Below are 57671 nucleotides of genomic sequence, written 5' to 3'. Positions count from 1 at the left end.
GGAACTGCTGCTGATGGTGGGCAGCTTCGAGCGCTACAGCGCCCAGTGCGCGTCGCGCAACAGCGCGGATGCGCAAGTCCACCTGGATCTGCACCAGTCGGCCGGCCAGGCCCGCATGATCCTCGAGGCGGCGCTGGAGCGGCTGGCGCGCGCGGAAGGGATCCCGCTGCCGCCGGCCTAAAAAAAAACCCGCTCCTTGCGGGAGCGGGTGAAGTCCAAAACTAGGGATGTCCTGAAAGAGACGAGTCCATCTTACGGCCGCCTTGTGTCGGCGCTCTGTGCGCTGTTTCACACAAAGTAAAAAACAAAAGCCGCCACGGCCAGGCCGGGCGGCTTTTGCTGTCATGGAGACCCGCGAACTTACACGACGGCGCCGTCGGTTTCGTCCTTGGCCTTGATCGGCTTGATCAGGTCTTCGCGCTTGACGCCCAGCCACATGGCGATGGCGGCCGCGACGAACACGGACGAGTAGATACCGAACAGGATACCGATGGTCAGCGCGATCGCGAAGTAGTGCAGCGTCTGGCCGCCGAAGAACAGCATCGACAGGACCATCATCTCGGTACAGCCGTGGGTGATGATCGTACGCGAGATCGTGCTCGTGATCGCGTGGTCGATGACCTGGGTCACGGACAGCTTGCGCTCCTTGCGGAAGGTCTCGCGGATCCGGTCGAAGATCACGACCGATTCGTTCACGGAGTAGCCCAGCACGGCCAGCACGGCGGCCAGCACGGTCAGCGAGAATTCCCACTGGAAGAAGGCGAAGAAGCCCAGGATGATGACGACGTCGTGCAGGTTGGCGACGATCGCCGCGACGGCGAATTTCCACTCGAAGCGCACGGCCAGGTAGATCATCACGCCGACGACGACCATGATCAGGGCGTTCAGGCCGTTCTGCGCGAGCTCGTCGCCGACCTGCGGGCCGACGAATTCCACGCGCTGCTGGCTCAGCACTTCCGCGCCGGCCGCGTTGACGCAGCTGGTGCGGGCGACGTTCTCGCCCTTGTCGGTGGTGATTTGCACCTGCTTCGGCATGCCGGCTTCGGCCGCGCACAGCGCGTTGAACACGGTGGCCGACGTGCCCGAACCGGCGACGTCCTTGCGGATCGGCAGGCGCAGCATGATGTCCTGCGCGGTACCGAAGCTCGTCACTTCCGGCTGCTCGTAACCCAGTTTTTCCAGCGTGTGGCGGATCTTTTCCTGCTCGGCCGCGTGCGGGTAGCGCAGTTCCATCACGGTACCGCCCGTGAACTCGACCGAGAAGTGCAGGTGCTTGGTCACCAGGAAGAACACCGCGGCGACGAAGGTCAGCGCCGAGATCACGTTGAAGATCAACGCGTGGCGCATGAACGGGATGTCCCGTTTAATCTTGAAAAATTCCATGGTCTACCCCGATTATCCTTTCTTGACGGCCGCCTTGGCCGCGGCGGCATCCGCGTTCCACACGGTGCCGATGGCGATCTTGCCGAGCTTCTTCTTGCGGCCGTACCACAGGTTCACGACGCCGCGCGACAGGAACACGGCCGAGAACATCGACGTCAGGATGCCCAGGCAGTGCACGACGGCGAAGCCGCGCACGGCGCCCGAACCGAACACCAGCAGCGCCAGGCCGACGATCAGGGTCGTCACGTTCGAGTCGAGAATGGTCGCCCACGCATGGCTGAAACCGGCCGAGATGGCCGCCTGCGGTGTGTTACCCGCACGCAGTTCTTCGCGGATGCGCTCGTTGATCAGCACGTTGGCGTCGATCGCCATACCCAGCGCCAGCGCGATTGCCGCGATACCCGGCAGGGTCAGCGTCGCGCCCAGCATCGACAGCAGCGCGAGCAGGAACAGCAGGTTGCACGCCAGCGCCACGACGCTGAAGAAGCCGAACAGCTGGTAGTAGATCACCATGAAGATCGCGATCGCCACGAAGCCCCACAGCGTGGAGTGCAGGCCCTTCGCGATGTTCTCGGCGCCCAGCTGCGGACCGACGACGCGTTCCTCGACGAACTCCATCGGGGCCGACAGCGCGCCGGAGCGCAGCAGCAGCGCCAGCTCGGCGGCGGCCTGCGGGCTGGCCATGCCGGTGGTCTGGAAATTCGAACCGAATTCGCTCTGGATGGTCGCGACCTGCAGCACGTTGTACTTGCCTTTTTCCTTCAGCAGCGTGGCCATGCGCTTGCCGACGCGCTCGCGGGTCATGGCGCGCATCTTGCGGCCGCCGTCGGCGTTCAGCTCGATGTTCACGGCCGGACGCTGGTTCTGGTCGAAGCCGGCGACGGCGTTGATGACCGAATCGCCGCTCACGAGGACGTCCTTCGACACGACGACCGGTGCGCCGGCGCCTTCGGTGAACAGTTCCGAATTCAGCGGGATCGCGGCGGACAGCTCGGTGCCCGGGGTGACGGTATCGTCGGTCACGCGGAATTCCAGCGTGGCGGTACGGCCGATGATGTCCTTCGCGTGAGCCACGTCCTGCACGCCCGGCAGCTGGACGACGATGCGGTCGCGGCCCTGTTGCTGGATCACGGGCTCGCTCACGCCCAGTTCGTTGATACGCTTGCTCAGCGCGCTGATGTTCTGCTTGACGCCCTCTTCCACCACGCGTTGCAGCGCGGCCGGCTTCAGGGTGACGACCAGCTTCAGGTCGGAGCCGTCGGCGGCGTCGGAGAACGCCAGGTCGGCGTTCTGCGCGGCCAGCACGTTGCGCGCCTGCGTACGGGTGGCTTCGTCGCGGAACTTGATCTCGACATTGTTGCCGACGCGGTCGATGCCGGCGTGGCGGATGTTCTTGTCGCGCAGCTCGCTGCGGACGCTGGACAGGACGCCCTTGATGCGGGTTTCCTCCACGGCCTTCGCATCCACCTGCAGCAGGAAGTGCACGCCGCCGCGCAGGTCGAGGCCCAGGTTCAGCGGCTTGGCGTTGATGGCCTGCATCCAGGCCGGCGTGTTCTTGACCAGGTTGACGGTGACGATGTAGTCGGGGTCGGCCGGGTCACGGTTCAGGTCGCGCTCCAGCGCCGCCTTCGCCTTGAACTGGATATCGGGGGTCGCGAAGCGCGCGCGCACGGAAGCGCTGTCGCCCGAACCTTCCAGACCCACGGCGTCGGCAGGAATACCGTCGCGCTTGAGCGCTTCGGCAACCCGGGTGGCCGTGTCGCTGTTGACCTTGACGGTCGCCTTGGAGGTCGTCACCTGCAGTGCCGGCGAGTCGACGAAATAGTTGGGCGCCGTGTACAGCAGGCCAACGAGTACTGTCGCGAGGATCAGTATGTACTTCCAGAGGGGGTAACGATTCATGATGTTCCAGCGTTCAGGATCGGGCGGAAAGCGCGGCGCGGGCCGCGCGGCCGGATTACAGGGACTTCAGCGTGCCCTTCGGCAGCAGCGCGGTCACGGCGTTCTTTTGCACGACCACTTCGGTGCCGGCCGACACTTCGACGGTCACGTACGTGTCGGTGACCTTGGTCACGCGGCCCAGCATGCCGCCGACGGTGATGACTTCGTCGCCCTTGGACAGCGCGTCCATCATGGTTTTCAGTTCTTTCTGGCGCTTCTGCTGCGGACGGATCATGAGGAAGTACATGACCACGAACATCAGGATCAGCGGGGCGAACGTGGTGAGGTTACCCATCAGACCCGGATCGGCTGCACCGGCGGTTTGCGCGTAAGCGTTGGAAATGAACACAAGGACTCCGATTATGAGATGAAAAAACAAGCGCTGTATTCTAGCACCGGCAAACTGGCAACAGCCAATTCCCCCGATGTGGGAACTGGCATGCCGAAATGCAAGATATTATCGGAAATTTAATTGTTTACACGCCGCGGGCGCGGTCCGCGTTGAACTGCAGGCGGAAGGCGTGGAACCGATCCGCATCGATGGCGTCGCGGATCTCCTGCATGAGGTTCAGGTAGTAATGCAGGTTGTGGATGGTGTTCAGGCGCGCGCCCAGGATCTCCTTGGAGCGGTGCAGGTGGTGCAGGTAGGCGCGCGAGAAGTTCTTGCAGCAGTAGCACGAGCACGACTCGTCCAGCGGCGACTGGTCGTCCTTGTAGCGGGCGTTCTTGATCTTGAGGTCGCCGAAGCGGGTGAACAGCCAGCCGTTGCGCGCGTTCCGGGTCGGCATCACGCAGTCGAACATGTCGACGCCGTTCGCCACGCCTTCCACCAGATCTTCCGGCGTGCCGACACCCATCAGGTAGTGCGGCTTGTGTTCCGGCAGGCGCGGGCCGACGTGCTGCAGCACGCGCATCATGTCTTCCTTCGGCTCGCCCACCGACAGGCCGCCGATGGCCAGGCCCGGGAAATCAATCTCTTCCAGGCCGGCGAGCGATTCGTCGCGCAGGCGCTCGTACATGCCGCCCTGGACGATGCCGAACAGCGCGTTCGGGTTCTCGCCCTGGTTAAATTCGTTCATCGAACGCTGGGCCCAGCGCAGCGACATGCGCATCGACTTGGCCGCTTCCTCGGCGGTGGCCGGACGGCCGTCGATCTCGTACGGCGTGCACTCGTCGAACTGCATCACGATGTCCGAGTTCAGCGAGCGCTGGATCTGCATCGAGATTTCCGGCGACAGGAACAGGCGCGAGCCGTCGATGGGCGACGCGAACTTCACGCCCTCTTCCGTGATCTTGCGCATCGCGCCCAGCGAAAACACCTGGAAGCCGCCGGAGTCCGTGAGGATCGGCTTGTCCCAGCCCATGAAGCCGTGCAGGCCGCCGAACTTGTCCATGACGTCCGTGCCCGGGCGCAGCCACAGGTGGAAGGTGTTGCCGAGGATGATCTGCGAGCCCACTTCCTTCAGCTCGTTCGGCGCCATCGCCTTGACGGAGCCATAGGTCCCGACGGGCATGAAGATCGGCGTCTCGATGGTGCCGTGGTTCAGCTTTAAACGGCCGCGGCGGGCGTGCGACAGGCCGCTCGTGTCTTTTTTAAGAAGGGTAAATTCGAGCATGATTCAATTCCTGGTGGCGCGTGAATGCGTCGTAAGCAGCATCGCATCGCCATAGCTGAAGAAGCGGTATTCGCTGGCGATCGCGTGCGCGTACGCGGCGCGGATCTCGTCGTAGCCGGCAAAGGCCGAGACGAGCATCATCAGCGTCGACTTGGGCAGGTGGAAGTTCGTGATCAGCCGGGTGACCGTCTTGAACAGGTAACCCGGGGTGATGAACAGGTTGGTGTCGCCGCTGCCGGCCGCGAGGGCGCCCGACTGCGACGCCGACTCCAGCGCGCGCAGCGACGTGGTGCCGACGGCGACGACATCGCGGCCCGCGGCCTGCGCGGCGCGCACGGCGTCGACGGTCTCTTGCGGGATCGTGTACCACTCGCTGTGCATCTTGTGCTCGGCGAGATTCTCGACACGCACGGGCTGGAACGTGCCGGCGCCGACGTGCAGGGTCACGTATGCGATGCGCACGCCTTTCGCCGCGACCTTGTCGAGCAGCGCCTGGTCGAAGTGCAGGCCGGCGGTCGGCGCGGCGACGGCACCCGGCGCCGATGAATAGACGGTCTGGTAACGCTGCTCGTCGAAATCGTCGGCATCGTGCTCGATGTACGGCGGCAGCGGCAGGCGGCCGTGCGCCTCGATCAGCTCGAACACGTCGCCGTCGAAGTGCAGCGTGAAGAACTCGCCGGCACGCTCGCCGACGCCGACCTCGAACGCGTCCGCGAGGCGGATGCGCGAGCCGGGCTTCGGCGACTTCGACGCGCGCACCTGCGCAAGCACCGTGCGCGGGTCGAGCACGCGCTCGACGAGCACCTCGACCTGGCCACCGGTGTCCTTCTGGCCGAAGAAGCGCGCCTTCAGCACCCGGGTGTTGTTCATCACGAGCGTGTCGCCGGCCTGCAGCTGGTCGACGATGTCGGAGAATTGTCGGTCGGTGATGCGGTCGCCGTCCAGATGCAGCAGGCGCGATGCGCTGCGGTCGGGCAGCGGCACCTGGGCGATGCGCTCGGGGGGCAGGTCGAAATCGAAGTCGGAGAGGGAGTACGTTTTGCTCATCTGGGAAAAACTCGTCGAGCCGCCTTACAATATGGGCTACAGCGTGCGGCGAACCCATTATTTTACACCCGGATTCCGGCCGGCGGGCGCAGGCCATAACCGTTATGCCCAAATCCTGATAAGCCGACAACACGCGCCAACGAACCGCCATGCCAGCCACGAACGCCAAACCGGCGGCCAAAGCCGCAGCCAAACAAGCACCGAAAAGCATCGAGAGCAAGCTCGCCAAGCTCGGCCTGCGCACGGACATGGACCTCGTCCTGCACCTGCCGATGCGCTACGAGGACGAGACGCAGATCGTCCCCATCCGCGAAGCCTGCCTGCGTGGCGGCCACGTGTCGCAGGTCGAAGGCGTCGTCACGAAGAACGAGATCGCCTATAAACCGCGGCGCCAGCTGCTCGTGACCATCGCCGACGAGACGTCCGACATCCAGCTGCGCTTCATGAATTTCTACGGCAGCCAGGTGAAGCAGCTGGCCGAGGGCACGCGCGTGCGCGCCCGCAGCGAGGTCCGGCATGGCTTCTTCGGCGCCGAGATGGTCCACCCGGTGTACAAGATCGTCAACGAGGGCGCCCCGCTCCCCAACGCCCTCACGCCCGTGTACCCGGCCGGCGAAGGCCTGTCGCAGACGATATTGCGGCGCGCGATCGCCGACGCGATGAAGCGCGTGGACTGGACCGACACCGTGCCGCGCGCCGTGCGCGAAAAGCTGAACCTGGCCGAGTTCCAGCCGGCCGTGCGCCTGCTGCACTACCCGCCGCCGGACGTCGACGAGCACGCGCTGACGGAACGCAGCCACCCCGCGTGGACGCGCGTGAAGTTCGACGAACTGCTCGCGCAGCAGCTGTCGCTGAAACGCGCGCAGCAGGCACGCCGAGAAAAAGGGGCGCCTGTGCTCGGCGCGGTCGGCGCATTGTCCGCGTCGTTTCTGGAAGCCCTGCCGTTCAAGCTGACCAATGCGCAGCAGCGCGTGGTCGAAGAGATCCGCCGCGACCTGCGCGAGGATTACCCGATGCAGCGCCTGCTGCAGGGCGACGTCGGCAGCGGCAAGACCGTCGTCGCGGCCCTCGCCGCCGCGCAGGCCATCGACAGCGGCTACCAGGCCGCGCTGATGGCGCCGACGGAGATCCTGGCCGAGCAGCACTTCCGCAAGATCGCCGCGTGGATGGAACCGCTGGGCGTGAAGGTCGCGTGGCTGACGGGCAGCCTGAAAAAGAAGGAGAAGACGGCGGCCAGCGAGATGACGGAATCGGGCGAAGCGCAGCTCGTGATCGGCACGCACGCCCTGATCCAGGACACCGTGCAGTTCGCGAAGCTGGGCCTCGTGCTCGTCGACGAACAGCACCGCTTCGGCGTCGGCCAGCGCCTCACCCTGCGCAACAAGGGGTCCGACGGCCTCGTCCCGCACCAGTTGATGATGTCGGCGACGCCGATCCCGCGCACGCTGGCGATGACGTACTACGCCGACCTGGAAGTCTCCGTCATCGACGAACTCCCGCCGGGCCGCACGCCCATCGTCACGCGCGCCATCGACCAGAACCGGCGCGACGAAGTGATCGAGCGCGTGCACGCGGCCGCGCAGGAAGGCCGGCAGGCGTACTGGGTCTGCCCGCTGATCGAGGAATCGGAAGCGCTGCAGCTGCAGACGGCCACCGAGACCTACGAGACGCTCGCGCAAGCCCTGCCCGACCTCGTCGTCGGCCTCGTGCACGGCCGCATGAAGCCGGCGGAAAAGCAGGTGATCATGGACGCGTTTTCCGCGGGCGAGGTGCACGTGCTCGTGGCGACGACGGTGATCGAGGTGGGCGTGGACGTGCCCAATGCATCACTGATGGTGATCGAGCACGCCGAGCGCTTCGGCCTGTCGCAGCTGCACCAGTTGCGCGGCCGCGTGGGCCGAGGTTCGGCGGCGAGCGTGTGCCTGCTGCTGTATCAGAGCCCGCTGGGGCCCGTGGCGAAACAGCGCCTGATGACGATGCGCGAGACGACGGACGGCTTCGAGATCGCACGGCGCGACCTGGAAATCCGCGGCCCCGGCGAATTCCTCGGCGCGCGCCAGTCCGGCCAGGCGATGCTGCGCTTCGCGAACCTGGAGACGGACCAGTGGATCGTCGAGCAGGCGCGCGACGTGGCGGCGTGGCTGCTGGAGTCCGACCGGCCGGAAGCCGAGGCGATTGTCGATGCGCACCTGCAGCGGTGGCTTGGTGGGCGCGAGGAGTTTCTCAAAGTGTGAACCCCAAACACGTCGCCCCCGCGAAGGCGGGGGCCCAAGTTTTTGTGCACGGCCGCGCGCGCAGAAATTGGGTCCCTGCCTGCGCAGGGACGACGATGCACTGGATTACTTGGTCGCAGCCGGCGCCGTCGTATCGGCCGCCGCATCCTTCGCGGCTTCCTTGGTCGCGGCCTTCTTCGCGTGCTTCGCCTTCTTCACGTGCTTCGTGGTCTTCTTCGCTTCCTGCTTCTCGTGCGTCGCTTCGGCCTTGGCGACGGCCGGCGGCGTGGCCGAATCCGGCGTGGTCGTCTGGGCCGGAGCCGGGGTCTGGGCGAAAGCAGCGGTAGCGAACAGGCCGGCGATCAGGGTGGCGACGATTTTTTTCATGATGAAGAGTCCTTGGTAGTTTTGGGTTTCTGCGACCACGTTTGCGCGTCGCTTGTGCCTGAAAACGGCCGGGGACGCTCCCCTGTTGACGCGATTTACAAATGCTTACGCGCCTGACAATCTCTTACAGCCCGGCCGTTTGCGCCAGCGCCTCCTCGACCCGCGCCAGCCGCGGCGCCACCATCTCGCGGTAGCGCGCCACGAGCTCGGCGCCGGCGCCCTGCGGCGAGCCGGCATCGAACGGCGGCTGCGGATCGTATTCGAGCGCCAGCTGGATCATGCGCGCGACGTCGTCGCCGGCCAGTTCGGCCGCCAGCGCGAGGCCGAAGTCGATCCCCGCGGTCACGCCGCCGCCCGAGATCCGGTTACGGTCGCGCACGATCCGCTGCGCGACAGGCACGGCGCCGAAGCGCGTCAGGAACGGCAACCAGATCCAGTGGCATGCGGAGCGGTAGCCGTCGAGCAGCCCGGCCGCGCCCAGCACGAGCGAGCCGTTGCACACGGACGCGACATAGCGCGCGCTCTCTCCCTGGCGGCGCAGGAAGGCCAGCGTGTCGGCATCGCCGAACAGGTCTTCGATGCCGAAGCCGCCCGGCACGCACAGCACGTCCAGCGGCGGACAGTCGGCGAAGACCGTGGTCGGGTTGATCGTGAAGCCGACGTCGGTCGGCACCGGATCGCGCGTCTTCCACACGAGGTGTACCTGGGCGCCGGGGACGCGGCTCAGGATCTGGGCGGGACCGGTCAGGTCGAGCTGGGTCACGCGGGGGAACAGCAAAAATCCGATGTTCATGTCGGGCTCCGTTGTGGATGAAGGATGACCCCATTCTAGAAAGCGGCTAGCATTGGCAGCAATGTCAAACTTGTGTCGATTCCTGCCATGCCCTCATCATCCCGCCAGGTTGCGCTGATCACGTTCGACGACGTCCAGGTGCTCGACGTTACCGGCCCCGCCGCCGTGTTCGGCGCCGCCAACGACGCCGCCGGCTACACCTTTTATCGCGTGCACATCCTGTCACCGCAAGGCGGCCCCGTGACGAGCAACTGCGGCCTCGCCGTCGTCACCAGGCCGCTGGCCAGCGTGAAGCCGGGCGCGATGGACACGGTGCTGGTCGCCGGCTCCAGCCGCCGCAGCCTGCAGGCGCTCGCGCAGGACCGGGACGCGCAAGCGTGGCTGCAGCGCGCCTGCGCCCGCGCGCGCCGCTACGGGTCCGTGTGCACGGGCGCCTTCGCGCTGGCCGCATGCGGCCTGCTGGACGGCAAGCGCGTCGCCACGCATTGGGAAGCGACGGACATCCTCGGGCGCAGGCATCCCGCCGTCGACGTCGATGCGAATGCGCTGTACGTGGAGGACGGCCGCGTGTGGACGTCGGCCGGCGTCACCACCGGCATCGACATGTGCCTGGCGCTCGTCGCGCGCGACCTGGGCGACGCCGTCGCCAACGCGATCGCGCGCCGGCTCGTGCTGTATGCGCGCCGGCCCGGCTACCAGTCGCAGTTCAGCACCGTGCTGGCGGCACAGGAAAAGGCGGACAGCCCGTTCGCGCGCCTCGTCGACTGGATCCGCGCGCACCTGGACGGAGAACTCGACGTGGCCAGCCTGGCGGAGCGCGCGGGCATGTCGCCGCGCACCTTCCACCGCCGCTTCACGGACGCGCTGGGCGAGACGCCGGCACGCTTCGTCGAGACGCTGCGCCTCGACCATGCGCGCACGCTGCTGCAGACGTCGATGGCGCTGAAGACGGTGGCCACGCAAACCGGGTATGCGACGACGGGCCAGTTATCGAAAGCATTCGCGCGCCGGTTCGGCGTCAGTCCGGGGCTGTTCCGTGCGATGCACGCAGAACACGCGGAATAAAAAAGCCCGCATCGCGCGGGCTTCGTGAGGAGATCTGCAGAGTTACTGGGTGACCGGTGCAGCAGGTGCGGCTTCCGGTGCCGGGGTCGCCGGCGTGGCAGGATCTGCCGGGGTGGCCGGAGTAGCCGGCGTGGCTGGAGTAGCCGGGGTCGCCGAGGAATCCGACGTGCCCGCGGTACCCGAGCTGCCCATTGCCGGAGCGGCCGGGGTGGCTGGCGTTGCCGCTTCAGCCGGTGCCGTCGTGGCGGCCGTGTCTTCTTTCACGGCATGCTTCGTCTTGGCTTTCGCATGCTTGGCGCTGGCTTTTGCTTCTTTTGCATGGGTCTTCGCCGTCTTCGCATCGGCGTGCGCTTCCTTCACGTCGGCTTGCGCTGCCTTCGTCTCCGTCTTCGTTGCCTTCACATCGGCGTTGTTGACCAGCACTGCTTGCTTGGGAGCAGGTGCCTGGGCGAAAGCTGCGGTGGCGAACAGGCCGGCGATCAGGGTAGCGATGGTTTTTTTCATGATGAAGGGTCCTTTCGGTTGTCGGTCAATGTGCACATCGTTGTGTGTGACTTCTCCCATCAACGAGCCCGCCTGTCCGTCTGTTGACGAACTTTACAATCGGTTACGTGCCTGACAGATGCTTACAGGACGTGCAACGATTATTGCCTTTTGGCGCCGCCGGCAATAACGAAAAAGCCCGCATCGCGCGGGCTTCTTGACGGCGTAACGAACCGGTTACTTGGTTACGGCGGCGACGGTCGTCGCTTTGTGCTCGGCTTTCACTTCAGCCTTGTGCTCGGCCTTCGCATGCTTGGCTTCCGCCTTCGCTTCCTTCACGTCGGCCTTGGCTTCTTTCTTGACTTCCTTGGCGTCCGCCTTGGCTTCTTTCACGTCGGCCTTGGCGTCTTTCTTCGCTTCCTTGACGTCGGCTTTCGCGGCGGCCTTGGTTTCCTTCACTTCAGCCTTGGCAGCCTGCTTCTCCTGCTTGGCTTCGACCTTGGCCGCGGCCGGCGTGGTGGCGGCAGGCGCGGGCGCCTGGGCGAAGGCAGCGGTTGCGAACAGGCCGGCGATCAGGGTAGCAATGGTCTTTTTCATGATGAAGGGTCCTCAGAGTTTTTGGGGTTCGGTGCAGGTCGTTTTGCGCTGCACTTGTCCCTAAAACGGCGCGGCCTGCCCGCCTGTTGACGGGCTTTACAATCCGTTACCGCGCTGACACATCCTTACAACTCGACCATTTAAAAGCCGTAACCGTGCCACGCGTCCTTGAAATCCTTGGCGCGCGCGTCGACCACTTCCGGCCGCGCACGCAGCCACGCGATCACGGCTTCGCGGTCTTCTTCCGACGGCGAGCCGCGCTCGATGCGGGCGACGACGCCTTCCGTCTCGCTGAACGGCTCGCGGCCGCCGAAGCCGCCGCCCAGCAGGCCGCGTTCTTCCAGCGCGCCGAAGAAGTCGTTGATGAAGTCGTGATACGGCTCGCCGCGCATCGGGTTGTGGAAGACGAGTTCGACGTCGAAGCAGTGTTCCTGGAATTCGCCGACGCGCAGCTTCTTGCGCTGGCGGGGATTCAGGCGCCGCATGCGGTTGGTCGAGCGGGGATCGCGTTTCATTCATTCTCCTTGGGTGGTGTGCTGCTCATTTGTGTCGAATCGGCGTCATAGGTCAGGCCGATCTGGCGCCGGATCTCGTCCATCACGCCCATCAGCGCCAGCGTGTCCGCATGCGTCATGCCGGGACTCTCGATCAGGCCCGCGCGCCAGCAGCGCTGCGCCTCGATGACTTCGTGCACGTAGCCGTTGCCGATGTACGGCGTGGGCACGGTACGCGCGATGCCGTCGGCGCGCACCACCGTCACCGTCTGCGTGCGGTAGAACATCGTGTTCATGCGGACGTGGCCACGTTCGCCGGCAATCGTCAGCTCGCTCGGCAGGCGCGCCCGAAGCGAGCAGCTGCACACGGACATGCCGCCGCTGCGATGGCGCAGCAGGATGCCCGTCTGCTCGTCGACGCCGGTCGGGCCGATGTCGGCATGGGCCAGCACGGTGTCCACGGGCCCCAACAGCGCCACGGCGATCGACAGCGGATAGATGCCCAGGTCGAGCAGCGCGCCCCCGCCCAGTACCGGGTTGAACAAACGGTGTTCCGGTCCGAATTCGGCCTTGAAGCCGAGGTCCGCGTTCACCTGGCGCACGGTGCCGATCTCGCCCGAGTCGACGATGCGGCGCACCTCGGCCAGCGCGGGCAGGAAGCGCGTCCACATCGCCTCCATCAGGAACAGGTTTTTCTCGCGCGCGAGTTGCACGAGTTCCTCGGCCTGCCGGCGATTCACCGTGAACGCCTTTTCGCACAGGACGCCCTTGCCGGCTTCCAGCGCGAGGCGCACGTTCTCGTAATGCATGGGGTGCGGCGTGCCGACGTAGACGAGGTCCACGTCGGGCGCATGCACGAGGTCTTCGTACGATGCGTACGCCGTCCCGCCGAACTCGCGGGTGAACCAATCGGCGCTGGCCGGGTTGCGCGAGCCGACGCCGGCGAGCTGCGCGTCCGGCGTGTCTTTCAATGCGGAGGCAAAGGCCTTGGCAATCTTGCCCGTGCCAAGGATGCCCCAACGTACCTTATCGGTCATGGTGTCCTCCTTCAGTGGTGCTGGCCGGCCTTTTGGGCCGGAACACGGTGTGGTCGAGATAAAAGGCTTCGTCCTGGTCCGGCCACCAGCCCGGCACGCCCAGCACGGGCAGCGGGGTGAAGCCGGCCGTGGACAGGCCCTCGGCCGCTATCGTCTTGGACACCGCGCCATCGATCCAGTCGCGGCGTCCCTCGCGGTCGAGTGCAAAAAAATCGTCGCAGGCGAACACGACGCGCACATGGGCCGTGATCGCCTTGCGCGGCGCGACGAGCTTTTCCATCAGCGCGTGCCCGAACAGCCACAGTTCGGCATCGCGTCCGAACATGGTCCGCTTGTCGAACAGGGCCGAGCGCCACTGGTGTGCGCGCAGGTCGTCGACGAGCGCGTGGCCGGCGGCGTCAGTGCGCACGACGAGCAGCGCCGCGTTCTCGTCAAAAATGGTGGCGGCGTCGCGCGCCGGTCCGCGCGACTTGCCGACGCCCGCCTGCGCGATCTGCGCGGCCTGCAGCGCGTTCAGTTCCCGCTTGATGCGCGGGAAGGTCTGCCACACGAGGCCGTTGAAAAAATCGTGCAGGTTCTCGCGCGTGGGCACGCATCCCGTGGCGCCGATGTAGGCTTCGTACGCCACGCCCTCCGGCAGGTCGGCCTGGGGCACGAAGCGGATCGGCTGGCCGTCCACGTTGACGAGGCCGAGCCGCGCCGCGTTCGCGTTGAACCCATCGATGAACGGCCCGGCGGGCAGACTGTCGAAAGCGGGACGGACCGTGTCGTACCACGGCCGCGTCCAGTCGATCTCGGGGAACATCCCGTTACAGCATCTTCCAGCCGATCTGTTCGCCCGCGTTCAGCGGGACGAGTTCCTGCTCGCCCATCGGCACCGTCGCCGGCAGGCTCCACGCCTCGCGCTTCAGGGTGATCGTGTCCTCGTTCACCGGCAGGCCATAGAAGGCCGGGCCGTTCAGGCTCGCGAACGCTTCCAGTTTATCCAGCGCGCCGGCCTGTTCGAAGGCGGTGGCGTACAGCTCCATCGCATGCAACGCGGTGTAGCAGCCGGCGCAGCCGCAGCTGGCTTCCTTCGTGTGGATGGCGTGCGGCGCGGAGTCGGTGCCGAGGAAGAAGCGCTCGTCGCCGCTCGTCGCCGCCGTCACCAGCGCCAGGCGATGTTCTTCGCGCTTCAGGACCGGCAGGCAGTAGTAATGCGGGCGGATACCGCCCTTGAAGATCTCGTTGCGGTTGTACAGCAGGTGGTGCGCCGTGATCGTCGCGGCGATCGGGCCTTCGGCCTCGGCCACGTACTCGGCCGCGTCCTTCGTCGTGATGTGCTCGAACACGATTGGCAGTTCCGGGAAATCCTTGCGCAGCGGGCGCATCACGCGCTCGATGAACACGGCTTCGCGGTCGAACAGGTCGATGTGCTGGTCCGTGACTTCGCCGTGCGTCAGCAGCGGCATGTCCAGTTCCTGCATCACTTCCAGTGTTTTATAGCACTTGCGCAGGTCGGTCACGCCGGCGGCGGAATTCGTCGTGGCGCCGGCCGGGTACAGCTTCACGCCGTGGATGAAGCCGGTGTCGCGCGCGCGGCGGATCTCGTCCGGTTCGGTGTTGTCAGTGAGATACAACGTCATCAGCGGCTCGAACGACATGCCTTGCGGCAGCGCGGCCAGGATGCGCGCACGGTATTCGGCGGCCAGCGCGGCCGTCGTGACGGGCGGCTTCAGGTTCGGCATGACGATGGCGCGAGCGAACTGGCGCGCGCTGTGCGGCAGCACGCTGGCCATGGCCGCGCCGTCGCGCAGGTGCAGGTGCCAGTCGTCGGGGCGGGTGATGGTGAGGGTGTCGGGGGATTCGATGATGGACATGGCGGCTCTCGGATTGCGAACCCCGACATTTTACTAGGAGGTCAAGTTGCCGGCACGCGTTGTTTGCGACGCACGATACATTGCAATACAGAACGAAATCACCCATTAGGGCTAGAATCGTGGCATGACGTTCGATCTGCTCACGCTCGCCCAGCTGGCGCTCATCATCGTGTTCGGTTACACGGTGCTGGGCCTGACCGGGTTCGGCTCGTCCGTGACGGCGATGCCGCTGCTGGTGTTCTTCATGCCGCTGCGCATGGCGGTGCCGCTGATGCTCATCTTCGACTTTGTCTCTAACGTGCTGCTCGGCGTGAAGAACCGCCGCCACATCGACAAGCGCGAAGCGCTGCGCCTCATCCCGTTCATGGCGGTCGGGATGGCGGTCGGCGTGCTCGCGCTCGTGCGCGCGCCCGAGCGCACCTTGCTGGTCGTGCTCGGCCTGTTCATCCTGGGCTATTCGGCCTGGAGCCTGTTCGCGCGCCGCAAGCTGCCGCCGTTTGCGCCCGCGTGGGCAGTGCCGTTCGGCGTCGTGGGCGGCATCTTCACGGCGCTGTTCGGCACCGGCGGGCCGTTCTACACGATCTTCCTCACGAGCCGCCTGGACGACAAGCTGGCCTTGCGCGCCACCCTCAGCGGCGTGCTGTTCTTCAGCGCCATCTCGCGTCTCGTGCTGTTTACAGGCGCGGGCCTGTACAACCAGCCGGCGCTGCCGCTGCTGGCCGCCGTGCTGCTGCCGTTCGCGCTCGGCGGGCTGTATGTCGGCAACCGGTTGCACCAGTGGCTGCCGGCGGAGCGGATCAAGCAGGCGGTGTGGGTGGTGCTGATCACCGGTGGGGTCAGTTTAGTATTGCGTAACCTCTAGCCACGTCGTTCCCGCGCAGGCGGGAACCCATGTTGAGCATCCCTGGTCAGCTCAGTATGGGTCCCCGCTTTCGCGAGGACGACGGTCTAGTGAATGATCCGGGCCAGGAACTCCCGCGCTCTCTCCGACTGCGGCGCCTCGAAAAACGCCTCCCCGGCGCTGTCCTCGACGATCCGCCCCTCGTCCATGAACACGACGCGATCCGCCACGCGGCGCGCAAATCCCATCTCGTGGGTCACGACCATCATCGTCATGCCGTCCTGCGCCAGGCCCGTCATCACGTCCAGCACTTCGCCCACCATTTCCGGATCGAGCGCGGACGTGGGTTCGTCGAACAGCATCGCGACCGGGTCCATCGCGAGCGCCCGCGCGATCGCCACGCGCTGCTGCTGGCCGCCCGAGAGCTGGGCCGGGAATTTGTCCTGGTGCGCCAGCAGGCCCACGCGGTCCAGGTATTCGAGGCCGTTCGCCGTGGCCTCGTCGCGCGAACGTTTGAGCACCTTGACCTGCGCGAGCGTCAGGTTGTCGCGGACGGACAGATGCGGGAACAGCTCGAAATTCTGGAACACCATGCCGATGCGCGCGCGCAGCGCCGGCAGGCGCGTGGCCGGGTCGCCGACGGACGTGCCGTCTACCCTGATCGTCCCCTGCTGGAAGGCCTCCAGGCCGTTGACGGTCTTGATGAGCGTCGACTTGCCGGAACCGGACGGCCCGCACACGACCACCACGTCGCCGCGCGCGACGCGTGTCGTGCAGTCGCGCAGAACCTGGACAGGGCCGTACCACTTGCTGACGTTGTCGATTTCGATCATCTGTATTGTCGTCTTTTCGTTGTCCCGGGCGTGCTTGACAGTACCATCAACGCCTAGGATACTGCCGGGACTTGTCAATATCGCAGCACCAGGCACCCGGCAACTCCCTGATCTTGCACGAGATTGTGCCACGGCAGCGGAACAGGACGGACGATCTCCCCTGCTCCGCCATCCGCCACCCTAGAGGAAGCTTATGAACAAAAGAAACCGCCTCACTACCTGGATCCTCGTGGGCCTGGCGCTCGGCATCGCCGCCGGCTACATCGCGCACACGAATCTCGCCGATCCCAAGGGCTTCGCCGACACGATGTCGCTGGTCACGACCCTGTTCCTCCGCCTGATCAAGATGATCATCGCACCGCTCGTGTTCTCCACGCTGGTGGTGGGCATCGCCAAGATGGGCGACGCCGCGGAAGTCGGACGCATCGGCATCAAGGCGCTGGGCTGGTTCATCATCGCTTCCCTCCTGTCGCTCACGCTGGGTCTCATCCTCGTGAACATGTTCCGCCCGGGCGACGCGATGGCGTTGTCCGGCACCCTTCCGGCGGCCGGCGCCTCGTCGGGCATCACCGCGTCCGGCCTCACGCTGAAGGACTTCATCACCCACCTCGTGCCGACGTCGATCTTCGACGGCATGGCCAGGAACGAGATCCTGCAGATCGTGATCTTCTCGATCTTCTTCGGCACCGGCGCCGCCGCCATCGGCGATCGCGCCGCGCCCATGATCGCCGCCATCGACGGCGCCGCGCACGTCATGCTGAAGGTGACGGGCTATGTGATGAACTTCGCACCGTTCGCCGTGTTCGCGGCCGTCGCGGGCGTCGTCGCCACCAGCGGTGTCGGCGTGCTCGGCACCTACGGCAAGTTCATGGGCGAGTTCTACCTCGGCATCGCGCTGCTGTGGTGCATCCTGATCGCGATCGGCGTGTTGTTCGTCGGCCCGCGCCTGTTCAAGCTCCTCGGCCTGCTGCGCGAGCCGACCATCCTCGCGTTCACCTGCGCCTCGTCGGAAGCCGCGTATCCGAAGACGCTGGAAGGCCTGGAGCGCTTCGGCGTCAAGAATCGCCTGGCCGCGTTCGTGCTGCCGATCGGTTACTCGTTCAACCTGGACGGCTCGATGATGTACTGCACCTTCGCCTCCGTCTTCATCGCCCAGGCCTACGGCATCGAGCTGGCGCTGTCCACGCAGATGACCATGATGCTCGTGCTGATGCTGACGTCGAAGGGCATGGCCGGCGTGCCGCGCGCGTCGCTCGTCGTCATCGCCGCCACGCTGAACCAGTTTCATATTCCCGAAGCCGGCCTGCTGCTGCTGCTCGGTATCGACCACTTCCTCGACATGGGCCGCTCGGCCACGAACGTGATCGGCAACGGCATCGCCACCGCGGTCGTCGCGAAGTGGGAGGGGGATCTCACCGATCCTGCGCTTGCCGACAAGGATATCGCCACAGCGCCGTTGCGCTGACCGGCACCCCGAACCAGGCTCCTCCCAAGGAGCCTTTTTTTTACCTTCCAAAAATTGTTAAAAAAGGAGATCTTATGTTCTTAAAACTTGTACGCACGTGGTTCGCACTGTGCCTCATGACGCTGCTGGCCGCATCCGCGCAAGCCCAGACGGCGGCCCGCCTGCCCAACGTGGTGATCCTCGCCACCGGCGGCACGATCGCCGGCACCGGCGCCACCAGCACGACGACGGTCGGCTACACGGCCGCCAAGGTCGGCGTCGATGACCTGATCAAGGCCGTCCCGGAACTGAAGCAGGTCGCCAACGTGACGGGCGAACAGGTGTTCCAGATCGCCAGCGAAAACATGAGCAACGAGCACTGGCTCACGCTGGCGAAGCGCGTCAACACGCTGCTGGCCAAGCCTGACGTGGACGGCATCGTCATCACGCACGGCACCGACACGATCGAGGAAACCGCCTACTTCCTCGACCTCGTCGTGAAGAGCAAGAAGCCGGTCGTGGTGGTGGGCGCGATGCGTCCGTCGACCGCGATCTCGGCCGACGGCCCGATCAACCTGTACAACGCCGTGCTGACGGCCGGCAGTCCTGACGCCGTCGGCAAGGGCGTGCTCGTCGTGCTGAACGACCAGATCAACGCCGCGCGCGACGTCAGCAAGACCAACACGACGACCACCGACACGTTCAAGGCGACGGAACTGGGCCTGCTGGGCTACGTGGTGGGCAACAAGGCGCACTTCTACCGCGCCTCGACCCGCAAGCACACGGTCGACACCGAATTCGACGTGAGCAACCTGTCGGCCCTGCCGCAGGTCGACATCGCCTACACCTACGCGAACGTGGGCCCGACCGCCGTCAACGCGCTGGTCGCCGCCGGCGCCAAGGGCCTGATCCACGCGGGTGTCGGTGACGGCAGCCTGCCGAACAAGGTGCGCCCGGCGCTGTCGGCCGCACGCGAAAAAGGCGTGATCATCGTGCGCGCGAGCCGCGTGGGCCAGGGCATCGTGGCGCGCAATGGCGAAGCGAATGACGACCAGCTGGATTTCGTGGTGGCCGACACCTTGAATCCGCAGAAAGCGCGCATTCTGCTGATGCTGGCACTCACGAAGACGAACAGCACCAAGGAGATTCAGCGGATGTTCTACACGTACTGATCGACGTCCCAACGACAAAACGGCCGCATCGCGCGGCCGTTTTTCATTAGTCACACCAGCGCATGCCCCTGCATCCGTGTAAGAATCGCCAGCGGACTCGCATCCTTGTCGTACTGGTGCATGGGCGACAGCTGCAACGTGTGCTCCATCATGTACTGCCCCGCCATCACGGCGTGCGACGTCTGGTCCGAGAAGCATACCCACGCGCAGCCCGGCGGGAAGTCGAAGGTGACCTGCGGCGCGTTCTTCTGGTAGTCGAGGTCGGACTTCATCGCATCGTGCAGTTGCAGCATGATGTGGTCGTATTCGCTGCGCAGCGACTTCGTCACGTGCAGCGCGTTCAGCACCTTCGCCTGCCATGCCGAATACGGTTTCACCTTCGGCAGGAAGCGGCGCGCGACATCCTCGAACGGTTCGCCCACGCGCCACACGCGCGGCTCGCCTTCCAGGTTCACGTTGGTGAACACGCGCAGCAGGCGCTCGCCGTAGTTGGGGCGCGACGGGAACGAGTCCACGTGCATGCGGCGATCGTCGGCGCGCCACGACTGCACGCGGTTTTCCACCACCGACGGCCGGAAGCTCGTCGCGCCGCGGCGCAGGTGTTCGCCGTAGCGCGGCACCAGGTTCGCGAGCAGGCCTTCCGCCTCGGCGCGGAAGCGCCCGATCATCCCGGCCATCAGCGCCTTCGTCGCATCGTCGCCGACGACGCCTTTCAGGTCGCCGCTCGTGGACAGGCTGATGTTGCGGATCTTGGGGTCGCGGATGTCTTCGCGGAACAGCGCCAGCTCTTCCTTCTGCGGCGCGAAGCCGTGCTGCGCGAAGTTCGGGAAGTACAGCACCTTGCCCGCTTCCAGCGCGGCGATCCAGGCCGGGTTGCCGTGGCCGACGTCGGCCATGTCGATCTCGACGATCTGTTTTTCCATCCTGTTCAATCCTTAATCTTGTACCACTTCGACCGGCGGTGAGGCGAGATCCTCGTCCTGCCTTGCCTGCTGGCGGTCCCACATCTGCCTGTACAGGCCATCCGCCGCGATCAGCACGGCATGCGTGCCCCGTTCGACGATGCGGCCGTGGTCGAGCACGAGGATCTGGTGGGCGTCCGCGATGGTCGACAGGCGGTGCGCGATGACGAGCGTCGTTCTCTGCTTCGCGATTTCCTTCAGCTGCGCCTGGATCGCCTGCTCCGACTTCGAATCGAGCGCCGACGTGGCCTCGTCGAAGATCAGGATCGCGGGATTCTTCAGCAGGGTGCGCGCGATGGCCACCCGCTGCTTCTCGCCCCCCGACAGTTTAAGGCCACGTTCACCCACCATTGTCGCATAGCCGTCCGGCAGGGTTTCGATGAAGTCGTGGATCGACGCCGCGCGCGCCGCCGCCACGATGTCCGCGCGGCTCGCGCCCGGACGGCCGTAGGCGATGTTGTATTCGATGGTGTCGTTGAACAGCACCGTGTCCTGCGGGACGATGCCGATCGCGTGGCGCAGCGAATCCTGGGTCACGTTCTTCACGTCTTGCCCGTCGATGCGGATGGCGCCCTGCTGCACGTCGTAAAAGCGGAACAGCAGGCGCGACAAGGTCGACTTGCCCGAACCGCTGTGGCCCACGACGGCCGTCGTCGTGCCGGGCGGGATCGTGAAGTCGACGTCGAACAGGATTTGCCGTTTCGGGTCGTAGCTGAATTCCACGTGCGAGAACTCGACCTTGGCTCCATGCGTGACCAGCGGCTTCGCATCGGGCGAATCGGCCACTTCGCGGTTCTGCTCGAGAAGGCCGAACAACCGCTCCATATCCGCGAGGCTCTGCTTGATCTCGCGGTAGATCACGCCGAGGAAGTTCAACGGGATGTACAGCTGGATCATGAACGAGTTCACGAGCACGAGGTCGCCCAGGGTCATCGTCTTGTCGATCACGCCCTGCGTCGCGCGCCACAGGATCGCCGTGACGGCCGCCGCGATGATCAGCGACTGGCCCGTGTTCAGGAACGACAGCGACGTCTGCGAGCGCACGGCGGCCTGCTCGTACTTCTGCAGGCCTTCGTCGTAGCGCTTCGCCTCGTAGTCCTCGTTGCCGAAGTATTTCACCGTCTCGTAGTTGATCAGCGAATCGATGGCCTTCGTGTTCGCCTTCGAATCCAGCTCGTTCATCGTGCGGCGGAAGTGCGTGCGCCATTCCGTCACGGTGACGGTGAACGTGATGTAGGTGACGAGCGCGATCGCGGTGATGCCCGCGAACCAGGCGTCGTAATGCGTGCCGAGGTAGCCCAGCACCAGCGTGATCTCGACCAGCGTCGGCAGGATCGAGAACAGCGAGTACGACACGAGCGAGCTGACGCCGCGCGTGCCGCGCTCGATGTCGCGCGTCATGCCGCCCGTCTGGCGGTTCAGGTGGAAGCGCAGCGACAGCGCGTGCAGGTGCCGGAACACTTTCAGGGCGATCGTGCGCACGGCGCGCTGCGTCACGCGCGCGAATAAAAATTCGCGCAGCTCGGTGAACAGGGTGGTCGAAAAACGCAGTGCGCCGTACGCGACCAGCGCGCCGAGCGGCAGCACGAGCAGCGCGTGCGGATCGGTCGGGCTGATCGTCAGCGCGTCGATGAGCTTTTTCAGCACGAGCGGCACGCCCACGTTGGCCATCTTGGCGCCGACGAGGCAGATCAATGCGGCCAGCACGCGCCATTTATAGACCCATAAATAGGGCAGCAAGGTGCCGATCGTGGCCCAATCGTTCCGTTTCGCGTTCGGATCGGACTGGGGCGGCAGGGAGTTCGGAGAAGAGCGTCGCATGGCGGGGCTTGTCGATTTATGGTTCAATTCAAGACGATTGTAGCTTCTACCGAAAATTCAAGATGACCCAGCCCGAAAATACCCCCCCGTCCATCACCCGCCTGCCTGAAGGAAAGATGCCCGTGCTGCGGATGATGCCCGCCCCGTCCGATGCCAACGTCTACGGGGACGTGTTCGGCGGCTGGATCATGGCCCAGGTCGACGTGGCCGGCTCGCTGCCGGCCGTGCGCCGCGCGAACGGCCGCGTTGCCACCATCGCCGTGAATTCCTTCGTGTTCAAGAATCCCGTGTTCGTCGGCGACCTGCTGTCGTTCTACGCCGACATCGTCAAGGTCGGCAATACGTCGATCACCGTCTACGTCGAGGTCTATGCGGAGCGCAACCGGCTGCAGACGGACGTCGTCAAGGTGACGGAAGCGACGCTGACCTATGTCGCCACGGGCCCGGACCGCAAGCCGCGCCAGTTGCCGCCGCTCGAATCGCTGATCGCGCAATAAGCATCAATCGATGACCTGGCCGCGCCGCCTGTTCCTGCTGAACGCCGCGCGGCTCGCGGCGGCATCGTCGTCGCTGCTGCTCGCCAAACCATCGAACGCGGCCGGCTATCCGTTCAGCCTCGGGGTCGCGTCGGGCGCGCCCCTGCCCGACTCCGTGATCCTGTGGACGCGCGTCGCCCCGGATCCGCTCGATGCGACCAGGACGCCGCCGCTCGCCCTCACCTTGCGCTGGGAAGTGGCGCACGACGGCGCCTTCCGCAAGATCGCCGCGAAGGGCACCGCCGTCGCGACACCGGAACTGGCGCACAGCGTGCGCGTGGACGTGCGCGGCCTGGAACCGGGCCGCTGGTACTGGTACCGCTTCATGCTGGGCGACGCCGTCAGCCCCGTCGGCCGCACGCGCACGGCGCCGGCGCCGGACAGCATGCCGGACCGCCTGAAACTCGCCGTCGCATCGTGCCAGCACTGGGAGTTCGGCAGCTATGCGGCGCACCGCTACCTCGCGCAGGCGAACCCGGACGTCGTCGCCTTCCTCGGCGATTACATCTACGAATGGGGCGCGTACCGCCTGCAGCATCCGGCGCCGGGCGTGCGGATCGTGCGCCAGGATGAATCGTTCACGCTGGCCGACTACCGCCGCCGCTACGCGCAATACAAGACGGACCCGGACCTGCAGGCCGCGCACCTGATCGCGCCGTGGATCGTCACGTGGGACGACCACGAAGTCGCGAACGATTACGCGGCGGACCGCGACGAGCGCCTGTCGCCGCAGTTCATACAGCGCCGCGCGGCCGCCTACCAGGCCTTTTACGAACACATGCCGCTGCGGCTGCCGCCACCGAGGAGCTACGCGAGCGTGCGCATGTTCCAGCGCTACGACTGGGGACGCCTCGCGCGCTTCCACGTGCTGGACGACCGCCAGTACCGCGCGTGGGAAGCGTGCTCGCATCCGGGCATCGGCGGCTCGAATTCCGTGACGCCGCGCGCCTGCCCTTCTCTGCTCGACCCGCGCCGCTCGATGCTGGGGTCCGAGCAGGAAGCGTGGCTGAAGGCCGGGCTGGCGTCGTCGAAGGCGCGCTGGAACGTCCTCGCGCAGCAGACCTTGATGGCGCAGTCGTCGCAGATCCCGGTAACGGCGCCCGAAGGCGGCCGCTTCTGGACGGATGGCTGGGACGGTTATCCCGTCGCGCGCCGGCGCCTGCTCGACACGCTCGTGGACACGCGCGCCGCGAACCCGCTCGTGCTGGGCGGCGACGTGCACACGTTCTACGCGACGGAGCTGCGGCGCGATTTCAACCGGCCCGTGTCGACCGCGAATCCGGTCGTCGCGACGGAATTCGTCGGCACGTCGGTCACATCGAATTCGCGCCCGCAGCTGCGCACGTCGCAATACGTGGCGATGAACCCGCACCTCCGGTACGGGCGCAGCGACAAGCGGGGGTACATGCTGATGGAGATTACCCCCGGCGAGACGCGCACGCATTTCATGGGGTTGGACGAGGTGCGCGATCCGAAGACCGTCCAGCGGGAGCTGGCGGCGTTCCGGGTCGAGGAGGGGAAGCCTGGGGTGGAGATCACGGCGGTCTAGCAACCGGCCCGCGGCCTGAGCACGTCGTCCCCGCGCAGGCGGGGATCCAATTTGCACGCGCAGTCGAAACGCTTAATACTTGGGCCCCCGCCTGCGCGGGGGCGACGGTTTTGCGGTCGCGGGTGTCGATTACGCCGTCTGCTTCTCATCCCGCAGCTCGCGCCGCAGGATCTTGCCGACGTTCGTCTTGGGCAGGCTGTCGCGGAACTCGACGTACTTCGGCCGCTTGTAGCCCGTCAGCTGTTCCTTGCAGAAGGCCAGCAGGTCGTCCTTGGTCAGCGTCTTGTCCTTCTTGACGACGTACAGCTTGACGGCCTCGCCCGAATGCTGGTCCGGCACGCCCACGCACGCCACTTCCAGCACGCCCGGGTGCGCGGCGACGACGTCTTCCACTTCGTTCGGGTACACGTTGAAGCCCGAGACGAGGATCATGTCCTTCTTGCGGTCGACGATCTTGACGGCGCCGGTGGCGTTCATCACGCCGATGTCGCCGGTCTTGAAGAAGCCGTCCGCCGTCATGACCTTCGCCGTCTCGTCCGGACGCTGCCAGTAGCCGGCCATCACCTGCGGGCCGCGCACGGCGATCTCGCCGGCCGTGCCGAACGGGACTTCGTTGTCGGATTCGTCGATGATGCGCAGCTCCGTCGACGGCAGCGCAAAGCCGATGGTGCCCGTGAATTCGGTGATGTCGCAACGGTTGGCGGCGACGACCGGCGACGTCTCCGACAGGCCGTAGCCTTCGACGATCGGCGCGCCCGTCACCGCGAGCCATTTGTCGGCGACGGCCTTCTGCACGGCCATGCCGCCGCCCGGGCACACCTTCAGGCCCGAGAAATCCAGGCTCGCGAACTCCGGATGGTTCAGCAGGCCGTTGTACAGCGTGTTCACGGCCGGGAAGACGTGCATGCGGTATTTCTTGAGCTCCTTGATGAAGCCGCCGATGTCGCGCGGGTTCGGGATCAGGAGGTTCGTGCCGCCCGCGCGCAGGCCCATCAGGGCGCACACGGTCAGCGCATAGATGTGGTACAGCGGCAGCGCACACACGAACAGCGGCGTCTCGCCGGCCGGGATCTTGGCCAGGGTCGGCGCGAACCACGCTTCGTTCTGCAGCACGTTGGCGATCACGTTCCTGTGCTTCAGCACCGCGCCCTTCGACACCCCCGTCGTGCCGCCCGTGTACTGCAGGAAGGCGACGTCTTCATGGCCGCACTCGACCGGCTTGCGCGACAGGCGCGCGCCTTCGGCCAGCATGCGCTTGAACGGCACGGCGGACGGCAGCGACCACGCCGGCACCATCTTCTTGACGGTGCGGACGACGAAGTTGACGAGCAGGCCCTTCACACCCAGCAGGTCGCCCATGGTGGCGACGATGACGTGCTTGAGCTTCGTGTTGCGCGCGACTTCGGCGACGGTGTGCGCGAAGTTCTCCAGCACGACGATGGCCTCCGCGCCCGAATCGTTCAGCTGGTGCTGCAGCTCGCGCGCCGTGTACAGCGGGTTGACGTTGACGATGGTGTAGCCGGCGCGCAGGATGGCGGCCATCGCCACCGGATACTGCAGCACGTTCGGCAGCATGATCGCCACGCGCGCGCCCGGCGCCAGGCCCTTCTGCTGCAGCCACGCGGCCATCGCGCCGGACAGCTTGTCCAGCTCCGCGAACGTCATGGACTTGCCCATGCACGCAAAGGCGTCGCGGTTGGCGTACTTGCGGAAGGAATCCTCCAGCAGGTGCGTGAGGGAGCGGTACTGCGTCCAGTCGATTTCCGCAGGCACGCCCGCCTCGTACGACTTCAGCCAGAATTTGTCCATGTCATTGCCTCGCTAGTTCTCAATCATATAAATCGTATGCGCAAAAAAACCGCCCGGCAAACGGGCGGTTCATGCTCGCTGCCCGGTGACGCTACGCCGCCTGCTTTTCCTCGCGCAGCGCGCGGCGCAGGATCTTGCCGACGTTCGTCTTCGGCAGCTCGGTGCGGAATTCGATGTACTTGGGCCTCTTGTAGCCGGTGAATTCGCGCTTGCAGTAGTCCATCAGCTGCTCGGCCGTCAGGCTCGCATCCTTGCGCACGACGAACACCTTCACGGCCTCGCCGGAATGCTCGTCCGGCACGCCGACCACCGCGCATTCCAGCACGCCCGGATGCGCCGCGATCACCGCTTCCAGTTCGTTCGGGTACACATTGAAGCCCGACACGAGGATCATGTCCTTCTTGCGGTCGACGATCTTCACGTACCCGTTGTCGTCCATGATGCCGACGTCGCCCGACTTGAAGAAGCCGTCCGCCGTCATGACTTTCGCCGTCTCGTCCGGACGGTTCCAGTAACCCGCCATCACCTGCGGACCGCGGATCGCGATCTCGCCGATGCTGCCCACCGGCAGCGGGCGGCCGTCGTCGTCGACGATGGCGATGTCCGTCGACGGCACCGGCAGGCCGATCGTGCCGGTGAAGCCGGGGACGTCGCAGCGGTTGCACGTGGCCACGGGCGACGTCTCCGACAGGCCGTAGCCCTCGATGATGTTGGTGCCCGTGAGCGACTTCCACTTGTCGTTGACGGCCTGCTGCACGGCCATGCCGCCGCCGTTGGAAACCTTCAGCGCGCTGAAGTCGACGTCCTTGAAATCGGGGTGGTTCACCAGCGCGTTGTACAAGGTGTTCACCGCGGGCAGCATGTTGATGCGGTACTTCTTGAGTTCCTTGATGAAGCCCGCGATGTCGCGCGGGTTCGGGATCAGGATGTTCAGCGCGCCCACGCGCATGCCCCACAGCGCGCACGCCGTCAGCGCGAAGATGTGGTACAGCGGCAGTGCGCATACGATGGTCGGGAATTCGACGAGCGGCGGCTGGCTCATCGCCGGCTTCGACCACGCCTCCGTCTGCAGGATGTTGGCGATGACGTTGCGATGCGTGAGCGTCGCACCCTTCGACACGCCCGTCGTGCCGCCCGTGTACTGCAGGAAGGCGACGTCGGAATTCTTCAGCTGCGCCGGCTGGAACGGCATCCTGGCGCCCTGCGCCAGCGCGTCCTTGAAGCGCACCATGTGCGGGATCGTAAAGTCCGGCACCATCTTCTTGACGGTGCGGACGACGAAGTTGACGAGCATGCCCTTGGCACCGCCCAGCAGCTCGCCCATGCTGGCCACGACGACGTGGCGCACCAGCGTTTTACTCAATACCTGCTCGACCGTGTGCGCGAAGTTCTCGAGCACGATGATGGCTTCGCTGCCCGAATCCTTCAGCTGGTGTTCCAGCTCGCGCGGCGTGTACAGCGGATTGACGTTGACGACCGTATAGCCCGCGCGCAGGATGGCGGCCAGCGCCACCGGGTACTGCAGCACGTTCGGCATCATGACGGCCACGCGCGCCCCCGGCTTCATCCCGCGGCTCTGCAGCCAGGCCGCCAGGCGCTTCGACATGTTGTCCAGTTCCCCGTAGGTGAGGAACTTGTCCATGCAGACGTACGCGTTGTTCGCCGCATACTTGCGGAACGATTCCTCCAGCATTTGCACCAGCGAACCATACTGGTCGGGATCGATTTCCGCCGGCACGCCGGGCGGGTAAGCCTTGAGCCAAATCTTGTCCATCGGTGCCTCTGTCTCCAGTATCGTTATCGTTCTGAGCGCGGCCCAAAAAAATCGCACGGTCGTGCTGATATTATTAAACAAGATGCTATCGGGCAGCGCGCGTCGACGCAAGCACTTTTGCGCTTTTCGAACAACGACTCTATCGACGTTTGATCAAAATGGCTACGGGCGTATTTCGCTGCGCTGCACCATCAACGGCGCCGTCACGAGCGGCGGCACCAGCGCATTCAGCACGCGGTGGCGGTCGGAACGGTCCATGTCGGCCAGGTTTTTGACGGCTTGGTAGAATTTCGGGAAGCTGCCCTCGCGTTGCAATAGCGCACGGAACGCGGGCACGAAATCCTCGTACGTTGCGATCGATGCCAGGTGGGCGTTCGACAACGGCTGCTCGAAGAACCGATCATACCCTGCATACCCGCCCCAATTGCCCTTCAGGACCTGGTATTCGTCCTTCAAGTCCTGGAACAAACGCGCCTTGACGGCCCGCTTCTGCGCATCGCTGCGGTCGACGAGCGCATAATTCTGCTCGAGCGCCTTGCGGTACTTCATCAGCAAACCGAGGAAATCCTTCTTGCGGCTCCGGTAGCGCGCATAGGCGTCGCGCATCTGCTGGTTGCCGAAGCGCTCCATCCAGCGCTCGACGCCGACTTCTTCCACCGTCGATGCGAACGCTTCGTTGAATTGCGAATCGCCCTGCACGTACACGATCTGGTGCGCCAGTTCGTGGAAGATCATGCGGGCCAGCTCGCCGTCCGGGTAATTGATGAACGTGGAGATCAGCGGATCGCTGAACCAGCCCAGCGTGGAATACGCGGCGACACCGCCGACCTCGACGTCGTCGCCCGCATCGCGCAATTCCTTCGCGTACGACTCCGCGGCGGCTTTGTCGTAATAGCCGCGGTAGTTCACGCAGCCTGCCACGGGGAAGCACCATTGCAGGGGCCGCAGCGACAGCTCGGGTGTCGCAACGACGTTCCACAGCACGTATTGCCGCTTCAGCGCCGCGTAGTTTTTGTAACTGTTGTTGTCGGGTAAAGCCATTTCGGCAACTGCGAAGCGGCGGATCTGGCGCGCCGTCTCGAGGCGATGGCGCAGTTTGGTACTGGTGCCGGGGTCGGCGATCCAGTCATCGATCGGACGGGCGTCCGACAGGAGTTCAAGCTGCCCTTGGGCTGCCTGGGTGTAGTAGTTCAGCGTCGAGCAGCTGGCCAGCAGCCCCGCTGCCGTGCCTGCGATCAGCACGGGGCGGAACCACGGGGTAATCCGTGTGAGTTTCATATTTCCAGATCATGGTGCGGCCTTTTCAACCTGCACCAGCGTGTCGTAAAAGGTGGGCGCCCGGCCCATGTCGGTCAGGCGCTGACTGGTGACTTCGTTGGCGTTCTTGCCGTCGCTGGCGAGCTTCTTCCACCAGATCGACAGGCCGACGACGAGGCCGGCCCGCGCTTTGGCGGTGACCCGGGCGCGCGCGACGAACGCGCCCCGGTCGTTGAAGATGCGTACCATCTCGCCGTCCGCGATACCCCTTGAGGCTGCGTCGGCGGGATGGATGTCCAGGTGCGGTTCGCCTTCCGTTGCGCGGAGGCTCTGGACATTGACAAAGGTTGAGTTGAGGAAGTTCCTGGCCGGCGGAGAAATCATCGCCAACGGATATTTCTCTGCCAGTTCGGGGTTGGAGGCGACCGATTCGTAGTTCGGGATATAGGTCGGCAGCGGATCGAGGCCATCGGCCTGCATCGATGCCGAATAAAACTCGCACTTGCCGGACGGCGTCGGAAAGCCGCCTTCGGCGAACGGCGCGGCCGGCATGTTCAGCTTTTGCCAGCCCGTGCGCTTCAGCGACGACCAGTCGAAGTGCACGGCGCGTTCGTGTTTCTTGTCGAACGCTTGCGCGGCCAGTTCGTCGTCCGTCTCGTCGAAGATCGGGTCGTTCATGCCCATGCGCTTGGCGATCAGGCGGAAGATTTCCGTGTTCGGCTTCGATTCGCCCAACGGCGCGATCGCCGCATTATTCGCCATCATGTACAAATGGCCATACGCGAGGTGCGCGTCGACGTGTTCCAGCTGCGTGGTGGCTGGCAGCAGGATGTCCGCGTAGTCGGCGGTGTCGGTCTGGAAGTGCTCCAGCACCACCGTGAACAAATCCTCGCGCTCGAAGCCGCGCTGCACCTGCGCCGAATCCGGCGCGATCGCGAGCGGGTTCGAGTTGTACACGATGACCGCTTCGATCTTCGGGCCGAAATCCGGCGACGCGTCGCGCTGCAGGTCGGCGCCGATCGTGTTCATGTTGATCGTGCGCGGCAGCTTGCCGCGCAACAGGTCCGGGCGTTGCAGGACGGTTTTATTGGCCGGGAACGTGCCCGACGTCGACAGCTGCACGCCGCCCGCCGCGTGGCGCCACGCGCCCACGAGCGCCGGCAGGCAGGCGATGGTGCGCACGGCCATGCCGCCGCCATGCACGCGCTGCAGGCCGTAGTTCATGCGGATCGCGACCGGTTCGCCCGCGCGCGCCGTGCGTCCGTACGCGCGCGCGAGGTCGACGACTTCTTCCACCGCGATGCCGCACGTTGCAGCCGTGCGCTCCGGCGTCCATTCGGCCACCCGGTCCTTCAGTTGCGCGAAGCCGAACGTGTGCTTCTCGATGTAGTCGTGGTCGAGCAGGTTCTCTTTCACCAGCACGTGCATCATGCCCAGCGCCAGCGCGGCGTCCGTGCCGGGCATCAGCGCGATGTGCTGGTGGCATTTTTCGGCGGTCAGCGAGCGATACGGATCGATGGCGATCAGTTTCGCGCCGCGGCGCTTGGCTTCCTGCAAACGCGTCCACAAATGCAGGTTCGACGCGATCGGATTGCCGCCCCAGATCAAAACCAGCTTCGCATCCTGGAACTGTTCGGTATCCGTGCCGATCGAACCACCGATCGTGTATTTGTAGCCCGTGGCACCGGCGTTCGCGCACACTGTGCGGTCGAGCAGGGAAGCACCGAGCGTGTTGAAGAAACGCATGGCCATCGCCTCGCCCTGCACGAGGCCCATCGTGCCGCAATAGCTGTACGGCAGGATCGCCTGCGGGTCGCGCGCGGCAATGGGTTGCAGGCGGTGCGCGATCTCGTCGAGCGCCTGCTCCCACGTGATGCGTTCGAACTTGCCTTCTCCCTTCTTGCCGGTGCGGCGCATCGGGTACAGCAGGCGATCGGGGTGGTAGGTGCGTTCGACGTAGCGCGAGACCTTCGTGCACAGCACCCCGGCCGTCGTCGGATGATCCGGATCGCCCTTGACCTCCGTGGCCACGCCGTCCTCCACGGTCACGAGCAACGCGCAGGTATCGGGGCAGTCATGCGGACAGGCGCCGCGGACGATGGTCTTGGTCATCGGATTCATCCAGAAAAACGTCGATAAACCAGTACTTTATACGATTCCGGTGGCAGCCGTCGGGGCTCTGGCCTTCCGCATGATGGAAGGGCTACAATAGTTCAAAACATGCATGCCTATCAGGCATGAGGAGAGATCAATGAGACTGGTAGAACCCATACTCGCTTACCAATCCGAGCTCGAAACGATCCGGCGCGACATCCACGCCCATCCCGAACTCTGCTACGAAGAACAACGCACGGCCGACGTGGTGGCCGCGCGCCTCACCGAATGGGGCATCCCCGTCGTCCGCGGGCTGGGCGTGACGGGTGTCGTCGGCATCATCAAGAACGGCACCTCGGACCGCGCCATCGGCCTGCGCGCCGACATGGACGCCCTGCCGATGCAGGAACTCAACACATTTGATCACGCGTCGCGCCACGCCGGCAAGATGCATGCTTGTGGTCATGACGGGCACACAACGATGCTGTTGGGTGCAGCCCACTATCTGTCGCAGAACCGCAACTTCGACGGCACCGTCTACCTGATCTTCCAACCGGCCGAAGAAGGCGGCGCCGGCGCGCGCCGCATGATGGACGACGGCCTGTTCGAACGTTTTCCGATGGACGCCGTGTACGGCATGCACAACTGGCCGGGCATCAAGGCGGGCAGCTTCGGCGTCGTCGCGGGGCCGATGATGGCATCCAGTAACGAGTTCCGCGTGGTGGTGAAGGGCAAGGGCGCGCACGCCGCGCAGCCGCACCGCGGCATCGATCCGGTGATGGTCGCCGTGCAGATCGCGCAAGCGTGGCAGACGATCATCTCACGCGAAAAGAACCCGCTCGATACGGCCGTCCTGTCGATCACGCAGATCCACGCCGGCAGCGCCACCAACGTCATCCCCGACGAAGCCGTCATGATCGGCACCGTGCGCACATTCTCGACGGATGTGCTGGACCTGATCGAGCGGCGCATGAACGAACTCGCGAACGGGCTGGCCGCGGGCTTCGGCGCCACCATCGACTTCTCGTTCAAGCGCAACTACCCGCCCCTGATCAACCATCCGGAACAGACGGCGTTCGCGATCGAAGCGATGCGCGCGGTGGTGGGTGCGGACAATGTCGACACGAACGTCGAGCCGACGATGGGCGCCGAGGACTTCGCGTTCATGTTGCAGGAAAAGCCGGGTTGCTATGTCTTCATCGGCAACGGCGACGGCGATCATCGAAGCCACGGGCACGGCCTCGGACCGTGCCAGCTGCACAACGGCAGCTACGACTTCAACGACCACCTGCTGCCGATCGGCGCCAGCTTCTGGGCGCGATTGGTCGAGATGAGCCTTACAGCCCCAGCTCCTTCAACACGGCTTCCTTGAGGTCCTGCGCTTCGGGGCTGGACATCTTGCGCGGATGCGGGATGTTCACCTCGAACGTGGCCTGGATCGTCGTCGGCCGCGGCGACAGCACGACGATGCGGTCCGCCAGGTGCACGGCTTCCTCGACGTCGTGCGTGATCAGCAGCACCGTGTGGCGCTCCTCTTCCAGGATGCGCAGCAGCTCCATGCGCATCTTGAGGTTCATGAGCGCGTCCAGCGCGGAGAACGGCTCGTCCATGTAGAGGATCTCGGGTTTCATGACGAGCGCCCGCGCGATCTCCACGCGTTTCAGCATGCCGCCCGACAGCTCGTGCGAATAGCTTTTTTCGAAACCTTTCAGTCCCACCATCGCCGTGTAGTGGTCGGCGAGTTCCGCCTTCTCGGCCTCGCTGATGCCGTCCAGGCCGAACATCAGGTTCTGCTGCACCGTCAGCCACGGGAACACGGAGCCGTGCTGGGAAATGAGGATGCCCTTCGGGCTCGGACCGTGGCGCACCTGGCCATCGATGACGACACGGCCTTCGTCCGGTTGATCGAAGCCGCACAGCATCTTCATCAACGTGGATTTGCCGCAGCCGGACGGTCCGACGATGGCGACGAATTCGCCGTCGCGGATCGTGAGGCTGATGCCGCCCACGACCGGCAACGTGCCCTTGCGCGTCTCGAAGCTTCTACGGATGTCGTCGACGACGATCTTGTCCGCGACCTTGTATTGCACCTTAGCGTCCATAGCGCCACCTTACCGATTTGAGACGTTCCAGGAGACGGGTGATCCCGTCCAGCATGAGGCCGATGATGCCGATGATGATCATGGCGGCGATGACCAGGTCGTAGCGGTTGCCCGCGTTACGCGAATCCATGATCAGGTAGCCGAGGCCCGAGCGCAGCGCGATCATTTCCGCCGCCACGACGACCAGCCACGCGACACCCAGCGTGATGCGCATGCCGACGATGATCTCGGGCAGCACGGCGGGAATGATCACCTGGCGATACAGCTTGGCGCGCGAGACGCCGAAGTTTTCCGCCGCGCGCAGGTAGCGCCGCTCGATCGTGTGTACGCCGGCCGCGGTCTGCACGATCATCGGGAACACGGACGCGATGAAGATCAGGAAGATCGGCGACGCGTTACCGACGCCGAACCACAGGATCGCGAGCGGAATCCACGCGATCGGAGAGATCGGACGCAGCAGCTGGAACAGCGGATTCAACGTGACCCAGGCGCCCTCCATGCGGCCGATCCACAGGCCCAGCGGAATGGCGACGGCGATCGCCAGCAAGAAGCCGGTACCGACGCGCATCAGCGAGGAGCCGATGTGGTCCCACAGCGTACCGTCCTGCACGAGTTCCCACGTGCCCGTGACGACCTGCCCCGGCGTCGGGAAGATCGCGCTCCTGGTCTGGACGACGACGATCCACCAGACCGCGATCAATAACGCCAGCACGACCGCCGGCGCGATGATCCGCGCCCGCTTCTGTGCAAAAAAACTCTTCTTTTTCACAGCTTCTTGTCTCCCTCTTATAGTTACAACCAATGTCGTGCGCGCCACACAAGCCGGCGCCAGCCCGCATCCGGCGCCGGCTCGACGACGATACGCATCTGGCCGCTCGCGTGCGCCGTGCATTCGAACTGCACGTCCCCCGCGACGCCGAACGGCATCCTGAAACTCTGCCCCGGCATGATCAAGACGGGCCCGAACGTTTGCGGCACATTGTCGAGATTCTTCAGCACGAGGATATCCTTCACGCCCAGCGTGAGCCGGATCGACGTCGGCAGGATCTCGACCTTGTCGCCCGCCGCGCGCCGTGCGTACGTCCCGGCGGGAATCTCGAACAGCTGCTCGCGCGAGCCGGCGGGGATCGGCGCATACATGGCCCACAGCGTGGCCCACAGCGCCGCGATGGCCAGCACCGCCGCGGCCAGCAGCAGGATGCGGGAACGCGTCATTGATTCAGCAGCACGCGCACGTCGTGCGCGACGTCATCCACCGCGCGGCCGTACGGGCTCAATGCGCGCAGCTTGCCGGACCGGTCGATCAGGTAGACGAAGGACGAATGATTGAAACCGTAATTCGCACCGCTACCCGTCCTCGTGGACGTGACGCCGTATTCCTTGCGCACCGCAGCCAACTGCGCGTCAAGGCCGGTCGCGCCCACGAACGTCGGATCGAACGCCGTCAGATAGGCGCGCATGCGCTCCGCCGTGTCGCGCGCCGGATCGACGGTCACGTACACGACCTGGAAATCCTTGCCCTGCGCGCCCAGCTTCGTTTTCACGGCCGCGAGTTCGGCGAGCGTCGTCGGGCAGACGGCCGGGCAGGACGTGAAGCCGAAGCCCAGCGCCACGACCTTGCCGCGGTAATCGGACAATTTAAGAGGCTTGCCGGTCGAACCCTGCAGCGTGAAATCCGGCGCCATGCGGGGCGGCGAGAATTCCCCGGATTTCAATGCATCCGCGCTCGCGGCCAATGGCAAGGCAAACAGCAGTGCTGCGGCGAGGCGTTTCATAGCGTGACCGTGACGGGGCGGACGGCCTTGAAGAAGCTTTCGTCCACGTACTGGTTGAACTGGATGGGCTTCTTCAGCGTGCCCGCATCCAGCGACATCTGCATCAATTCGTCGAATTCCTTCGGGATGATGCGCAGGTCGCCATACGTGACGCGGTCGCTCGGATTCGTCATCACGAATTTCAGGATCTTCGGATCCTGGTTGAAGTACTTCCTGGTGGCCGCGATCGCGATCGCCTTGTCGCGGTGCGCGGCATCCGCATCCATCCAGCTGCCGGCCGCCTGGACGTAGTTGACGAGGTCCTGCACGGCGGCGCGGTTATTCGCGATCAGGTCTTCGCGCACGGTGAGCACGCAGCAGATGTAATTCGGCCATTCGTCGCGCGTCATGCGCAGCGGCGTCGCGTAGCCGGCCATCTGCGCGGAGGCGCCGAACGGCTCGCCCGTGCAATAGGCATCGATGGCTTTCGCATACAGCGCGGCCGGCATGTCCGGCGGGGGCATCTCGACCAGTTCGACGTCCTTGATGTTCATGCCCTCTTCCGCCAGCATCTTGCGCAGGAAGAGCAGGTCGACGGCGAAACGGCTCGGAATGGCGACGCGCTTGCCCTGCAGGTCGCGGAATTTTTTATAGCCGGCATCCGTGCGCACCATGATGACGGCGCCGGAGCGGTGGCCCAGCGACACGACCTTGACGGGGATATTGCTGGACACGAGGTCCATGACCATCGGCGCCAGCACGTAGGCGGCCTGGATGCGGCCCGACATCAGCGATTCCTTCAGTTCGGGGAAGCCGCTGTATTTGCTGTACTCGAAGCCGAGCGGGTTCGCCGGCTTGGTTGCGGCATCCTTCGCGGCGATCTCGGCCTCCTTGGCCGCACACGCGACGGGCAAGGTCAGGTTACAGGTCACCGGCAAGCCGCCGACGACCAGTGATGCGCTTTTCTTCTCCGAAGAACACGCCGCCAAAGCGGACGGCAACGCCATTGCCGACGCCAGTTTCAACAGCTGCCGCCGCGTGCGGAAGCCGTTTCCCAGATTATCCATGCTGCCCCTGTATTGGGTTCGTTATGTGCGGCAAGGGTAGAGAAGTTTGAGGCCCGGGGCAACAGGCTGTTGCGGCGGGCCATCTACTCCATTGTCTCCGTGATATTACGTAACGATGTAATACCTCTGGGAATTATACGAGGTTGTACTGATAGCGCAAACAGGTAGCGAATAAATACTTATGGCATACGGTCCGGCGCGGTGCCCAGTCGCTTGCCGGGATTCATCCGCTCCAGCGCGATGAGGCCGGCCGCATGGTCGGCGGACGGGATGTCGCCTGCGATGCTCTCGAACTGCCGCGTCACGAGCTCCGTCACGGGCAACGTGACGCCGGCGCCGCTGGCTGCCGCCAGGATGTTGCGCTGATCCTTCAGCTGCGTCTTGACCTGTCCGCCGGGCATGAAGTTCCGCTCCAGCATGCGCTGGCCGTGCACTTCCAGCACGCGGCTGCCGGCGAAGCCGCCGCGGATCGCCTCGCGCACGGCGGCCGGATCGGCCCCGGCCGCTTCCGCCAGCAGCAGCGCTTCCGCCACAACATTGATCGTCGCACCGACGATCAACTGGTTGCACAGCTTGGCCACCTGGCCGCTGCCGACGGGGCCGACGGCTTTCGGCGAACCCATCACACGCAGCACGGGCTCGGCCTGGGCGTAGTCGGCCGCATCGGCGCCGGCCATGATCGCGAGCTGCCCCGCTTCCGCGCCACCCACGCCGCCGGACACGGGCGCATCGACAAAGCGGCCGCCGGCCTGGCGCAGGCGGGCGGCAAAATCCACGGCTTCGTCCTGGCGCGTGGAGCTCATGTCGATCCACAACGTGTTGTGCGCGAGTGCCGGCAGGGCATCATCGATGACCTGGCCGACGATCGGGCCCGCTTCGAGGATCGAGATCACGATGTCGGCACCGCGCACGGCGTCGTGCAGGTCGGCATGCGGTTCGGCGCCGGTGTCGCGCAGCGCCTCGGCCTTGGCGGCCGTGCGGTTCCACACGCGCAGGGGATAGCCGGCCTGGGCCAGCCGGGTCGCCATCGGCTTGCCCATCAGGCCGATGCCGAGAAATGCCACAGTCGGTAACGTCATTGCTTCCTCTCGATGATGCATTGTCCGTATTTTAACAATTGATAGGTCGACTACGTCCTTTCAACGACCTCGCTACAATAGCGGTTTGGCCGTGACCATTTTGCGTGCACGGCTCTCATTCACAGCAAAGGCAATGTTCTCCATGAAAAAAATGATGCGTTCCCTGGCGGCCGTGGCCGCGTTGTCGGCCGCGACGGCGGCCCATGCCGCCGACGGTTATTTCGATTCCTCGTCGGTGGAAGTCGGCGGCGGCGAACACGTGCAGGTCGTCCGTCTCGCGGTCCAGAAAGACTGGAACAAATCCTGGCTGCCGACCAGCGGCTACCACCTGAACGGCTACTGGGACGCGAACGTCGCCTACTGGCGCGCCAACCAGTGGCTCGACCAGCAGGGCAACACGAAGGACCTGGCCGTCGTCGGCATCACGCCGGTGTTCCGCTGGGAAGCCGACAATAAGCTGGGCTTCTACGCCGACGCCGGCATCGGCGCCGCCGTCTTCTCGAGCGTGTACCGCAACACGCACCGCCAGCTGTCGACCGCGTTCGAATTCGCCGACCACGTGGGCGTCGGCTATGTCTTCGCCAACAAATGGGAGCTGGGCGCGCGCCTGCAACACTACTCGAACGGCGGCATCAAGAAGCCGAACGGCGGCGTGAACCTGCTGCTGCTGAAGGCGGCGTACCACTACTGATCCGGTAGCGCCCCGCTTGTCGACTCAGTTTTCGGATTTGTGTGAGAATCCATCCGATGACCGATACCGACACCATCAAACGCTATCTGCCGTGGCTGGTGGCGACCGCGCTGTTCATGGAGCAGCTCGACGCCACCATCGTCAACACCGCCGTCCCCAGCATCGCGGCCAGCCTGCAGGTCACACCGCTCAGCCTCAAATCCGTCGTCACGAGTTACATCCTCAGCCTCGCCGTGGGCATTCCCGTGAGCGGGTGGATGGCCGACCGTTTCGGCACCCGCCGCGTGTTCTTCACGGCGATCGCGATCTTCACGGTGGCGTCCGTGCTGTGCGGCCTGTCGCTGAACGCCCCGATGATGGTCGCGGCCCGCCTGCTGCAAGGCCTCGGCGGTGCGATGATGATGCCAGTGGGCCGGTTATCCATCATCCGCACGTTTCCCAAGAACGAGTTGCTGGGCGCGATGAACTTCGTGATCCTGCCGGCGCTGATCGGCCCGCTGCTGGGCCCGACCGTCGGCGGCCTGATCGTGCACTGGGTTTCCTGGCGCTTTATTTTCTTCGTCAACGTGCCGGTTGGCCTGCTCGCCCTGTACCTCGTCTGGCGCCATATGCCGGATTACCACGGCGCCGAGCCGCGTCCGCTGGACGTGATCGGGCTGATCCTGTTCAGCTCGGGCACGGCGATCCTGTCCTGGCTGCTGGAAGTGTTCGGCGAGCACACGCTCGACCCGATGACGGCCGGCCTGATGCTGGCGCTCTCGATCTCCCTGCTGGCCGCGTATGCCTGGCACGCGAACGAGGCCCAGTTCCCGCTGCTGCGCCTGGCGTTGTTCAAGGTACGCACGTTCCGCATCTCGGTGCTGGGCGGCTTCATCACGCGCCTGGGCATCGGCGGCCTGCCCTTCCTGCTGCCGCTGCTGTACCAGCTGGGCCTCAAGCTCGCGCCGTGGCAGTCGGGCCTGCTCATGATGCCGACCGCCGCCGCCGCGATGGGCATGAAGCTGATCGCGCCGAAAGTCCTCGCGCGCTTCGGCTACCGGCAAGTGCTCATGTTCAACACGATCTGCATCGGCCTGACGATCGGGCTGTTCGCGCTGGTCGGCCCGTCCACGCCGTGGTACGCCATCGCCGGCATCGGCTTGCTGCAGGGCTTTTTCAATTCGCTGCAATTCTCGAGCATGAACACGCTCGCGTATGCCGACGTGGAATCGAAGGATTCCAGCATGGCCAGCACAATCGCCTCGTCGTTCCAGCAGCTGTCGATGAGCTTCGGCCTCGCCGCCGGTTCGATCGTGACGGCGTGGTTCCTGGGCCGCGTGCCGCAGACGGACCAGGTGATGGTTACCAAGGCGCTGCACCACGCGTTCATCGCCCTGTCCGTCATGACGATGCTGTCGTCCCTCGTCTTTGCGCGCTTGCGCCGCGGCGATGGCGAAAGCATCACGCAAAGCAAGACAGCGACGGCAGTGGCGCAGGATCCGGCGCCGCTGTCCCAAGCCTGACGCGGATTACTCGGTCAGCGTTGTGGTCTTGCGGTTCGGGTCGGCATTGATGCCGGCCTCCGTGAACGGGATGGACGGCCATTCCTTGCGCGAATACAGCGGCAACTGGTCCGCATAGTACGGCGACTTCGGGTCCGTCGACTGGCCATAGACGAGCATCGCCTGGGCGACCGGGCCGGCATCGTCGAACGTCACCGTCTGCACATAGCTCGTGCCCCAATAGACGTTGTTGTAGCCGGTGGCCGTGAGGCCAGTACTCATCCGCAGCGAGTTGTACGAACCGTCGATGTCGCCCACGCCGCCGTGCAAGGGCGTGCGCACGCCGTTGCGCGTCTCGCCCTGGTAATCGCCCAGCTTCGCGTCGAGCGGGATGTTCAGCGACTGCAAGGTCTGCGCCGCCGTCTTCAACGCGGCGAACATCGCGGGCAACGCGGCCGGCGCGACGCCGTTGGGCGTGTGGACGGGGTCGGCCGGGTCCAGCGGCACCTTCCACTTGTTGGGGATCTGCGAGGCCGCGGTCCAGAATTCGCGGAACAGGACGGCGCCCCGGCTGTCGAGGTTCGCATGGCGGTCCCACGCCCCCAGCACCGTGCACGCCTGGACCAGGGTCGCATCGTTCGCCGGACAGGCCGCCAGCAGCTCCGGCAGCACGAGCTCGGCAGCGTAGATGCGGTCGGCGAACACGAGCGTCTGCAGGTCGGACAGCTGGAATTTATGACCTTGCTGCGCCAGCTCCTCGAACTGGATGAAGCCGATCCGCGTGCGCAGGCGCTGCTCGACGCCCGTCTTGCCGTACAGCGGCGAATAGCCCAGCGGCGCCGGGCCCGTCAGCAGGGAACGGGCGTTGGTCAGCCAGTAGCTGTCGTTCGAATTGCCGACATAGTCCGTGCGCAGCATCGATGGCGCATTGACCGGCGAGAAAATGCCGGCAAGCGCACTGGCATCCTGGCCCCAGCCGCACGCACTGCGCGAACCGTCGAACAACACGAGGGCGGGCAGCAAGAGGCAGTTGCCGGCGAATTTATCGGTCGTGACGCGCGGGACGACGCTTGCGTCCGCATACAGCGCATTGCCGGCGCGATCGGCCGCGATCGTATTCACCCACGGCAGGCCGACGACGGTGTCCAGCGACGATTTGAGGGTCTGCACGCTCGTCGCGGTGCCGATGCCCAGCCATTGTTCGAGCATGCGGGTATTGCCGCGGTTCGGGTCCGCAAGGACATAGGCCGTCGTGCTATTCCACATCAGCCCCGCCTCCGGTTTCACGATGACGGCGCCCTGCTTGCTGAAGTAAAAGGTCTTGCTACGCTTCGTCGTCGTGCCGTCCGCCATCAGGATGTCGACGGATACCGTCTTCGACGTCATCTTGTTCTTCTCGCCGTCGATCAGATAGGTCGTGCCCGTCGAATCGCCCGCATCGAGGGCCAGCTTGAAGGTCGTGAAGTGCGTGGCGGCCGTGACGGTGTGCGACCACGCGACATCCTTGTTGAACCCGATGACGACGACCGGCAAGCCGCCCAGCACGACACCCATCGCGTCATAGCGCCCGGGCACAGTGAGGTGGGCCTGGTAGAAGCGGTCGGTACTCGTCCAGGGGAAATGTGGATTGCCGAGCAGGAGGCCGCGTCCGCTGGCGGACAAATCCTTGCCGACGGCCAGCGCATTGCTGCCGAAGCCCTGGTGCACGACCTTGTCCAGGCGCGCGAGGAGAAAGGCGGGGTCGAGCTTGTTTTGTTGACGCGACCGGGATGCCACCGTCGCGGTCGCATCGCGAGCGCCCGCGACGACCTCCTTCGCGAACACTTCGCCCGATGCGTGCAGCGCCTTCTCGGCCAGGACCAGAACCATATCCTCGACCGTCATCGGCTTGACCCACTTCGCGTCCTTGCACGCGGCCGGATAATTGCCGGCATTGTCCTTCAGGTAGCGGTTGTAGCCGGCGACATAGCCCTCGAGCAGATCACGCGGTTCCTTCGCGCCTGCCGCATAGCCGGCGCGCAGCTGGTCGACGTCGAGATAGCCCTTGAAGAAGAAATCGCTGTCTTCGTTTTTCAGGTCCATGAATCCGCTGGCGGCACCGTATTCATCGCCCTTGCGGGCCGTGGCACGGGCTTCGCCGCCGAAATACAGTGAACGCTCGCCACGTACGGTCAATAGGGAATCGGCAAACATGCACAGGTTGTCCTGCGCGTAGGCATACGCGAGGCCATAGCCCAGGCTACGGAAATCGGTCGCTTTGACGTGGACGACGCCGTGGGTCGTGCGGGTGATGTCGGCGCTGAACTGGGGTGGCGGTGCGGGCGTGGAAGGCGAAGTGTCGCGGTCGTGATGGCTGCAGGCGGTGAGAATGGCGCCCAGGGCGATCGCAGGAAAAACACGATGGAAGTGCATAGTGCTCCTTGAATGTAGAGAAAGCGAATCGGGCTATCGATGCTAGCGGTTTTGCTTTTGCTACAACTGTTGGAACACAAGCTTATCAGGTTTCGTTTTTTCCGATTCAAATATCCGTTTTCGAGGCGCAGAAAAGCAAAAAGCCCGCTCAGTGCATACTGAGCGGGCTTTTCTAATAACTAGCCTGACGATAACCTACTTTCACACTGGTTGCAGCACTATCATCGGCGCAGAGTCTTTTCACGGTCCTGTTCGGGATGGGAAGGGGTGGTACAGACTTGCTATGGTCATCAGGCATAACTTGTACGAGTGCCGCAGCTTGTGCATGCGTCACTCTGAATCCGGAAGAAGCAGTTTTCGTAATCTGTTGTCTCAACAAACAGCTGAACCCTTGCATTGGCATGACTGCCAAGGTTATAGGGACAAGCCGTACGGGCAATTAGTATCAGTTAGCTTAATGCATTACTGCACTTCCACACCTGACCTATCAACGTCCTGGTCTCGAACGACCCTTCAAGGAGCTCAAGGCTCCGGGAAATCTCATCTCAAGGCGAGTTTCCCGCTTAGATGCTTTCAGCGGTTATCTCTTCCGAACTTAGCTACCCGGCAATGCCACTGGCGTGACAACCGGTACACCAGAGGTTCGTCCACTCCGGTCCTCTCGTACTAGGAGCAGCCCCCTTCAAATTTCCAACGCCCACGGCAGATAGGGACCAAACTGTCTCACGACGTTTTAAACCCAGCTCACGTACCACTTTAAATGGCGAACAGCCATACCCTTGGGACCGGCTACAGCCCCAGGATGTGATGAGCCGACATCGAGGTGCCAAACTCCCCCGTCGATATGAACTCTTGGGAGGAATCAGCCTGTTATCCCCAGAGTACCTTTTATCCGTTGAGCGATGGCCCTTCCATACAGAACCACCGGATCACTATGTCCTACTTTCGTACCTGCTCGACTTGTCGGTCTCGCAGTTAAGCACGCTTATGCCATTGCACTATTAGCACGATGTCCGACCGTACCTAGCGTACCTTCGAACTCCTCCGTTACACTTTAGGAGGAGACCGCCCCAGTCAAACTGCCTACCATGCACTGTCCCCGACCCGGATTACGGGCCAAGGTTAGAACCTCAAACGAACCAGGGTGGTATTTCAAGGTTGGCTCCACGAGAACTGGCGTCCCCGCTTCAAAGCCTCCCACCTATCCTACACAGATTGGTTCAAAGTCCAATGCAAAGCTACAGTAAAGGTTCATGGGGTCTTTCCGTCTAGCCGCGGGTAGATTGCATCATCACAAACATTTCAACTTCGCTGAGTCTCGGGAGGAGACAGTGTGGCCATCGTTACGCCATTCGTGCAGGTCGGAACTTACCCGACAAGGAATTTCGCTACCTTAGGACCGTTATAGTTACGGCCGCCGTTTACTGGGACTTCAATCAAGAGCTTGCACCCCATCATTTAATCTTCCAGCACCGGGCAGGCGTCACACCCTATACGTCCACTTTCGTGTTTGCAGAGTGCTGTGTTTTTATTAAACAGTCGCAGCCACCAGTTTATTGCAACCCTTTCACCCTCATGGAGTAAACCATTCAAGCTACCGGGGCGTACCTTATCCCGAAGTTACGGTACCAATTTGCCGAGTTCCTTCTCCCGAGTTCTCTCAAGCGCCTTAGAATACTCATCTCGCCCACCTGTGTCGGTTTGCGGTACGGTCTCGTATGACTGAAGCTTAGAGGCTTTTCTTGGAACCACTTCCGATTGCTTCGTGTCACAAGGACACACGTCTCGACCCCTTGAATTACGCGCCCGGATTTGCCTAAGCGCCTTCTATGAGTCAAGAACCAGCTATTCCAACAGCTGGACAACCTTCCGCGATCCGTCCCCCCATCGCATCATACGACGGTGCAGGAATATTAACCTGCTTCCCATCAGCTACGCATCTCTGCCTCGCCTTAGGGGCCGACTCACCCTGCTCCGATGAACGTTGAACAGGAAACCTTGGGCTTTCGGCGAGAGGGCTTTTCACCCTCTTTATCGCTACTCATGTCAGCATTCGCACTTCCGATACCTCCAGCATCCTTTACAAGACACCTTCTCAGGCTTACGGAACGCTCTCCTACCATATGTGCAAGCACATATCCGCAGCTTCGGTGACTGGCTTAGCCCCGTTACATCTTCCGCGCAGGACGACTCGATCAGTGAGCTATTACGCTTTCTTTAAATGATGGCTGCTTCTAAGCCAACATCCTGACTGTTTTAGCCTTCCCACTTCGTTTTCCACTTAGCCAATCTTTGGGACCTTAGCTGGCGGTCTGGGTTGTTTCCCTCTTGACGCCGGACGTTAGCACCCGACGTCTGTCTCCCAAGCTCGCACTCATCGGTATTCGGAGTTTGCAATGGTTTGGTAAGTCGCAATGACCCCCTAGCCATAACAGTGCTCTACCCCCGATGGTGATACTTGAGGCACTACCTAAATAGTTTTCGGAGAGAACCAGCTATTTCCAGGTTTGTTTAGCCTTTCACCCCTACCCACAGCTCATCCCCTAATTTTTCAACATTAGTGGGTTCGGACCTCCAGGGCGTGTTACCGCACCTTCATCCTGGCCATGGGTAGATCACCTGGTTTCGGGTCTACACCCAGCGACTGTCGCCCTGTTCGGACTCGATTTCTCTACGGCTCCCCTATTCGGTTAACCTCGCCACTGAATGTAAGTCGCTGACCCATTATACAAAAGGTACGCCGTCACCCCACGAAGAGGCTCCGACTGTTTGTATGCACACGGTTTCAGGATCTATTTCACTCCCCTCCCGGGGTTCTTTTCGCCTTTCCCTCACGGTACTGGTTCACTATCGGTCGATTACGAGTATTTAGCCTTGGAGGATGGTCCCCCCATCTTCAGACAGGATTTCTCGTGTCCCGCCCTACTTGTCGTACGCTTAGTACCACCGTCTGAATTTCGTGTAAGGGGCTATCACCCTCTATGGCCAGCATTTCCAGGCTGTTCCACTATTCAATCGACTATCACGTACAAGGCTCATCCCATTTCGCTCGCCACTACTTTGGGAATCTCGGTTGATTTCTTTTCCTGCAGCTACTTAGATGTTTCAGTTCGCCGCGTTCGCTTTGCATACCTATGTATTCAGTATGCAATGACCTAAAAGGCCGGGTTTCCCCATTCGGAAATCTGCGGATCAAAGTGTGTTTGCTCACTCCCCGCAGCTTATCGCAAGCTACTACGTCCTTCATCGCCTGTAATCGCCAAGGCATCCACCATGTGCACTTATTCACTTGTCCCTATAACGTTGGCCCCTGCATGAGTATCAGGGAACGTCATAACAACAAGAGTTCAGCTTACTTTGTTTGTTGATACATACAGATTACTACCCTAAGTGTGCATCCAACTTTCGTTAGCTACACGCTTAAAGAAAACTTTACTTCTTCCAGATTGTTAAAGAACGAGAACTACACTTACCTAAAACTAGCGTCTTACGTAAAGATAGTGGTGGAGGATGACGGGATCGAACCGACGACCCCCTGCTTGCAAAGCAGGTGCTCTCCCAGCTGAGCTAATCCCCCGACGCATAACGTGGTAGGGCTGGTTGGACTCGAACCAACGACCCCCGCGTTATCAACACGGTGCTCTAACCAGCTGAGCTACAGCCCCGAAAACTCTTCTCGTTTAACTTTAATGACAGCCGATAAGCGTGGGCGCTTGATGATGGAGCGTTAGCTCCCGTGCCACTCTAGAAAGGAGGTGATCCAGCCGCACCTTCCGATACGGCTACCTTGTTACGACTTCACCCCAGTCACGAATCCTACCGTGGTAAGCGCCCTCCTTGCGGTTAAGCTACCTACTTCTGGTAAAACCCGCTCCCATGGTGTGACGGGCGGTGTGTACAAGACCCGGGAACGTATTCACCGCGGCATGCTGATCCGCGATTACTAGCGATTCCAACTTCACGCAGTCGAGTTGCAGACTGCGATCCGGACTACGATACACTTTCTGGGATTAGCTCCCCCTCGCGGGTTGGCGGCCCTCTGTATGTACCATTGTATGACGTGTGAAGCCCTACCCATAAGGGCCATGAGGACTTGACGTCATCCCCACCTTCCTCCGGTTTGTCACCGGCAGTCTCATTAGAGTGCCCTTTCGTAGCAACTAATGACAAGGGTTGCGCTCGTTGCGGGACTTAACCCAACATCTCACGACACGAGCTGACGACAGCCATGCAGCACCTGTGTTCAGGCTCTCTTTCGAGCACCCTCCAATCTCTCGGAGGTTCCTGACATGTCAAGGGTAGGTAAGGTTTTTCGCGTTGCATCGAATTAATCCACATCATCCACCGCTTGTGCGGGTCCCCGTCAATTCCTTTGAGTTTTAATCTTGCGACCGTACTCCCCAGGCGGTCTACTTCACGCGTTAGCTGCGTTACCAAGTCAATTAAGACCCGACAACTAGTAGACATCGTTTAGGGCGTGGACTACCAGGGTATCTAATCCTGTTTGCTCCCCACGCTTTCGTGCATGAGCGTCAATCTTGACCCAGGGGGCTGCCTTCGCCATCGGTGTTCCTCCACATCTCTACGCATTTCACTGCTACACGTGGAATTCTACCCCCCTCTGCCAGATTCAAGCCTTGCAGTCTCCATCGCAATTCCCAGGTTAAGCCCGGGGCTTTCACGACAGACTTACAAAACCGCCTGCGCACGCTTTACGCCCAGTAATTCCGATTAACGCTTGCACCCTACGTATTACCGCGGCTGCTGGCACGTAGTTAGCCGGTGCTTATTCTTCAGGTACCGTCATTAGCCCAGGATATTAGCCTGAGCCGTTTCTTCCCTGACAAAAGAGCTTTACAACCCGAAGGCCTTCTTCACTCACGCGGCATTGCTGGATCAGGCTTGCGCCCATTGTCCAAAATTCCCCACTGCTGCCTCCCGTAGGAGTCTGGGCCGTGTCTCAGTCCCAGTGTGGCTGGTCGTCCTCTCAGACCAGCTACTGATCGTCGCCTTGGTAGGCCTTTACCCTACCAACTAGCTAATCAGATATCGGCCGCTCCAGGAGCATGAGGTCCGAAGATCCCCCACTTTCATCCTTAGATCGTATGCGGTATTAGCGTAACTTTCGCTACGTTATCCCCCACTCTTGGGTACGTTCCGATATATTACTCACCCGTTCGCCACTCGCCGCCAGGTTGCCCCGCGCTGCCGTTCGACTTGCATGTGTAAAGCATGCCGCCAGCGTTCAATCTGAGCCAGGATCAAACTCTTCAGTTTAATTCCTGTTTTGACACTTTCGTGTCATGTCGCTCACTCAAAATACTGACCGTCACTCATTGCTGAGCAACGTATTTCTTTTGCGTGAACATTTGATAATTTAAGCATTCAGCAGCCACTTACGCGACTGCTGGCACTTCATCAAACGCCCACACTTATCGACTGTTTATTGTTAAAGAACTGTATTCGGTACTGCCTTGCTGCGTTTGCGAATCGTTTTGTTCGTCAGCAGCAGAGAAGTGAGATTATGCAGTAGTTCGCTTAACTCGTCAACCCCTCGTCTGTTTTGTTGCGCCGTCGTTACCGACTCATTTCCTTGCGCTGCAAAACAGGAGGCGAACTATAGCAAAGGCAGACCCCAGTGCGCAAGGGGATCACGGCACCAAATGCTCGAGAATCGAATGCGCAGCCTCCACCCTGGCCGAATTCGGGTAATTCTTATTGGCGAGCATGACGATCCCGACGCGCCGTTGCGGCACGAACAGGACATAGGCGCCAAATCCGCGCGTCGCGCCCGTCTTGTTGAAAAGCGTCCCCGGCGGCGGGACCTGGGCCGGCTCCAGCCGGACGGCCGGATTCGGCTCGGCGCTCATCTTCGTGGAATTCCCTGCCTGCAGCGCAGCCAGGCTCACGGGCGCGCGGTACTGCTCCCATCCGAGCCCTTGCACGGTATCGCCGATGCGGAAATAACCGGTGTGCGTGCAATCGATGGCGCGCCGCATCGGTTCCGACAGGCTGCTGGCGTCGATATTCAGCTGGACGAAGCGAATCATGTCGGCCGCGCTGGCTTTCACGCCATACGTCGCCGCGTCGAACGGTCCGGGGCCGACGCGCACCGGCCGGTTGGCCTTGTCGTAACCCCAGGCGTAATCGCCCATTGCGCCGGCAGGTACGCGGATATGACTGTGCTTCAGGCCCAGCGCGGGGAACAGCCGGCCTTCGACGGCATCGGCAAACCCGACGCCCAGCGCCTGCGCCGTCACGTGGCCGAACAGCCCGAGACTGGGATTCGAATACCGGCGGAGCGTGCCGGGTGCGGCGTCCGGGCGCCACGTGCGGAAGTAAGCGATCGTCTGCGCCTCGGTCTCGACGTCGTCCGGGAATTGCTGCGGCAAGCCTCCCGGCGTGTAGGTGCCCAGTTCGAGCACGTTCGCACGATCGATCGCGCTGCCCTTCAACTGCGGGACGTATTGGCCGGGGTGATCCGCGAGCGACAGCTTGCCGAGCCCCTGCGCGTAACACGCCAACGTCGCCGTGACGGTCTTGCTGACGGAGCCCAGCTCGAACAACGTGTTTTCGGTAACGGGCTTGTGCTCCTGTTTCGACGCCTCGCCGTAATTGAAGAACAGCGCCTGGCCATCCACCGTGACGGCGACTGCGATGCCAGGCACGTCGTACTGCGCGATCAAAGGCTGGATTGCGCGGTCGACAGCGACACGCACGGCGGCGGCATCGACGGCGCCTGCCGTCAACGGCAACAACGACAGGCATGCGAGGGCGATGGATTTTGTAGACAAGGCATTCTCCGGGTTCGTTCGTGACGGGCACCAGTATAGGCAGGGCCCCCTGCGCGCCGACAGCGCAGCCGTCCCGGCAAACCGGGCGTTCGTCACATCGCCGACTTCAGCGCGCCCAGGTAACGCTCGCTGACGGCGACCGTGGCGCCGCAACGCAGCGTGAGCCGGCAGCTGCCGTCGCCGGCGGAATCCAGCCGCGCGATCTCGCCGCGCCTGACGATCGCGCCGCGGTGCACGCGCAGGAAATCCTCGGGCGCGAGCAGCGTTTCGAGGCGGTTGAGCGTAATGCGGTGCAGGACCGTGCGCCCGGCCAGGTGCAGCTCGACGTAATTCCCGGCCGATTCGATCCACAGGATGTCGGCCACCCGGATCTGTTCGATGCGGCCGACGGAGCGCACGTTGATCCGCTCCGGCCGCGCGGCGGTCTGGCTGGCATCGACGTAATCGCGCAACGCCGCGCCATAGGCCTCGCGCTGACGCTGTCCCAGCATGGCGCCGATCCGCTCGACCGTCTGGGCGAGGCGTGCATCGTTCAGGGGCTTGAGCAGGTAGTCGAGCGCGTGCACGTCGAACGCGTCGATCGCGTGTTCGCTGTAGGCCGTCACGAACACGATGAGCGGCGGCGCGCATGCGCGGCTGATCTCGCGCGCGAGCACGAGGCCCGATTCGGCCGGCATCTGGATGTCGAGGAAGATGACGTCGACCTCCTGCGCGGCCAGCACCGCGCGCGCGGCCGCGGTGCCGTCGCATTCGGCCACGAGCCGCCAGTCTGGATGCGCGGCCAGGGCCAGGCGCAGATTCGAACGGCTGGGCAGTTCGTCGTCGACGATCAGGTAGCGCACCGGCATGCTCACTCCCGCGCCAAAGGCAGCCGGACTTCGGCCACGAAGCGGCCGTCCTGCAGGGTCGTGCGCAGCGTCGCGGTGGGATGCATGAGGCGCAGCCGCTCGCGCGTATTCGCGAGCCCGAGACCCGCGCCGGGATTGGGCGACGCCTGCGCGAGCGCGGGATTCGTCACCCGGATCGTGAGCGCCGCGCCGCCGGACACGAAGGACAGGCGAATATCGCTCGGTCCGTCGTGACAATCGAGATCGTGGCGAAGCGCGTTCTCGATCAGCGGTTGCAACAGCAGCGGCGGACAATCGACGTCGTGCAGCAGCACGTCGTCGCCTTCGATGCGGACCTGCAGCCGGTCGCCGTAGCGCAGGCGTTGCAGGTCGAGATAGTCGCGGACGAACTGCAGCTCGTCCGCCACGGTCGCCGTATTGCGCACGCTGGCCGACAGCGCATAGCGCAGCAGGTCGCTCAGGCGGCCGATGCCGCCGAGGGCCAGGGTGCGGTCGCCTTCGCGCACGAGCGCGCTGATCGCGTTCAGCGCATTGAACAGGAAGTGCGGTTCGAACTGCGCGCGCAGGGCCAGCATGCGCTGCTCTTCAAGCGCGAGGCGCAGATTCAGCATGTCGGTCTGGCTGCGCTGCCACGCCAGTTCGCGCTCGCGCGCCTGCCGCCGGTAGTGGACCGCAAGGATGGCGGCGAACGTGCCCGTCGTCGAGAACCAGCCGACCAGCAGCATCTTCATCAGCAGGCGGCGCGCGTCGTCGACGCTCGCGATGTGCAGATAGCCGCGCAGCCACGCCATGTACGTCCACTGCGCGGGCTGGAACACGAGCACGAGGCCCACGAACAGCAGGAACACGTTGCGCGGACGGGCGATCAATCCGGGCCAGCGCGCGAGGGCGAGGATCAGGCCTGCGCTCAGGACGATCAGCGGCACGGCGTACTCCACGAACCACGTCACCAGCAGCGAGGGATAGTGGCTGTCGACGCCAAGGCGCAGGTTGTCGCTGTAGGTCTGCAGGGCGCCCAGGGTGCTGATCGCCGTCCACGAGAGCACGACGATGGCGATGGTCCTTACCGCGGGCGGTGTCGATGGCGGGGAAATGGCGTGCTGCGTCATCGGGGAAGTATAGCGTGCCGGTGGACCGCGGCCGGCCGCTTCGTCACGTGGAAGCGGGGTTTCGTCACGGCGGCGTTACCGTCGTACCGACATGGCCGCAGAATCGGTGACGCATCCTCTTTATCAACTCTCCAGCTACCCATGAAAAACACGATACGCCTGGCTGCCGCGCTCCTGCTCGGCGGCGTCTCCGCTTCCACCGTCGCCGGCATGACGGAGTGGCTCGCGCCGCAGGATCCGTTCCCCATCTACGGCAACACGTACTACGTCGGCACGCATGGCATCAGCGCCGTGCTGATCACGTCGCCGGCGGGCCACATCCTCATCGACGGCGGCCCGCCCGCCGCGGCCGACCAGGTCGCGGCGCATGTCCGCGCGCTCGGCTTCAAGGTCGAAGACATCCGTTACATCCTGAATGGCCACGATCACTTCGACCACGCCGGCGGCATCGCGGCACTGCAGAAGATGAGTGGCGCCTCGGTGCTGGGCAGTCCGGCGTCCATCGCCGTACTGAAGTCGGGGCAGCCGGACAAGCGGGATGCGCAATATCCCAGCCTGGTCCCGATGACACCCGTGGCCAACACGCGCGCGGTACGCGACGGCGAAGTCGTGACACTCGGGCCGCTCGCCGTCACGGCGCACTTCACGCCGGGGCACACACCGGGTGCCACCAGCTGGACGTGGCAATCGAGCGAAGGCGGCAAGACGATGCGCGTGGTGTACGCGGACAGCCTCACCGCCCTGGCCGCGGACGGCCGTAGTTTCAGCAGGAATCCGCTCTATCCGACCGCGCGCGCGGACGTCGAGCGTTCGATCGCCACGATCGAAGGACTGGAATGCGACGTGCTCGTGAGCGCGCATCCGGATTTCGGCGATCTTTGGGAGCGGAAGGAGAACAAGGCTCTCGTCGATCGCGACGCCTGCCGCAAGTACGCGGCGGTCGCGCGGGAATGGCTGGCGAAGACGCTGGCGGCCGAGGGGCAACCATGACGGTCGTCCGCAAGCTGCTGTTGGCGTGCTGCTTCGCAGGTAGCTTCGCCTCGGCCGCGCCACCTTATGTGCTCGACGACACGGAAGTGCGCGACGTGCACGCGGGGGCGCTGAACCGCAACTACCAGGTATTCGTCGCGCTGCCGGATTCGTATCGGTCGTCGAACCGGCGTTATCCCGTGGTGTTCGTCGTCGACGCGAACTACGCCTTCCCCGTTGCGCGCGGTATCGCCCAGCGGCTGGCCAAACATGCGGGTCTGGAAGAGGCGATCGTCGTCGGGCTGTCGTATGCGAAGGGCGACAGTCCCGTGTACAGCCGGCGCCGCGATTACACGCCGTCGATGCCCCGGGGCCAATATGTCTCCGATATGCCGGGCCGCAGCGCCGCGTTCGGCGAGGCGCAAGCCTACGGACGCTTTATCGCAGCGGATGTCTTCCCAGTGATCGCCGCGCACTACCGGGCCGACATGAGCCGCAAGATCTTTGTCGGCCATTCGTATGGCAGCCTGCTCGGCTTGCAAGTGCTGTTGAGCGAGCCGGCCACGTTCGACCATTACATCCTCGGCAGTCCATCGCTATGGTTCGACCAGGGCGTGATGTTCGATCGGGAACAGGCTTATGCAAAGGGACACAAGGATATGCCGGCGTCGGTGTTCTTCGGTATCGGCGGCCGGGAGACATTGCCGGCGAACCGGAAGCGGTCGCGAACGGAAGAGAATGCGGACATGGTCGCGGATCTATGCGACTTCGACGCGGCATTGAAAACGCACCGGTATCCGAACCTGAAAAGCCGTCTCGAAGTATTCGCGGACGAGGATCATGCCAGCGTCTTTCCACTGGTGCTGACCCATGGCTTGCGGGCGTATCTGAAGAAGGTGAAGTAAACAGCAAAAAGCCCGCTCAGAGCGAGGATTGGCAGTGCCGATCCGAGCGAGCGGGCTTCGTTTTTCCAAAACAAAAAACCCCGTCGAGATCACTCGACGGGGTTTTCTTAATAACTAGCCTGACGATAACCTACTTTCACACTGGTTGCAGCACTATCATCGGCGCAGAGTCTTTTCACGGTCCTGTTCGGGATGGGAAGGGGTGGTACAGACTTGCTATGGTCATCAGGCATAACTTGTACGAGTGCCGCAGCTTGTGCATGCGTCACTCTGAATCCGGAAGAAGTAGTTTCTTAATCTGTTGTCTCAACAAACAGCTGAACCCTTGCATTGGCATGACTGCCAAGGTTATAGGGACAAGCCGTACGGGCAATTAGTATCAGTTAGCTTAATGCATTACTGCACTTCCACACCTGACCTATCAACGTCCTGGTCTCGAACGACCCTTCAAGGAGCTCAAGGCTCCGGGAAATCTCATCTCAAGGCGAGTTTCCCGCTTAGATGCTTTCAGCGGTTATCTCTTCCGAACTTAGCTACCCGGCAATGCCACTGGCGTGACAACCGGTACACCAGAGGTTCGTCCACTCCGGTCCTCTCGTACTAGGAGCAGCCCCCTTCAAATTTCCAACGCCCACGGCAGATAGGGACCAAACTGTCTCACGACGTTTTAAACCCAGCTCACGTACCACTTTAAATGGCGAACAGCCATACCCTTGGGACCGGCTACAGCCCCAGGATGTGATGAGCCGACATCGAGGTGCCAAACTCCCCCGTCGATATGAACTCTTGGGAGGAATCAGCCTGTTATCCCCAGAGTACCTTTTATCCGTTGAGCGATGGCCCTTCCATACAGAACCACCGGATCACTATGTCCTACTTTCGTACCTGCTCGACTTGTCGGTCTCGCAGTTAAGCACGCTTATGCCATTGCACTATTAGCACGATGTCCGACCGTACCTAGCGTACCTTCGAACTCCTCCGTTACACTTTAGGAGGAGACCGCCCCAGTCAAACTGCCTACCATGCACTGTCCCCGACCCGGATTACGGGCCAAGGTTAGAACCTCAAACGAACCAGGGTGGTATTTCAAGGTTGGCTCCACGAGAACTGGCGTCCCCGCTTCAAAGCCTCCCACCTATCCTACACAGATTGGTTCAAAGTCCAATGCAAAGCTACAGTAAAGGTTCATGGGGTCTTTCCGTCTAGCCGCGGGTAGATTGCATCATCACAAACATTTCAACTTCGCTGAGTCTCGGGAGGAGACAGTGTGGCCATCGTTACGCCATTCGTGCAGGTCGGAACTTACCCGACAAGGAATTTCGCTACCTTAGGACCGTTATAGTTACGGCCGCCGTTTACTGGGACTTCAATCAAGAGCTTGCACCCCATCATTTAATCTTCCAGCACCGGGCAGGCGTCACACCCTATACGTCCACTTTCGTGTTTGCAGAGTGCTGTGTTTTTATTAAACAGTCGCAGCCACCAGTTTATTGCAACCCTTTCACCCTCATGGAGTAAACCAATCAAGCTACCGGGGCGTACCTTATCCCGAAGTTACGGTACCAATTTGCCGAGTTCCTTCTCCCGAGTTCTCTCAAGCGCCTTAGAATACTCATCTCGCCCACCTGTGTCGGTTTGCGGTACGGTCTCGTATGACTGAAGCTTAGAGGCTTTTCTTGGAACCACTTCCGATTGCTTCGTGTCACAAGGACACACGTCTCGACCCCTTGAATTACGCGCCCGGATTTGCCTAAGCGCCTTCTATGAGTCAAGAACCAGCTATTCCAACAGCTGGACAACCTTCCGCGATCCGTCCCCCCATCGCATCATACGACGGTGCAGGAATATTAACCTGCTTCCCATCAGCTACGCATCTCTGCCTCGCCTTAGGGGCCGACTCACCCTGCTCCGATGAACGTTGAACAGGAAACCTTGGGCTTTCGGCGAGAGGGCTTTTCACCCTCTTTATCGCTACTCATGTCAGCATTCGCACTTCCGATACCTCCAGCATCCTTTACAAGACACCTTCTCAGGCTTACGGAACGCTCTCCTACCATATGTGCAAGCACATATCCGCAGCTTCGGTGACTGGCTTAGCCCCGTTACATCTTCCGCGCAGGACGACTCGATCAGTGAGCTATTACGCTTTCTTTAAATGATGGCTGCTTCTAAGCCAACATCCTGACTGTTTTAGCCTTCCCACTTCGTTTTCCACTTAGCCAATCTTTGGGACCTTAGCTGGCGGTCTGGGTTGTTTCCCTCTTGACGCCGGACGTTAGCACCCGACGTCTGTCTCCCAAGCTCGCACTCATCGGTATTCGGAGTTTGCAATGGTTTGGTAAGTCGCAATGACCCCCTAGCCATAACAGTGCTCTACCCCCGATGGTGATACTTGAGGCACTACCTAAATAGTTTTCGGAGAGAACCAGCTATTTCCAGGTTTGTTTAGCCTTTCACCCCTACCCACAGCTCATCCCCTAATTTTTCAACATTAGTGGGTTCGGACCTCCAGGGCGTGTTACCGCACCTTCATCCTGGCCATGGGTAGATCACCTGGTTTCGGGTCTACACCCAGCGACTGTCGCCCTGTTCGGACTCGATTTCTCTACGGCTCCCCTATTCGGTTAACCTCGCCACTGAATGTAAGTCGCTGACCCATTATACAAAAGGTACGCCGTCACCCCACGAAGAGGCTCCGACTGTTTGTATGCACACGGTTTCAGGATCTATTTCACTCCCCTCCCGGGGTTCTTTTCGCCTTTCCCTCACGGTACTGGTTCACTATCGGTCGATTACGAGTATTTAGCCTTGGAGGATGGTCCCCCCATCTTCAGACAGGATTTCTCGTGTCCCGCCCTACTTGTCGTACGCTTAGTACCACCGTTCGAATTTCGTGTAAGGGGCTATCACCCTCTATGGCCAGCATTTCCAGGCTGTTCCACTATTCAATCGACTATCACGTACAAGGCTCATCCCATTTCGCTCGCCACTACTTTGGGAATCTCGGTTGATTTCTTTTCCTGCAGCTACTTAGATGTTTCAGTTCGCCGCGTTCGCTTTGCATACCTATGTATTCAGTATGCAATGACCTAAAAGGCCGGGTTTCCCCATTCGGAAATCTGCGGATCAAAGTGTGTTTGCTCACTCCCCGCAGCTTATCGCAAGCTACTACGTCCTTCATCGCCTGTAATCGCCAAGGCATCCACCATGTGCACTTATTCACTTGTCCCTATAACGTTGGCCCCTGCATGAGTATCAGGGAACGTCATAACAACAAGAGTTCAGCTTACTATGTTTGTTGATACATACAGATTACTACCCTAAGTGTGCATCTGATCGTTGGATCAGCTACACGCTTAAAGAAAACTTTACTTCTTCCAGATTGTTAAAGAACGAGAACTACACTTACCTAAAACTAGCGTCTTACGTAAAGATAGTGGTGGAGGATGACGGGATCGAACCGACGACCCCCTGCTTGCAAAGCAGGTGCTCTCCCAGCTGAGCTAATCCCCCGACGCATAACGTGGTAGGGCTGGTTGGACTCGAACCAACGACCCCCGCGTTATCAACACGGTGCTCTAACCAGCTGAGCTACAGCCCCGAAAACTCTTCTCGTTTAACTTCATAACAGCCGATAAGCGTGGGCGCTTGATGATGAGTCGTTAGACTCTGTGCCACTCTAGAAAGGAGGTGATCCAGCCGCACCTTCCGATACGGCTACCTTGTTACGACTTCACCCCAGTCACGAATCCTACCGTGGTAAGCGCCCTCCTTGCGGTTAAGCTACCTACTTCTGGTAAAACCCGCTCCCATGGTGTGACGGGCGGTGTGTACAAGACCCGGGAACGTATTCACCGCGGCATGCTGATCCGCGATTACTAGCGATTCCAACTTCACGCAGTCGAGTTGCAGACTGCGATCCGGACTACGATACACTTTCTGGGATTAGCTCCCCCTCGCGGGTTGGCGGCCCTCTGTATGTACCATTGTATGACGTGTGAAGCCCTACCCATAAGGGCCATGAGGACTTGACGTCATCCCCACCTTCCTCCGGTTTGTCACCGGCAGTCTCATTAGAGTGCCCTTTCGTAGCAACTAATGACAAGGGTTGCGCTCGTTGCGGGACTTAACCCAACATCTCACGACACGAGCTGACGACAGCCATGCAGCACCTGTGTTCAGGCTCCCTTTCGGGCACCCTCCAATCTCTCGGAGGTTCCTGACATGTCAAGGGTAGGTAAGGTTTTTCGCGTTGCATCGAATTAATCCACATCATCCACCGCTTGTGCGGGTCCCCGTCAATTCCTTTGAGTTTTAATCTTGCGACCGTACTCCCCAGGCGGTCTACTTCACGCGTTAGCTGCGTTACCAAGTCAATTAAGACCCGACAACTAGTAGACATCGTTTAGGGCGTGGACTACCAGGGTATCTAATCCTGTTTGCTCCCCACGCTTTCGTGCATGAGCGTCAATCTTGACCCAGGGGGCTGCCTTCGCCATCGGTGTTCCTCCACATCTCTACGCATTTCACTGCTACACGTGGAATTCTACCCCCCTCTGCCAGATTCAAGCCTTGCAGTCTCCATCGCAATTCCCAGGTTAAGCCCGGGGCTTTCACGACAGACTTACAAAACCGCCTGCGCACGCTTTACGCCCAGTAATTCCGATTAACGCTTGCACCCTACGTATTACCGCGGCTGCTGGCACGTAGTTAGCCGGTGCTTATTCTTCAGGTACCGTCATTAGCCCAGGATATTAGCCTAGGCCGTTTCTTCCCTGACAAAAGAGCTTTACAACCCGAAGGCCTTCTTCACTCACGCGGCATTGCTGGATCAGGCTTGCGCCCATTGTCCAAAATTCCCCACTGCTGCCTCCCGTAGGAGTCTGGGCCGTGTCTCAGTCCCAGTGTGGCTGGTCGTCCTCTCAGACCAGCTACTGATCGTCGCCTTGGTGAGCCTTTACCTCACCAACTAGCTAATCAGATATCGGCCGCTCCAGGAGCATGAGGTCTTGCGATCCCCCACTTTCATCCTTAGATCGTATGCGGTATTAGCGTAACTTTCGCTACGTTATCCCCCACTCTTGGGTACGTTCCGATATATTACTCACCCGTTCGCCACTCGCCGCCAGGTTGCCCCGCGCTGCCGTTCGACTTGCATGTGTAAAGCATGCCGCCAGCGTTCAATCTGAGCCAGGATCAAACTCTTCAGTTTAATTCCTGTTTTTGCTGCTTTCGCAGCATGTCGCTCACTCAAAATACTGACCGTCACTCATTGCTGAGCAACGTATTTCTTTTGCGTGAACATTTGATAATTTAAGCATTCAGCAGCCACTTACGCGACTGCTGGCACTTCATCAAACGCCCACACTTATCGACTGTTGATTGTTAAAGAACTGTATTCGGTACTGCCTTGCTGCGTTTGCGAATCGTTTTGTTCGTCAGCAGCAGAGGAG

Annotated in this window: 42 protein-coding genes, 4 tRNA genes, 6 rRNA genes and 1 pseudogene (1 of these 53 running past the window's edge); 13 read left to right on the top strand and 40 right to left on the bottom strand. The window is 62.7% G+C overall.

From position 1 onward, the window contains the following. Positions 1-181, top strand: partial view of a MerR family transcriptional regulator gene (locus tag ACEN9H_RS00265; protein WP_413673380.1) — the 3' portion only. Its footprint begins 740 nt before the window's first position; only the last 181 of its 921 coding nucleotides appear in the window; its start codon lies beyond the left edge, outside the window; it ends in the stop codon at positions 179-181. A 179-nt stretch (positions 182-360) separates the two neighbouring features. Here the strand turns inward: ACEN9H_RS00265 and secF are convergent, their stop codons facing one another. The 5 genes from secF to queA form a co-directional block, all read right to left on the bottom strand. Next, positions 361-1383: a protein translocase subunit SecF gene (gene secF, locus ACEN9H_RS00260; protein WP_413673379.1), complete on the bottom strand. Its 1023-nt coding sequence runs from the start codon at positions 1381-1383 to the stop codon at positions 361-363. Positions 1384-1395: 12 nt separating this feature from the next. Next, positions 1396-3285, bottom strand: a complete 1890-nt coding sequence (gene secD, locus ACEN9H_RS00255; protein WP_056123752.1) for a protein translocase subunit SecD — start codon at positions 3283-3285, stop codon at positions 1396-1398. A 55-nt stretch (positions 3286-3340) separates the two neighbouring features. Next, complete coding sequence (gene yajC, locus ACEN9H_RS00250) at positions 3341-3673, bottom strand: preprotein translocase subunit YajC (RefSeq protein WP_413673378.1); 333 nt, start codon at positions 3671-3673, stop codon at positions 3341-3343. A 127-nt stretch (positions 3674-3800) separates the two neighbouring features. Beyond that, positions 3801-4940, bottom strand: a complete 1140-nt coding sequence (tgt, locus tag ACEN9H_RS00245; protein WP_056123746.1) for a tRNA guanosine(34) transglycosylase Tgt — start codon at positions 4938-4940, stop codon at positions 3801-3803. A 3-nt stretch (positions 4941-4943) separates the two neighbouring features. Beyond that, the gene (queA, locus tag ACEN9H_RS00240) at positions 4944-5987 is read right to left on the bottom strand and encodes a tRNA preQ1(34) S-adenosylmethionine ribosyltransferase-isomerase QueA (RefSeq protein WP_160410840.1); all 1044 of its coding nucleotides are present in this window, start codon (positions 5985-5987) and stop codon (positions 4944-4946) included. 149 nt (positions 5988-6136) lie between these two features. On the opposite strand from queA, the gene recG reads away from it, so the two are divergent. Further along, positions 6137-8221: an ATP-dependent DNA helicase RecG gene (gene recG / locus ACEN9H_RS00235; RefSeq protein ID WP_413673377.1), complete on the top strand. Its 2085-nt coding sequence runs from the start codon at positions 6137-6139 to the stop codon at positions 8219-8221. A gap of 105 nt (positions 8222-8326) precedes the next feature. Here recG and ACEN9H_RS00230 read toward each other — a convergent pair whose 3' ends face one another. Further along, positions 8327-8587, bottom strand: coding sequence for a hypothetical protein (locus tag ACEN9H_RS00230; RefSeq protein ID WP_371767387.1), 261 nt, complete (start codon positions 8585-8587; stop codon positions 8327-8329). Between the two features lie 124 nt (positions 8588-8711). After that, positions 8712-9380: a DJ-1/PfpI family protein gene (locus tag ACEN9H_RS00225; protein WP_413673376.1), complete on the bottom strand. Its 669-nt coding sequence runs from the start codon at positions 9378-9380 to the stop codon at positions 8712-8714. A gap of 87 nt (positions 9381-9467) precedes the next feature. Between ACEN9H_RS00225 and ACEN9H_RS00220 the strand changes: the two genes are divergently transcribed. Next, positions 9468-10445 (top strand): GlxA family transcriptional regulator, encoded by a 978-nt coding sequence (locus ACEN9H_RS00220; RefSeq protein WP_413673375.1) that lies wholly within the window; start codon positions 9468-9470, stop codon positions 10443-10445. 42 nt (positions 10446-10487) lie between these two features. On the opposite strand, the gene ACEN9H_RS00215 is transcribed toward ACEN9H_RS00220, so the two are convergent. The 6 genes from ACEN9H_RS00215 to pyrC all read right to left on the bottom strand — a co-directional run bounded on the left by ACEN9H_RS00215 (position 10488) and on the right by pyrC (position 14915). After that, a complete protein-coding gene (locus tag ACEN9H_RS00215; protein ID WP_413673374.1) occupies positions 10488-10949 on the bottom strand; it encodes a hypothetical protein in 462 nt (153 codons plus the stop codon). A 216-nt stretch (positions 10950-11165) separates the two neighbouring features. Continuing rightward, the gene (locus ACEN9H_RS00210; RefSeq protein WP_413673373.1) at positions 11166-11525 is read right to left on the bottom strand and encodes a hypothetical protein; all 360 of its coding nucleotides are present in this window, start codon (positions 11523-11525) and stop codon (positions 11166-11168) included. A gap of 140 nt (positions 11526-11665) precedes the next feature. Further along, the gene (locus ACEN9H_RS00205) at positions 11666-12040 is read right to left on the bottom strand and encodes a YggL family protein (protein WP_413673372.1); all 375 of its coding nucleotides are present in this window, start codon (positions 12038-12040) and stop codon (positions 11666-11668) included. Then, positions 12037-13056, bottom strand: a complete 1020-nt coding sequence (locus tag ACEN9H_RS00200; RefSeq protein WP_413673371.1) for a Gfo/Idh/MocA family protein — start codon at positions 13054-13056, stop codon at positions 12037-12039. Before ACEN9H_RS00200 ends, ACEN9H_RS00205 begins: the two co-directional genes overlap by 4 nt. Next, a complete protein-coding gene (locus ACEN9H_RS00195; RefSeq protein ID WP_413673370.1) occupies positions 13046-13861 on the bottom strand; it encodes a DUF3025 domain-containing protein in 816 nt (271 codons plus the stop codon). Before ACEN9H_RS00195 ends, ACEN9H_RS00200 begins: the two co-directional genes overlap by 11 nt. A 4-nt stretch (positions 13862-13865) precedes the next feature. Beyond that, positions 13866-14915: a dihydroorotase gene (gene pyrC, locus ACEN9H_RS00190; protein WP_413673369.1), complete on the bottom strand. Its 1050-nt coding sequence runs from the start codon at positions 14913-14915 to the stop codon at positions 13866-13868. Positions 14916-15039: 124 nt separating this feature from the next. Between pyrC and ACEN9H_RS00185 the strand changes: the two genes are divergently transcribed. Then, on the top strand, positions 15040-15777 hold the full coding sequence (locus ACEN9H_RS00185; protein ID WP_371771374.1) for a sulfite exporter TauE/SafE family protein: 738 nt from the start codon (positions 15040-15042) through the stop codon (positions 15775-15777). 86 nt (positions 15778-15863) lie between these two features. Here ACEN9H_RS00185 and ACEN9H_RS00180 read toward each other — a convergent pair whose 3' ends face one another. Then, positions 15864-16589: an amino acid ABC transporter ATP-binding protein gene (locus ACEN9H_RS00180; RefSeq protein ID WP_413673368.1), complete on the bottom strand. Its 726-nt coding sequence runs from the start codon at positions 16587-16589 to the stop codon at positions 15864-15866. A gap of 193 nt (positions 16590-16782) precedes the next feature. Here ACEN9H_RS00180 and ACEN9H_RS00175 point away from each other — a divergent pair, with 193 nt between their 5' ends. Continuing rightward, positions 16783-18054 carry a dicarboxylate/amino acid:cation symporter gene (locus ACEN9H_RS00175; protein ID WP_413673367.1) on the top strand — a complete coding sequence of 424 codons (1272 nt, stop codon included), beginning with the start codon at positions 16783-16785 and terminating at the stop codon, positions 18052-18054. A gap of 74 nt (positions 18055-18128) precedes the next feature. Then, positions 18129-19205, top strand: coding sequence for a type II asparaginase (locus ACEN9H_RS00170; protein WP_056123708.1), 1077 nt, complete (start codon positions 18129-18131; stop codon positions 19203-19205). Between the two features lie 50 nt (positions 19206-19255). On the opposite strand, the gene ACEN9H_RS00165 is transcribed toward ACEN9H_RS00170, so the two are convergent. Together ACEN9H_RS00165 and ACEN9H_RS00160 are read right to left on the bottom strand one after the other, a co-directional pair. Beyond that, positions 19256-20128 carry a Kdo hydroxylase family protein gene (locus ACEN9H_RS00165; protein WP_413673366.1) on the bottom strand — a complete coding sequence of 291 codons (873 nt, stop codon included), beginning with the start codon at positions 20126-20128 and terminating at the stop codon, positions 19256-19258. Between the two features lie 12 nt (positions 20129-20140). Further along, the gene (locus tag ACEN9H_RS00160; protein WP_413673365.1) at positions 20141-21988 is read right to left on the bottom strand and encodes an ABCB family ABC transporter ATP-binding protein/permease; all 1848 of its coding nucleotides are present in this window, start codon (positions 21986-21988) and stop codon (positions 20141-20143) included. A gap of 62 nt (positions 21989-22050) precedes the next feature. Here ACEN9H_RS00160 and ACEN9H_RS00155 point away from each other — a divergent pair, with 62 nt between their 5' ends. Together ACEN9H_RS00155 and ACEN9H_RS00150 are read left to right on the top strand one after the other, a co-directional pair. Beyond that, positions 22051-22485, top strand: a complete 435-nt coding sequence (locus tag ACEN9H_RS00155) for an acyl-CoA thioesterase (protein WP_413673364.1) — start codon at positions 22051-22053, stop codon at positions 22483-22485. A 10-nt stretch (positions 22486-22495) separates the two neighbouring features. Continuing rightward, entirely contained in the window at positions 22496-24073 is a 1578-nt protein-coding gene (locus ACEN9H_RS00150; protein WP_413673363.1) for an alkaline phosphatase D family protein, read from the top strand. Between the two features lie 129 nt (positions 24074-24202). Here ACEN9H_RS00150 and ACEN9H_RS00145 read toward each other — a convergent pair whose 3' ends face one another. The 4 genes from ACEN9H_RS00145 to ACEN9H_RS00130 form a co-directional block, all read right to left on the bottom strand. Then, positions 24203-25882, bottom strand: coding sequence for a long-chain-fatty-acid--CoA ligase (locus ACEN9H_RS00145; protein WP_413673362.1), 1680 nt, complete (start codon positions 25880-25882; stop codon positions 24203-24205). A 91-nt stretch (positions 25883-25973) separates the two neighbouring features. Beyond that, positions 25974-27656 (bottom strand): long-chain-fatty-acid--CoA ligase, encoded by a 1683-nt coding sequence (locus tag ACEN9H_RS00140; RefSeq protein WP_413673361.1) that lies wholly within the window; start codon positions 27654-27656, stop codon positions 25974-25976. Positions 27657-27818: 162 nt separating this feature from the next. After that, the gene (locus ACEN9H_RS00135) at positions 27819-28934 is read right to left on the bottom strand and encodes an aminopeptidase (protein WP_413673360.1); all 1116 of its coding nucleotides are present in this window, start codon (positions 28932-28934) and stop codon (positions 27819-27821) included. A gap of 9 nt (positions 28935-28943) precedes the next feature. Further along, positions 28944-31025 (bottom strand): molybdopterin-dependent oxidoreductase, encoded by a 2082-nt coding sequence (locus ACEN9H_RS00130; RefSeq protein WP_413673359.1) that lies wholly within the window; start codon positions 31023-31025, stop codon positions 28944-28946. Positions 31026-31164: 139 nt separating this feature from the next. Here ACEN9H_RS00130 and ACEN9H_RS00125 point away from each other — a divergent pair, with 139 nt between their 5' ends. Then, positions 31165-32379: a M20 aminoacylase family protein gene (locus tag ACEN9H_RS00125; RefSeq protein ID WP_160410850.1), complete on the top strand. Its 1215-nt coding sequence runs from the start codon at positions 31165-31167 to the stop codon at positions 32377-32379. Here ACEN9H_RS00125 and ACEN9H_RS00120 read toward each other — a convergent pair. From ACEN9H_RS00120 to ACEN9H_RS00095, 6 genes are all read right to left on the bottom strand, one after another. Further along, positions 32345-33109: an ABC transporter ATP-binding protein gene (locus ACEN9H_RS00120; RefSeq protein WP_413673358.1), complete on the bottom strand. Its 765-nt coding sequence runs from the start codon at positions 33107-33109 to the stop codon at positions 32345-32347. The genes ACEN9H_RS00125 and ACEN9H_RS00120 overlap by 35 nt on opposite strands. Then, positions 33099-33878 carry an ABC transporter permease gene (locus ACEN9H_RS00115; protein WP_371771382.1) on the bottom strand — a complete coding sequence of 260 codons (780 nt, stop codon included), beginning with the start codon at positions 33876-33878 and terminating at the stop codon, positions 33099-33101. The genes ACEN9H_RS00120 and ACEN9H_RS00115 overlap by 11 nt, the downstream gene beginning before the upstream one ends. Before the next feature lie 23 nt (positions 33879-33901). Next, on the bottom strand, positions 33902-34324 hold the full coding sequence (locus ACEN9H_RS00110; RefSeq protein WP_413673357.1) for a hypothetical protein: 423 nt from the start codon (positions 34322-34324) through the stop codon (positions 33902-33904). Continuing rightward, on the bottom strand, positions 34321-34884 hold the full coding sequence (locus ACEN9H_RS00105; RefSeq protein WP_413673356.1) for an SCO family protein: 564 nt from the start codon (positions 34882-34884) through the stop codon (positions 34321-34323). Before ACEN9H_RS00105 ends, ACEN9H_RS00110 begins: the two co-directional genes overlap by 4 nt. After that, positions 34881-35930, bottom strand: a complete 1050-nt coding sequence (locus ACEN9H_RS00100; protein ID WP_413673355.1) for an ABC transporter substrate-binding protein — start codon at positions 35928-35930, stop codon at positions 34881-34883. The genes ACEN9H_RS00105 and ACEN9H_RS00100 overlap by 4 nt, the downstream gene beginning before the upstream one ends. Positions 35931-36109: 179 nt before the next feature. Then, complete coding sequence (locus ACEN9H_RS00095; protein ID WP_413673354.1) at positions 36110-37009, bottom strand: NAD(P)-dependent oxidoreductase; 900 nt, start codon at positions 37007-37009, stop codon at positions 36110-36112. Between the two features lie 151 nt (positions 37010-37160). Between ACEN9H_RS00095 and ACEN9H_RS00090 the strand changes: the two genes are divergently transcribed. Together ACEN9H_RS00090 and ACEN9H_RS00085 are read left to right on the top strand one after the other, a co-directional pair. Further along, complete coding sequence (locus ACEN9H_RS00090) at positions 37161-37700, top strand: acyloxyacyl hydrolase (protein WP_229412198.1); 540 nt, start codon at positions 37161-37163, stop codon at positions 37698-37700. Between the two features lie 56 nt (positions 37701-37756). Further along, a complete protein-coding gene (locus ACEN9H_RS00085) occupies positions 37757-39202 on the top strand; it encodes a DHA2 family efflux MFS transporter permease subunit (protein ID WP_056123662.1) in 1446 nt (481 codons plus the stop codon). Between the two features lie 6 nt (positions 39203-39208). On the opposite strand, the gene ACEN9H_RS00080 is transcribed toward ACEN9H_RS00085, so the two are convergent. The 9 genes and pseudogenes from ACEN9H_RS00080 to ACEN9H_RS00040 form a co-directional block, all read right to left on the bottom strand. Further along, positions 39209-41593 (bottom strand): penicillin acylase family protein, encoded by a 2385-nt coding sequence (locus ACEN9H_RS00080; protein WP_413673353.1) that lies wholly within the window; start codon positions 41591-41593, stop codon positions 39209-39211. Positions 41594-41775: 182 nt separating this feature from the next. Then, a 5S ribosomal RNA gene (gene rrf / locus ACEN9H_RS00075) occupies positions 41776-41888 on the bottom strand. Positions 41889-42011: 123 nt separating this feature from the next. After that, a 23S ribosomal RNA gene (locus ACEN9H_RS00070) occupies positions 42012-44888 on the bottom strand. A gap of 206 nt (positions 44889-45094) precedes the next feature. Beyond that, a tRNA-Ala gene (locus ACEN9H_RS00065) sits at positions 45095-45170 on the bottom strand. Between the two features lie 11 nt (positions 45171-45181). Continuing rightward, a tRNA-Ile gene (locus ACEN9H_RS00060) sits at positions 45182-45258 on the bottom strand. 83 nt (positions 45259-45341) lie between these two features. Continuing rightward, positions 45342-46870 (bottom strand): 16S ribosomal RNA (locus ACEN9H_RS00055). Together the 16S, 23S and 5S rRNA genes with 2 tRNA genes alongside form the textbook arrangement of a ribosomal RNA operon. 374 nt (positions 46871-47244) lie before the next feature. Then, positions 47245-48392: pseudogene (ampC, locus tag ACEN9H_RS00050) on the bottom strand (class C beta-lactamase). An 87-nt stretch (positions 48393-48479) separates the two neighbouring features. Continuing rightward, positions 48480-49235, bottom strand: coding sequence for a LytR/AlgR family response regulator transcription factor (locus ACEN9H_RS00045; protein WP_056131098.1), 756 nt, complete (start codon positions 49233-49235; stop codon positions 48480-48482). Positions 49236-49237: 2 nt separating this feature from the next. Then, a complete protein-coding gene (locus ACEN9H_RS00040) occupies positions 49238-50344 on the bottom strand; it encodes a sensor histidine kinase (RefSeq protein WP_413673352.1) in 1107 nt (368 codons plus the stop codon). A 141-nt stretch (positions 50345-50485) separates the two neighbouring features. On the opposite strand from ACEN9H_RS00040, the gene bla reads away from it, so the two are divergent. Further along, complete coding sequence (gene bla, locus ACEN9H_RS00035) at positions 50486-51334, top strand: subclass B3 metallo-beta-lactamase (protein WP_413673351.1); 849 nt, start codon at positions 50486-50488, stop codon at positions 51332-51334. Next, positions 51331-52218 carry an alpha/beta hydrolase gene (locus ACEN9H_RS00030; protein WP_413673350.1) on the top strand — a complete coding sequence of 296 codons (888 nt, stop codon included), beginning with the start codon at positions 51331-51333 and terminating at the stop codon, positions 52216-52218. The genes bla and ACEN9H_RS00030 overlap by 4 nt, the downstream gene beginning before the upstream one ends. 117 nt (positions 52219-52335) lie before the next feature. On the opposite strand, the gene rrf (ACEN9H_RS00025) is transcribed toward ACEN9H_RS00030, so the two are convergent. The 5 genes from rrf (ACEN9H_RS00025) to ACEN9H_RS00005 form a co-directional block, all read right to left on the bottom strand. Then, a 5S ribosomal RNA gene (rrf, locus tag ACEN9H_RS00025) occupies positions 52336-52448 on the bottom strand. A 122-nt stretch (positions 52449-52570) separates the two neighbouring features. Continuing rightward, positions 52571-55447 (bottom strand): 23S ribosomal RNA (locus tag ACEN9H_RS00020). Between the two features lie 208 nt (positions 55448-55655). Further along, positions 55656-55731: transfer RNA gene (locus ACEN9H_RS00015), tRNA-Ala, on the bottom strand. Between the two features lie 11 nt (positions 55732-55742). Further along, a tRNA-Ile gene (locus ACEN9H_RS00010) sits at positions 55743-55819 on the bottom strand. 82 nt (positions 55820-55901) lie between these two features. Then, positions 55902-57430, bottom strand: a 16S ribosomal RNA gene (locus ACEN9H_RS00005). Positions 57431-57671 lie beyond the last annotated feature (241 nt).

Source organism: Massilia cellulosiltytica, assembly GCF_047325105.1.
GTDB classification, from domain to species: domain Bacteria; phylum Pseudomonadota; class Gammaproteobacteria; order Burkholderiales; family Burkholderiaceae_D; genus Telluria; species Telluria orientalis.
This window is presented reverse-complemented; position numbering and strand designations above follow the sequence as displayed.

Coding starts and splice junctions, on each gene's coding strand:
- ACEN9H_RS00040 (WP_413673352.1), bottom strand. CDS start 50,344: ATGACGCAGCACGCCATTTCCCCGCCATCGACACCGCCCGCGGTAAGG.
- ACEN9H_RS00105 (WP_413673356.1), bottom strand. CDS start 34,884: ATGAAACGCCTCGCCGCAGCACTGCTGTTTGCCTTGCCATTGGCCGCG.
- ACEN9H_RS00080 (WP_413673353.1), bottom strand. CDS start 41,593: ATGCACTTCCATCGTGTTTTTCCTGCGATCGCCCTGGGCGCCATTCTC.
- ACEN9H_RS00140 (WP_413673361.1), bottom strand. CDS start 27,656: ATGGACAAGATTTGGCTCAAGGCTTACCCGCCCGGCGTGCCGGCGGAA.
- pyrC (WP_413673369.1), bottom strand. CDS start 14,915: ATGTCCATCATCGAATCCCCCGACACCCTCACCATCACCCGCCCCGAC.
- ACEN9H_RS00220 (WP_413673375.1), top strand. CDS start 9,468: ATGCCCTCATCATCCCGCCAGGTTGCGCTGATCACGTTCGACGACGTC.
- ACEN9H_RS00095 (WP_413673354.1), bottom strand. CDS start 37,009: ATGACGTTACCGACTGTGGCATTTCTCGGCATCGGCCTGATGGGCAAG.
- ACEN9H_RS00185 (WP_371771374.1), top strand. CDS start 15,040: ATGACGTTCGATCTGCTCACGCTCGCCCAGCTGGCGCTCATCATCGTG.
- bla (WP_413673351.1), top strand. CDS start 50,486: ATGAAAAACACGATACGCCTGGCTGCCGCGCTCCTGCTCGGCGGCGTC.
- tgt (WP_056123746.1), bottom strand. CDS start 4,940: ATGCTCGAATTTACCCTTCTTAAAAAAGACACGAGCGGCCTGTCGCAC.
- ACEN9H_RS00120 (WP_413673358.1), bottom strand. CDS start 33,109: ATGGACGCTAAGGTGCAATACAAGGTCGCGGACAAGATCGTCGTCGAC.
- ACEN9H_RS00045 (WP_056131098.1), bottom strand. CDS start 49,235: ATGCCGGTGCGCTACCTGATCGTCGACGACGAACTGCCCAGCCGTTCG.
- ACEN9H_RS00090 (WP_229412198.1), top strand. CDS start 37,161: ATGATGCGTTCCCTGGCGGCCGTGGCCGCGTTGTCGGCCGCGACGGCG.
- secD (WP_056123752.1), bottom strand. CDS start 3,285: ATGAATCGTTACCCCCTCTGGAAGTACATACTGATCCTCGCGACAGTA.
- recG (WP_413673377.1), top strand. CDS start 6,137: ATGCCAGCCACGAACGCCAAACCGGCGGCCAAAGCCGCAGCCAAACAA.
- queA (WP_160410840.1), bottom strand. CDS start 5,987: ATGAGCAAAACGTACTCCCTCTCCGACTTCGATTTCGACCTGCCCCCC.
- ACEN9H_RS00195 (WP_413673370.1), bottom strand. CDS start 13,861: ATGTTCCCCGAGATCGACTGGACGCGGCCGTGGTACGACACGGTCCGT.
- secF (WP_413673379.1), bottom strand. CDS start 1,383: ATGGAATTTTTCAAGATTAAACGGGACATCCCGTTCATGCGCCACGCG.
- ACEN9H_RS00165 (WP_413673366.1), bottom strand. CDS start 20,128: ATGGAAAAACAGATCGTCGAGATCGACATGGCCGACGTCGGCCACGGC.
- ACEN9H_RS00085 (WP_056123662.1), top strand. CDS start 37,757: ATGACCGATACCGACACCATCAAACGCTATCTGCCGTGGCTGGTGGCG.
- ACEN9H_RS00175 (WP_413673367.1), top strand. CDS start 16,783: ATGAACAAAAGAAACCGCCTCACTACCTGGATCCTCGTGGGCCTGGCG.
- ACEN9H_RS00180 (WP_413673368.1), bottom strand. CDS start 16,589: ATGATCGAAATCGACAACGTCAGCAAGTGGTACGGCCCTGTCCAGGTT.
- ACEN9H_RS00215 (WP_413673374.1), bottom strand. CDS start 10,949: ATGAAAAAAACCATCGCTACCCTGATCGCCGGCCTGTTCGCCACCGCA.
- ACEN9H_RS00200 (WP_413673371.1), bottom strand. CDS start 13,056: ATGACCGATAAGGTACGTTGGGGCATCCTTGGCACGGGCAAGATTGCC.
- ACEN9H_RS00170 (WP_056123708.1), top strand. CDS start 18,129: ATGTTCTTAAAACTTGTACGCACGTGGTTCGCACTGTGCCTCATGACG.
- ACEN9H_RS00145 (WP_413673362.1), bottom strand. CDS start 25,882: ATGGACAAATTCTGGCTGAAGTCGTACGAGGCGGGCGTGCCTGCGGAA.
- ACEN9H_RS00230 (WP_371767387.1), bottom strand. CDS start 8,587: ATGAAAAAAATCGTCGCCACCCTGATCGCCGGCCTGTTCGCTACCGCT.
- ACEN9H_RS00205 (WP_413673372.1), bottom strand. CDS start 12,040: ATGAAACGCGATCCCCGCTCGACCAACCGCATGCGGCGCCTGAATCCC.
- ACEN9H_RS00110 (WP_413673357.1), bottom strand. CDS start 34,324: ATGACGCGTTCCCGCATCCTGCTGCTGGCCGCGGCGGTGCTGGCCATC.
- ACEN9H_RS00210 (WP_413673373.1), bottom strand. CDS start 11,525: ATGAAAAAGACCATTGCTACCCTGATCGCCGGCCTGTTCGCAACCGCT.
- ACEN9H_RS00130 (WP_413673359.1), bottom strand. CDS start 31,025: ATGACCAAGACCATCGTCCGCGGCGCCTGTCCGCATGACTGCCCCGAT.
- ACEN9H_RS00030 (WP_413673350.1), top strand. CDS start 51,331: ATGACGGTCGTCCGCAAGCTGCTGTTGGCGTGCTGCTTCGCAGGTAGC.
- ACEN9H_RS00125 (WP_160410850.1), top strand. CDS start 31,165: ATGAGACTGGTAGAACCCATACTCGCTTACCAATCCGAGCTCGAAACG.
- ACEN9H_RS00160 (WP_413673365.1), bottom strand. CDS start 21,988: ATGCGACGCTCTTCTCCGAACTCCCTGCCGCCCCAGTCCGATCCGAAC.
- ACEN9H_RS00100 (WP_413673355.1), bottom strand. CDS start 35,930: ATGGATAATCTGGGAAACGGCTTCCGCACGCGGCGGCAGCTGTTGAAA.
- ACEN9H_RS00225 (WP_413673376.1), bottom strand. CDS start 9,380: ATGAACATCGGATTTTTGCTGTTCCCCCGCGTGACCCAGCTCGACCTG.
- ACEN9H_RS00150 (WP_413673363.1), top strand. CDS start 22,496: ATGACCTGGCCGCGCCGCCTGTTCCTGCTGAACGCCGCGCGGCTCGCG.
- ACEN9H_RS00135 (WP_413673360.1), bottom strand. CDS start 28,934: ATGAAACTCACACGGATTACCCCGTGGTTCCGCCCCGTGCTGATCGCA.
- ACEN9H_RS00155 (WP_413673364.1), top strand. CDS start 22,051: ATGACCCAGCCCGAAAATACCCCCCCGTCCATCACCCGCCTGCCTGAA.